This is a genomic window from Novosphingobium sp. 1529 (genome assembly GCF_040544855.1).
GTDB classification, from domain to species: Bacteria; Pseudomonadota; Alphaproteobacteria; order Sphingomonadales; family Sphingomonadaceae; genus Novosphingobium; species Novosphingobium capsulatum.
The window spans coordinates 1-57,070 of sequence record NZ_JBEPKW010000015.1; the positions used below are offsets into that span (position 1 = coordinate 1).

The following is a 57,070-nucleotide window of genomic DNA, read 5'->3' on the forward strand; positions in this document are numbered from 1 at the left end:
GAGCATGCCCCCAGACAGGTTGCCATCACCTCAACCAACCATCATGTAGGAGCCGGACTCTACCTCTGACTGGTAACAATCAGGGGAGCACGTCAACAAGTTTCCCAGTCGTGGCTGCATCAAGACGGTTTCCCATCTCGTCGACGCCGCCAATATCAAACCGCTTGATACACTCTGACCCGACCAAAAGATCTGCTTGGGTCTGTCGGTTTTCGATCTCAAAATGATATCGAAGGTCCTGCTGTCCACAAAGCTCGCAAACACCATCGTTCGTTTCGAGATCCAGAAAATTGCCCGTATAGAACCACTCGCGAATAGCGACCCCAAGTGTCGGCGCAATACTATGTGGAAGAAGAGCGGCAGACGCCCGCTCGGCCCAATTGCTCATTCTACCGCCCCCCCCGGTGAGTCGTTTTGGCTATGACATCTCATTCTATGCTATCGTGGCATCGGATCGCAAATCCAACTGAGTGTAGTGTAGCGTCCGGAATCGACGTCATCGTGCGCCAAAGTTGCCGCTCGGGTTATCCCCAGAGCGTGATAATCAGGGCCTGCGATAGAAGGGGTACGATCGGCAGCTTTTGGCAAGATCAATCGGGCCAAGGAACGTCAGAATCCTTGGCGGCAGCGATCGACAGGGCGAGCGCGTAATATGGCCGGTGTTAGCGTAGACCGACGTTCCAGCACCGGATCGGAACGAAGTGTTATGGTCGACAATGGCCGCCTCCAGCTGCCAATCTGCCAGCCCACGCTCTACGATCCGCTGTGCCCAAATTTAGGGCGCAGGATCTTGGCGCCATCGCGTAGTTGGTCGAGATGATCGGACCAGTGCTGCATCATGCGCACCCGTTCCTCCCAATATTGGCCCCGTGCATAGGCCCGGCGAATAGAGTTTCCATCAGCGTGAGCAAGCTGTCGCTCGATGGCGTCCGGATTCCAGCAGCCCATTTCGTTGAGCAGCGTGGCTGCCAACGCGCGGAAGCCATGACCGGTCATTTCCTCCTTGCCATAGCCCAGCCGCCGGAGCGCTGCATTGATTGTGTTATCGGACATGGGTCGATCAACGGCGCGCAAGGAGGGGAACAGAAAAGGGCTATAAGCGGAGTCGTGCTCAATCTCCGCCAGTATCGCCAGCACCTGCCTGGTGAGCGGCACAGCATGAGGGCGACGCATCTTCATCTTGTGCCCTGGGATGGTCCATACGCGCTTTTCGAGATCAAACTCGGACCACTCCGCCCAGCGTAATTCGCCGGGTCGAACGAAGACATGCGCAAGCATCCGCAACGCCGTTCGGGTCAGGGGGTGCCCGTCATAATCGTCGATGGTGCGCAGCAGCGCCCCTGCTTCAACAGGCGTCGTGATTGCGGCCCGATGGGTGGTCTTAGGCGTGATCAGCGCACCGCGTAGATCCGAGGCGATATCGCGCTCAGTCCGTGCGGTGGCGATGGCATATCTGAAAACCTGGCTGGATGCTGTCCGCGCCCGATTGGCGGTGTCGTAGCGCTTGGTGGCTTCGATCTTCTTGAGTGCTAGCAGCAATTCATGCGCAGAGATTTCGCCGATCGGGCGCCTTCCAATCGCCGGGTAAAGCTTCGCCAGGAGCCAACGCGCTTTCTTCACCGTCATCGGCGCGGCGCCTTCGGCGGCTATCTTGTCGAGCCATTCCTTGGCCACCGCCTCGAACGTGTGCGTCGCCGCCAGCGATCTGGCGATCTTTTCGAGCTTGGCGTGTTCGACGGGATCAATCCCCTTGGCAAGCAGCCGACGCGCATCAAGCAATCGCTCCCTGGCCTCTCCGAGCAGCAGTTCGGGCCACCGACCGAAAGTTATGGTTCTCTGTCTGCCATGAATGCGGTAGTTCATGCGCCAGACGCGGCCACCGCTGGGTTCAACCAGCAGATAGAGGCCGTCGCGATCGCTTAGCTTGTAAGGTTTATCCTTGGGCTTCGCACGCGACACCCATGCCGCCGTAAGCCCGGATTTCTGCCGTTTTTCGCTCGACATGATGGTATGTCCCCATCCTGAAATCGGGGCCTACCATCAACTCGTCCATCACACGGGTGAGATTTGATGAAACGGCCCTCAACCGACGGAGCCATAATAGCAGATAAAAGTGCCGAAAAACAGCCGCTTACAGGACGTCTTCAGACGCTCTGGGAGGCTGCGATGGAGGCCCGAGCCGGAATCGAACCGGCGTAAACGGATTTGCAGTCCGGTGCGTCACCACTCCGCCATCGGGCCTCTCGTCGCGCGGCGCCGGGTGGGGCCGCGGGTGGGAGACGGGCGGTTAGCCGAGAGTGGCGCGCATCGCAACGGGATTCTTTGCACGACCGGGGATTATCCCCGGCCATGCACGCGCATCAGGATCAGGCGTCCTGTTCGCCCGACGGATCATCCGCAGGGTTGCTCGTGGCGGCGCGGCCCTTGAAGCCTTGGGCGATCACGTACCATTCCGAGGAGTCCTTGCGGCTGGCCGGCGGCTTGGCGTGCTTCACCGTGGTGAAATTGCGCTTGAGGATGGTGAGCAGGTCGCCGTCGGTGCCCCCGGCAAAGACCTTGGCGACAAAGGCGCCGCCCGGGGCCAGGGTGTTGATGGCAAAATCCACCGCCGTTTCCACCAGGCCCATGGTGCGCAGGTGGTCGGTCTGCTTGTGGCCCACGGTATTGGCGGCCATGTCCGACAGCACGAGATCGGGCGGGCCATCGAGTGCGCCCTCCAGCGCGGCGGGGGCTTCATCGGCCATGAAGTCCATCTCAAAGATGGTCACGCCATCGATCGGCTCGGTCGGCAGCAGGTCGATCCCGACCACGCGCGCGGCCGGTGCCTTCTTGCGCACCACCTGGCTCCAGCCGCCCGGCGCGATGCCGAGGTCGACCACGCGCTGCCGCCCCTTGAGCAGGGCAAAGCGCTCGTCCAGCTCGATCAGCTTGAACGCGGCGCGGCTGCGCCAGCCTTCGGCGCGGGCCTGCTTGACGTAGGGATCGTTGATCTGGCGCGAGAGCCAGCGCGCCGAAGACGCCGTGCGCTTCTTGGCGGTTTTCAGGCGTTCGTGCGGATCCTTGCCGGAACGGCTCATGGGGTTGCTCCACTATTGAGTTGGCGCAGCGCCTCGCGGCTGCGCACGGCATCGCCGCCAGTGGCCATGAGGGAGCGCAGGATGCCTTCGCGGATGCCGCGATCGGCAATGCCCAGCCGATCGGCCGGCCAGATATCGAAAATGGTTTCCAGGATGGCGCAGCCCGCCACCACCAGATCAGACCGCTCGCGCCCGATGCACGGCACAGCGATCCGCTCGGCCGGCGAGAGATGCGCCAGGCGCTGGCTGATGCCGCGCATCGCCGTGGTCGGCACGATCAGCCCATCGACCGCACGCCGATCATATTGCGGCAGACCCAGGTGGAGGCTGGCCAGCGTGGTCACCGTGCCGCTGGTGCCGAGCAGGCGAATCGCCCCTTCGGCCAAAGCGTGTGCGCGGGTGGGCGCGATACGCTCGATGAACGGGGCAAAGCCATCGGCGACGCGTGCGCGCATGTCGGCATAGGCGGCGGCGCGCGCGGCCGGGCTATCGGCGATCGGCCCCACCCCTTCGGTGAGCGAGACCACGCCCCACGGCACGCTTTGCCAATCGAGGATACGCGGCACCGGATCGGCCGGATCGACCAGCACCATCTCGGTCGATCCGCCGCCGATGTCAAAGATCATGGCCGGCCCATCGCCATGTTCGAGCAGGATATGGCAGCCGAGCACGGCCAGCCGCGCCTCTTCCTGCGCGGTGATGATGTTGAGGCGGATACCGGTTTCGCGGTGCACCCGCTCGATGAATTCGGCGCCGTTGCTGGCGCGGCGGCAGGCTTCGGTGGCGACCGAGCGGGCCAGGTGGACATTGCGCTTGCGCAGCTTTTCCGCGCAGACATGCAACGCGGCCAGCGCGCGGTCCATTGCCGCGTCGGACAGGCGGCCAGACTGGGCCAGCCCTTCGCCCAGGCGCACAACGCGGCTGAAGGCATCGATCACCACGAAATGCCCACCGGCCGGCCGTGCGATCAGCAGGCGGCAATTGTTGGTGCCAAGATCGATCGCGGCATAGGCCTGGCGATGAAACGGCACCGGCTTGTGCCAGGCGCGCGCCCCGCCCTGGCCCACGGCCTCGTCAGCGGCAAACAGCGCTTCGGGCAGCACCTCTCGCCCGGCGGTGACAGCCGATGGCGCCGCCACAGGATCTGGCTGTGCCATGCCGGATTGCGGCACTGCTGCAGCGCCGGGAGCGGGGGATGCGGCAAGGGGCGTGGCAACGGCGGCCGGCGCCGGCCTGCCCCGGCGCGCCCCAGTGCGACCCCGGCCTCTCTCGCGGCCGTTGCCCTTGGCCTTGCCCTTTGTCGGTGCGGCGCCTTGCGCTGCGCTATGGCCGGCCGGCGTGGCGGCGGGCGGCTGTCCGGCGGCATCGGGCGCGGGTGCGGCCTTGCGCGGCCCTCGCTGCCTGTTCCTTCCGCCGGATCGCGGCCCTCGTCCCCTGGCCGGCGGAGTGGATTCCGCCATGATACAAATTCGCTTATGTTTTCCCGCCGGCATCGGTGCCGGTCGGGTACTTGCCTGTCACCGTAGCGTCATGGCGCCCGCGCGGCAAGGTTCGCCCCCGGCAAGCGCCCCGGCGAGGCCACGCCAGCCCTGGCGCCGGCGCGATCAACCGGCGCGATCGCACCCTGATGCAGAGGCGAAAAAACGGGTTGACGCTCTGAAACGGCCCGACTAGAGGGGCGCCTCCCGATGCCCCGTCGTCTAAAGGTAAGACTACGGACTCTGACTCCGTCAATCGAGGTTCGAATCCTCGCGGGGCATCCAATTTCCTGAAATCGCAGAATATTCTTTTCGGCTTGGCATGATTGCCGGCTGCCTTGGTGCGTCTGCGCGCCATTGGCCTGCGCCACGCCCGCTGCGGTGGTGGCAGGCGCCCACGTGCCGCGCGGGGATCACCGTCCGAGCGGTATGATTCTTTTCATGTTTTTGCAGGCATAATCCTGGTTTGCGAAGGAATTCGACCGACTGGGGGAGAATGCTGTTGCGCGCGTCGCGTCCATTTCGCTGGTTCGCCGAAATCGGGGATGATCCCGCGCTGGCCGTGTCGCAGGCGGTGAACCTGCAACGCCAGGTGCCGCTGCTCTATGGCCTGCTGCTGATCAATTCGCTGGCCGTGGCGATCACCCACCGCCACCAGGCACCGGCGGTCCTGACGATCAGCGTGCCCGCCGTGCTGTTTGCCATCACCTTCTTCCGCATGATCCACTGGCTGCGCCAGGCCCGCAAGGGCGTGCCCACTGCGGAACAGGCGCGGCGGCAGTTGCGCGCGATCACCGCCGTATCCGGCCCGGTGGCGCTTGCCTATGTCGGCTGGTCCCTGGCGCTGGCGCCCTATGGCGGCCCGTTCGAGCAGGCGCACGTGGGGCTCTATATCTCCACCACGGTGATCGGCTGCATCTTCTGCCTGATCGTGCTGCCCCAGGCCGCGCTGCTGGTGGCGCTCACCGTGCTGCCGGCGTTCATCATCATGTGCCTGGCGCGCCAGCAGCTGATCTTCGTGACGATCGGGATCAACGTGGCGCTGGTCCTGGCCGTGCTGCTGCGCGTGCTGTTCAACAGCTTTGCCCATTTCGAAGGCCAGGTCCGCGCCGGCACGCTGCTGACGGCACAGCACGCCGAACTGCAGCGGCTGAACGAGGAAAACCGCCGCCTCGCCCTTACCGACGCGCTCACCGGCCTGGCCAACCGCCGCCGCTTCCATGCCGATCTCGAAGCCTGGACCACCACCCACGCCGGCATGCCGTTTGCCGTGGGTGTGCTCGATCTCGATCGCTTCAAGCCGATCAACGATACCTATGGCCATCACGTGGGCGATCGCCTGCTGGCAGAAATCGGCGCGCGCCTGCGCCATGCCGCCGGCCCATCGGCCCAGGTCTATCGCCTGGGTGGTGACGAATTCGGGCTGATCGACCAGGACGTATCCGGCTTTACGCGCACCTGCGAGCGCTTGCTGCAGCAGATTCGCGCGCCATTGCAGGTGGGGGAAATCGTGCTCCATGTCGGCGCATCGCTCGGCGTGGCGCATTGCCCGCAGGCCGGCACCGGGGCAGACGACCTGTTCGATCGCGCCGACTATGCGCTGTATCATGCCAAGCATGTCGAAGGTGGTGGCGTCTGCGTGTTCAGCGCCGCGCTGGAAACCGCCGTGCGGGCCGATCGCGCGATCGAAGTGGCGCTGCAGGGCAGCACGCTGGAAGACGAACTGACGATCGTGTTCCAGCCGATCATCGAACTGGCAAGCGGCCGGCTGAGCGCGGTGGAAGTTCTGGTGCGCTGGACCAGCCCCGTGCTGGGCGAGGTTTCCGCCGCCGATTTCATTGCCGTGGCCGAACGCTCCACCGCGATCCACAGCATTACCCGCGCGGTGATCCGCAAGGGCCTCAAGGCCGCGCAGCACCTGCCCGACGATGTCGCGGTATCGTTCAATATCTCCGCCTGCGACCTGACCTCGGCGACCACGCTCGCCTTCATCCGCCGCGAGATCGAGCGGACCGGGATCGATCCGGGCCGCATCTGGCTGGAAGTGACCGAAACCGCGGTCATGGCCAATGCCGAAACCGCGGCCCAGGCCTTGCAGGCCTTTCGCGACATCGGCGTCCACGTGGCACTCGATGATTTCGGCACCGGCTATTCCAGCCTCGGCTATGTCCAGCGCCTGCCGCTCGACAAGGTCAAGATCGATCGCAGCTTCGTCGCCGGGCTCGACGGGACCGATGGCGATACCATCGCGCGCGCCGTGATCACCTTCTGCCACACCATTGGGCTGAGTTGCGTGGCCGAAGGCGTGGAAACGCCCAGCCAGTGGCGCATGCTGCAGGAGGCCGGCTGCAAGCACGCACAGGGCTATCTGTTCAGCAAGCCGCTGACGCTCGATGCGCTGCTTGCGCTTTGCACGGAATGGGAACGGCAGCGCCCCTGGGGCGCACGCCAACGCCAGCGCGGCGCAGCCTGAGCGGCAGCGCCGTCCCGGTGCTCAGCAATAATGCGGGGAAGTCTGCTTCAGAACGGCAGCGCGCGGCCGGCGCAGATCAGCGCGGCGGCGCAGGCCAGGACCGGCAGGCTGGCCAGCACGTGCCCGGCGCGGCCCGGCAACGTGGCGATTCCCCGGCCGTGCAGCATGCGGCTGGCCAGGGGCCCAACGTGGCGCATGGGGGCGGAAAGGGGCAGGATGCGGTCCATGCCCTGTCATGGCGCCAAAGGAATTAACGCGCCGTAAAGAGGGCGGGCTTGCCCGCCCTCCAACCGAAGGCACGAATCCGCGCTTAACCCTCTTGCGGTTGCAGCCATTCCCACAGCGAAGCCAGGCATTCGCGGGCCAGCAGCTTGCTGCGTTCCGCGCTCCAGCCATAGACCGGATCGGGCAGATCGGCATTGTCCTTGAACGGCATTTCCAGCGTCATCGCCACGCAGCCAAACCGCTGCGCCACCTGGTTGGTGGACATCGCCAGGTTGCCCTGCCCCGGCCGGGCTTCGGGATAGCCACGGCGCACCTGGAAATCGGGACTGCGCCGATCGAGAATCGCGCGATAGCGCCGATAGCCAGCCAGTTGCTCCGGCGTGAGGCCAGGGATGCCTTCGAAACCGGCCAGGAACACCGCCGGGATCGCCTCGTCACCATGCACGTCCATGGCAAAGTCCACCCCGGTGGCGTCCATCGCGTTGCGAATCGCCAGGACTTCCGGCGCGCGCTCGGCGGTCGGCTCGTGCCATTCGCGGTTGAGGTTGACGCCGACGGCATTGGTGCGCAGGTGGCCGCGCGCGCTGCCATCGGGGTTGCAATTGGGCACGATGTGGAACGTGCAGGCCTGGCGCAGCGCGCGGCCATGCGGGTCGGCCGGATCGGTGAGCATTTCCAGCGCCCCTTCCATCCACCATTCCGCCATGGTTTCGCCCGGATGCTGCCGGGCATAGAGCCACACCTGACGTGGGCCGGTGCCCAGCGTCAGGCAATCGATCGCCCGCCCGTCGAGCGACAGGCCCAGCACCTGGTGCGACACGCCCGGGCTGGCGGCAGCCTCGCTCACCAGATCGTTGTGGCGCTCGAGCGAATAGGGCGCGAAATAGGCGAACCACACCTGGTCGCACACCGGGCGATGGCGGATATGCAGGGTGCCGCCATCGCGGCCACGGTCGAAATCGGATGCCGCGCGCGTCCATTCCTGGCGGTCTTCGGAAACGCAGGCGGAATAGCCGGGCCAGCCATCGGGATAGGCCGAGGTGTTGAGCCCGGTAATCGCCAGGTCCAGCTCGCGCCCGGCCACGCCGCTGACGCGGAAATAAAACCACTGGGCAAATTCGGACTGGTTGTCGCGGCGGATGGCCAGTGTGGCGCGGGCGCCATCGACGGCCAGCACCTCGATATTGCCGGCATCGAACGCGGCGTTGACTAGAATCGGGGCGGAGGCTGAATTTTCTTGCGTCATTTGACCGAGATAGTGTCACCCGACTTGCCGGGAAAGCCCACAAACAGCGCATGGGCCATGCGCGGCGCCAAAACATCGGCCGATGCAGCGGCAGAGCCGGTCTTTTCGGCGTTTTCGGCGCGCCCTTCCCATAGCGGCTGGCCACTGACGCGATCGCGCAGCACCACGCGCAGGAACGTCGCATCGACGCGGCGCGGGCCGCCGCCGATGTTGAACCCCAGCCCCAGGCCAACCCCGCTGTGCCAGCCGCCGGTAGAGCCACCCAGCCCCAGGCTGACCGGGCCATTGCCGCCGCCACGCACCTGCGCCTCGCGCGAAACCTGCACTTCGGCCACGATATCGGCAGCGCCGGGCGTTGCCGCACCAAAGCCCAGGCCCGCCACTTCGCGTTGCACGGCCATCAGCCAGGGCTGGTCAGCGAGGCTTTGCGGATCGGCCGTCGGCCCACCGCCAACCGATACCACGGTCACGGCATCATGGCCTTGGCGGGCGGTAATCTCGGGCGTGGTAAAGCGGGTGACCTGCACAGGCGCTGCCAGGGCAGGCAGCGGTGCGGCCATCAGCATCACAAAAGCCAGCCTGCGCATACCCTTTGCATCCTTCCTCAGGCGCCCACTCGGTGCGGATCGTTCCGCTTGAGAGATAGGCATGGCACCGGGCCTGCTCAAGAGCGGCCAGGGCAGATCGTGGTGCAGATCAGGGGGTGCCCTCGGCCGGGGCAGCGCCAGCCGGCGCCAGACCCGCCGAGCCATTACCGGGCGCGGCGGCATCGGCCACCACCACCTGGCCTTCGGGGAAGCGGGCAAACAGCGCCTTGGCCAGGCGTGCGGCCATCTTGCCGTCGTCCAGCCCGCCCTCGCCTTCGCGCGCCATCCCTTCGGCATGGCCTTCCCACAGCACGCGGCCGCTGGCCTTGTCGCGGATGCGCACGTCCATGCGCGTAGCCACGATCGCCTTGGCCGGCTTGGTAAAGTCGAGAGCCACCCCCAGCGACACGGCGGAACCGTAGTTGCTCACCGTCGTGCTCATCGCGCCGCTGACCGGGGAATGCTTCTGCTCTTCGGGCACAACCACCTGGTGGCTGACCGCCACTTGCGCGATCTGCCCGGCATCACTCACCGTCTGGGTGTCATAGCCATGCCCCACAAGCGAATCGACCACTGCGGCCTCGTAAACCGGCAGCTTGTCGGGCGTCGGCTCGTCGGCGCCCTGTTCCAGCGCGTCGGCCGGAGCATCGACGCCAGCTACCACGATCCTGCCCTTGCCCAGCAGCGCCAGCGCATCAGCACTGCGATAGGATGTCACGTCGATGCGGCTCGACGGTTCGGCCGCCGTGGGTCCCCGGCGCGGGCCGTCAAAGCCGCCATACCCGCCCCAACCGGGGCCATAGCCACCACCCCAGCCGCCCCAGCCTTGCGCTTGCGCAGGGGCCGGCGCCACGGCGAGCAGGATCGGCGCCAGCGTGGCGGTGGCAGACAACGGCAAGAGCGCGCGCGAAAGGCGGAGCATGGCAGGAAATCCCATCGACAGGGCCGCAGCTGTGCCGAAAAACGGCTGTCGCGCGGCTGAACCATATGATTTAACGCATCGGCGCGCGAAACCCTCCATGCCCGGACCGGTTTATCCCCACAACCGCGATCTGCCATGCCACGGTTGACTTTCCACAGGGGGGCCACTAACGGCGCACCTTCAGTTTCGCGCCCGGGTCGGATTCGGGCAAAGGGAATAGCCATGAAGATTCGCAACAGCCTGAAGTCGCTCAAGGACCGTCACCGGGACAACCGCGTGATTCGCCGCCGTGGCCGGACCTACGTGATCAACAAGACCCAGCGTCGTTTCAAGGCGCGCCAGGGCTAATCGCCCGGCGTGCGTGAACGTTGTGCCGCTCGCCGGCACGACGGAACGCTGATGCCAGCCCGCTTCCCGGCCCGGTAACCGCCTTGCTTGCGGCCCCGGTCCGGGAAGCGGGCTGGTTTCGTTTGTGCCCGCCGCCCGCCTGTGCCCCTGTCTGTCTGCCCCCTCCCCACGGATAACCGCGCGATGCCGCATGCCCCGAATCAGTCTGTCATCAGCCGGCCGACCATCGTGGTATGGGACGTGGGCCGCGTGCTGGTGGAGTGGGATCTGGCCTTGCTCTATCGCGATGCCATTCCCGATCCGGCCGAACGCGCCCGATTCGTGGCCGAGGTGGTGAGCGAGGAATGGCACGGGCAGCACGATGCCGGCGTGCCCTGGTCCACCATGGTGGCGGCGCGCAGTGCCGAATTTCCCCAGCATGCCACGCTGATCGCCCGCTATGCCAGTCACTGGCTGGACAGCATCCCCGGCCCCGTGGCCGGCACGCACGATCTGGTGCGCCGCCTGGCCGCGCGCGGCGTGCCGCAATATGCGATCACCAATTTCGGTGTAGACGCCTGGGCACTATTCCGCCCGACCTTCCCCATCCTCGATCACTGCCGCGATATCGTGGTGTCGGGCGCGGAACGGCTGATCAAGCCCGATCCGGCGATTTTCGAACTGGCTGCACGCCGATTCGGCCAGCCCCCCGAAACCATGCTGTTCATCGACGATAACGCCGCCAACATTGCCACGGCCCGCGCGCTGGGCTGGCACACGCACCACTTTGCGCAAGGTGCCGATGCCCTGGAAGCCGATCTCCTGGCCCACGGCCTGCTCTAGGCCGTACCTGCAAATCCTTGACGTGTGGACCTTCGTCACCCCGGACATGATCCGGGGTCCCGCTTTCTTTGCGCCAAGCACATACGGTTAAGGTAAAAAGCGGGACCCCGGCTCGAAGGCCGGGGTGACGCTGGAAAGGCGAAACAACCCAAACCTGCCACGCGGCGGTTCGGCCAGCCAATGCCTTGCCCTTACCCGTCGAGTTCCACCGGCGGGGTGGCCGCCTTGGCGCGCTGGATCAGCAGCTTGTCGATCTTGCGGCCATCCATGTCGACCACTTCGAAGCGCCAGCCTTGCTCGGCAAAATGCTCGCCCTCGGTGGGCAGCTTGCGTAGCACCGACAGGGCAAATCCTGCTGCCGTGGCATAGTCGCGGTCTTCGGGCAGATCGATGCCCAGCCGATCGGCCATGGCATCGGCCGGCAAGGCGCCGGCGATCAGCAGCGAGCCATCCTCGCGCTCCACGATCATCGGCGCATCGCCTTCATCGCCATGGGCTACGAAATTGCCGGCAATCGCGGCAAGCAGATCGGCCGGGGTGACGATGCCTTCGAGATGGCCATATTCATCATGGACCAGGGCCATGGCCACTTCGGCCTGCTGGATCACCCGCAGCGCGTCCATGGTATCGAGCCGATCGGGCACGATCGCTGGCTTTTTCATCAGGCTGGCCAGCGCCGGCTCCACCCCGCGCAGCCGCGCCGCCAGGATGTCGCGCACCTTGACCACGCCGACAATGCGATCGACCGAACCATCGGCGACCAGCAGCAGCGAATGCGGGCTGTCTTCGATGGCCTCGTCCAGGTTGGCCGGCTGCGCGTCCTGCTCGATCCAGTGCAGTTCGATGCGCGGCGTCATCACCTCGCGCACCGGGCGGTCGGCCAGGCGCATCACGCTGGCCATCAGCGCGCGCTCCTCCTCCTCGATCACGCCAGAACGGGTAGCTTCGGCGAAGATCATCTGGAGTTCCTCGGCCGTCACTTCCTGTTCGCCGCCCTTGGCCAGGCCCAACAGGCGCAGGATCAGGCCCGATGAGCGGTTGAGCGTCCAGACGAACGGCGCCGTCACGCGCGACATCACCACCATCGGCCGGGCCGCGACTACGGCGATCGGCTCTGCCGCGTTCAGTGCCAGCTGCTTGGGCACCAGTTCGCCCACCACCAGGCTGAGGTAGGTGGTCACCGCAATGACCAGGGCAAAGCCGGCCTCGGCGGCATAGGCCGCCGGCACGCCCAGCGCGGCCAGCCGCTCTCCCACCGGGCCGCCCAGGCTCGATCCGGAATAAGCACCGGCGACAATGCCCACCAGGGTGATCCCGATCTGCACGGTCGACAAAAATTTTCCGGGATCGGCAGCCAATTCCAACGCCACTTTCGCGCCGCCACTGCCGCCTTCGGCCAGAACCTTGAGGCGGGCTGGCCGTGCCGAGACAATGGCCAGTTCCGACATGGAAAACAGGCCGTTGAGCACGACAAGGCCCAGGATCACGAGGGCGTCTGGCCACGGAAAAGAGGTCACGAGACGGCCCCTAGCAGATTTGCGCCGCGCCGCGAAGTCCCTCCGGTGTGGCTGCGGTTGCCGCCAGCATTCGGGAACCATTCAGGCGGCGCTGGTGTATTGGGCTTGTCCGAATTACCGATCATGTCGGGAGGCCTGGCGGGCACAATTGCCGGGCCGAGGATGAAAGAAGGGGTATTTGTCATGAAATTCAGTCGGGTGCTTGTCTCCAGCATGTGCGCCGTGTCGCTGGTCAGCCTGTCGGCCTGCGTCACCGATCCCAACACCGGCCAGCAGAAGGTGTCGCGCACCGCGATCGGTGCTGGCGCCGGCGCCCTGGGTGGCCTGCTGCTCGGCGGCCTGATCGGTGGTGGCACCGGCCGCATCGTTGGCGCGGGCATCGGCGGCATCGCCGGCGCGGCCGTGGGTTACACCATGGACAAGCAGATCAAGCAGCTGCGCGAACAGACCGCCGGCTCGGGCGTCGACGTGACGCCGACCGACAATGGCCAGGCGATCCTCGTCAACCTCCCCAACGGCGTGACGTTCGACACCGACAGCACGATGATCAAGCCCGCGTTCCGCGACACGCTCGACCGCGTCGCCCAGTCGCTGGTGCAGTATCCCAACTCGCTGATCGACGTCTATGGCCACACCGATTCGACCGGGTCGGATGCCTACAACATGACCCTGTCGCAGAACCGTGCGCAGGCCGTGGCTGATTACCTGTCGTCGCGTGGCGTGGCCCCGGCCCGTATCCGCGCACAGGGCTTTGGCAAGACCCGCCCGGTCGCCTCCAACGCCACCGAGGAAGGCCGCGCCGCCAACCGCCGCGTGGAAATCAAGATTGTGCCGGTGACGCAGGACGACGTGGCCCGCGCCCGCGGCCAGTAAGCCGCAACGGCCTTGGCCCTTGTAAAGGGGGCGCCATCCAGACCGGATGGCGCCCCTTTTCGTTTGCCCCTCATGCCGGTTGACGCAGCGCACCATCGGCTGGCATTCCCCGCGCCAACAAGGAGATACCGCAATGTCCACCGCTTCGCACCGCTTCCGCACGCTGGCCGGCAAAGCCATGAACCCGATCGGGCTGGGCTGCATGTCGCTGAGCTGGGCCTATGGCGAGCGGCCGACCGACGCCGACGGTATTGCCTTGCTGCACCGCGCGATCGACGTGGGCTATGATCACTTCGATACCGCGCGCCTCTATGGGCAGGGGCACAACGAAACGCTGGTGGGCCAAGCGCTCAAGGGCAAGCGCGACAAGGTGTTCCTTGCCAGCAAGATGGGCATCTTCGCCAGCGGCGAAAAGCGCGGGGTCGATTGCCACCCAAACACGATCCGCGCCGAGCTGGAAAAGTCGCTGACCCTGCTGCAGACCGATCACATCGATCTCTATTACATGCACCGCCGCGATTTCACCGTGCCGATCGAGGATTCGGTGGGCGCGATGGCCGACCTGATCAAGGAAGGGAAGATCGGCGCGATCGGCCTTTCGGAAATGTCGGCCGATACGCTGCGCCGCGCGGCCGCCGTCCATCCCATTGCCGCGATGCAGACCGAATATTCGCCGTGGACGCGTCAGGCCGAAATTGCCGTGCTCGACGCCTGCCGCGAGGTGGGCACCACGTTCGTGGCGTTTTCCCCGGTTGCGCGCGGCGTGCTGGCCAATGGCGTGCGCGATCCGCAGGCCCTGGAAGACGGCGACATCCGCAAGGCCATGCCGCGCTTTGTCGGCGAGAACTGGGTGCATAACCTGGCGCTGGTCGATGCCTTCAACGCCATCGCCGCGCGTGAGGGCGTCACCCCGGCGCAGCTCTCGCTGGCCTGGGTGCTGGGCAAGGGCGATCACATCGTGGCGATTCCCGGCACCGGCAAGATCGCCCACCTCGAGGAAAACATCGCGCGCTGGGACTGGCAGATCCCCGCCGCCGTCACGGCAGAGATCGACGCGCTGATCAACCAGCAGACCGTCGCCGGCCACCGCTATGCCCAAACGATCCGCGCCACGATCGACACCGAGGATTTTGCCGAGGCCTGATCCCGGCCTAGCCGCGCAGGGCCTTGGACGTGGCGGGAGAAACCAGCGCGCGGGCGGCTTCGTGGATCGCCGGTGCGCTGACCAGCACGCCGAACGCGCGCGGATCGGGCTTGTTGAACAAGAGGTCCGCGCCATGCGCGTCGGTCACCAGGGCGCCGGCTTCCTGCGCGATCAGCGCGGCAGCGGCAATGTCCCACTCATAGCCCCAGCGCCAGGTTGCCAGCAGATCCGCCTCGGCCGCCGCGACCATGGCCATGCGCAGCGCGATCGAGTTCGGCTTGTCGACCATGACCAGGTCCACCTCGGTCGGCGGCCGCAGGTCCATCGGCATGCGCGCGCCGCTCAGCGCCATGCGCTGGCTGGCAACCAGCGGCACGCCATTGCGCGTGGCGCCCTGCCCGGCCATCGCCAGCCACACCTCGTCACGCGCCGGCGCGGCGAGGATGGCCGCGATCGGACGCCCCGCCGCAACCAGCGCGACAGAGACTGCCCAGCCCGGCCGGCCGCGCACGAAATCGCGGGTGCCATCCACCGGATCGACCACCCAGCATAGCCCCCGCTCCAGCCGGGCAGGATCATCGGCAGATTCTTCCGACAGCCATCCAGCCTCGGGCAGCAGGGCGCCAAGCTGGTCGTGCAGAAAGGAATCGACCGCCAGATCGGCCTCGCACACCGGATCATTGTGCCCCTTGTCCCATATCCTGGGGGCATGGCCGTGGCCCGGCCACAGGGCCAGCGCCTTGGCGGCGGCTTCCTCGACGATGGTTGCAAGGGTGACGGGATCGATCATGCCTGGCCCAGCCTTGGGCGTACGATTCCCGATTGGCAAGAGGGGGCAAGAGCGCTGCCCGGCGCCACTGCCAGCTAGCGATTCCGACAGTGCGCAGATTAATCGCGCAATGAAGGTCTTTGCAACTGCGAAAACCTGTGCTTATGGCAGCGCGGAAAACACGGCGCTACGCCCTCCCTTCACTCATACGTAAGCGGGGATCCTGCATGAACGTCCACGAATATCAGGCCAAGGAACTGCTCGCCAAGTTCGGCGTCGGCATTCCTGCCGGCATCGCCGCCCTCACGGTCGAAGAAGCGGTGGCTGCGGCCAAGCAGCTGCCCGGGCCGCTCTATGTCGTCAAGGCGCAGATCCACGCCGGCGGCCGCGGCAAGGGCAAGTTCAAGGAACTGCCGGCCGACGCCAAGGGCGGCGTGCGCCTCGCTAAGAGCATCGAGGAAGTCGAAAGCTTCGCTCAGGAAATGCTCGGCAACACCCTCGTCACCGTGCAGACCGGTGAAGCGGGCAAGCAGGTCAACCGCCTCTACGTGACCGATGGCGTTGATATCGCTAAGGAATACTACCTTTCGCTGGTGGTTGACCGTGCCACTGGCCGCGTTGCCCTGATCGTCTCGACCGAAGGCGGGATGGACATCGAGGAAGTCGCCCACGCGACTCCGGAAAAGATCACCACGATCACCATCGATCCGGCCCAGGGCTTCATGCCCCACCACGGCCGCGCCGTTGGCTTCGCGCTGAACCTGTCGGGTGACCTCAACAAGCAGGCCGCCAAGATCGCGCAGCAGCTCTACACCGCGTTCGTCGCGCTCGATTGCGACATGCTCGAAATCAATCCCTTGGTGGAAACCAAGGACGGCAAGCTGCTCGTCCTCGACACCAAGATGAGCTTCGACTCGAACGCGCTCTATCGTCACCCCGACGTTGTTGCGCTGCGGGACGAAACCGAGGAAGACCCCGCCGAAATCGAAGCCAGCAAGTATGACCTGGCCTACATCAAGCTCGATGGCGACATCGGCTGCATGGTCAACGGCGCGGGCCTGGCCATGGCGACGATGGACATCATCAAGCTCAACGGCATGTTCCCGGCCAACTTCCTCGACGTGGGCGGTGGCGCCAACAAGGAAAAGGTGACGGCCGCGTTCAAGCTGATCCTGTCGGACCCGGCGGTGAAGGGCATTCTCGTCAACATCTTCGGCGGCATCATGAAGTGCGACATCATCGCCGAAGGCATCGTTGCCGCGGCCAAGGAAGTGAACCTGCAGGTTCCGCTCGTCGTGCGCCTCGAAGGCACCAACGTGCAAGCGGGCAAGGACATCCTCGCCAACTCCGGTCTCCCCATCGTTCCGGCCAACGACCTTGGTGATGCTGCCAAGAAGATCGTCGCCGAAGTGCAGAAGGTCGCCTGATCCATGAGCATTCTGGTCAACAAGAACACCAAGGTCATCACCCAGGGCATGACCGGTGCCACCGGCACGTTCCACACGGAACAGGCCCTGGCCTATGGCACGCAGATGGTCGGCGGCGTGACGCCGGGCAAGGGCGGCACCTCCCACATCGGGCTGCCCAACTTCAACACCGTGGCCGAAGCCAAGCACGCCACCGGCGCGACCGCATCGTGCATCTACGTGCCGCCGCCATTTGCTGCCGATTCGATCCTGGAAGCGATCGACGCGGAAATGGAACTGATCGTGGCGATCACCGAAGGCATCCCGGTGCTCGACATGGTTCGCGTCAAGCGCGCGCTCGCCGGCAGCAAGTCGCGCCTGATCGGCCCGAACTGCCCCGGCGTGCTCACGCCCAACGAATGCAAGATCGGCATCATGCCCGGTTCGATCTTCAAGAAGGGCTCGGTCGGCGTGGTCTCGCGCTCGGGCACGCTCACCTATGAAGCCGTGTTCCAGACCTCGAACATCGGCCTGGGCCAGACCACGGCCGTCGGCATCGGCGGCGACCCGGTCAACGGCACCAACTTCATCGACGTGCTGGAACTGTTCCTGGCCGACGAAGAAACCAAGTCGATCATCATGATCGGTGAAATCGGTGGCGACGCGGAAGAACAGGCCGCGCAGTTCCTGATCGACGAAGCCAAGCGTGGCCGCAAGAAGCCGATGGCCGGCTTCATCGCCGGTCGCTCGGCTCCTCCGGGCCGCCGCATGGGCCACGCCGGGGCGATCGTCTCGGGCGGCAAGGGCGATGCGGAAAGCAAGATCGCCGCGATGGAAGCCGCGGGCATCCGCGTCTCCCCCTCGCCGAGCCTGCTGGGCGAAACCCTGGCCGAAGTGCTCAAGGGCTGATCAGCCAAACCGCTGACAAAAAAGGGCCGGAAGGGAAACCTTCCGGCCTTTTTTGTTGGGTGACCCCCTCCACCACCCGCTGCGCGGGCGGTCCCCCTCCCCATCACGATGGGGAGGATCAGATCCTCCCTGTCGCGCAGCGACGGGGAGGGGGACCGCCGGCGTAGCCGGTGGTGGAGGGGTAAAAAACGCTAATCGGCCCGCATCGCCAGCCCGCCGAGGCTTTCCGCCTCCATCACCAGTTCGTCGTCGGCCTCGCCCTGGGCCACGCTTTCGCGCCCAATCATCACCAGCACCGGTACGGCCAGCGGCGTTACCCGGTCCAGTTCCACATGCACCAGTTCTGCCGCTGAACGGTCGAGCAGGTCAGCGAGGCGACCCACGTCAGTCATGCGCGCGCGGGCATCGGCCCAGGCGGCCTCGATCAGCACGTGGTCGGGTTCGTATTTGCGCAGCACGTCATAGATCAGGTCGGTAGAGAAGGTTACCTGCTTGCCGCTCTTGCGCTTGCCGGGATGCTGCCGCTCCACCAGGCCGGAAATCACCGCCACTTCGCGGAACGCGCGGCGCAAGAGGTGCGAGTTCTGCACCCAGTCGACGAATTCGTCAGTCAGGATGTCGGGCGACAGCAGCGGCGCGGGATCGGTGATCGGGCGCAGGCTCCACACCGCCAGGGCATAGTCGTTGGCCACAAAGCCCAGCGGCGCCAGGCCCAGTTCCTCCATGCGCCGGGTGATCAGCATGCCCAGCGACTGGTTGGCGTTCCACCCCTCGAACGTATAGAACACGCTGTAGGCGCGCCCGCGATAGGGAAAGCTTTCCACCAGCAGTTCGCCCGGCGCCGGCAGGCGGCTGCGCCAGTCCTGCATTTCCAGCCATTCGCGCACATCGTCGGGAAACCGCGCCCAGGTGCCGCGGTTGGCCAGCATCGCCTGCACGCGGGTGGACAGGTGCGTGGTCAACGGCATGCGCGCGCCGCCATAGCTGGGGATCTGCCCGGCCTTTTTCGCTGCCCGCACCACCAGTTCCAGATCGCGCACGCCTTCCACTTCCAGGTCGAGCCCGGCAAAGCGGAAGGTGTCGCCCGGGCTCAGCTGCGCGCCGAAATGTTCTTCCACTTTGCCCAGCGAGCGCCCGTTGCGAAAGCGCACCTCGAGCATTTCGGAATCGACGATGATCCCGGCGTTGAGGCGGTGCCGCGCGGCCTGTTCCGGGTGCGTCAGCCGCCAGGTGCCGGCCTTGTCGCGCACGATCCGGGCAAAGCGATCATAGGCGCGCAGCGAATAGCCACCGGTCGCCACGAAATCGAGCACCCGGGCAAACACAGCCTCGTCCACCCAGGCATAAGGCAGGCAGGCGCGCACTTCCTGCAACAGCGCCGCTTCCTCGAACGGGCCGGCACAGGCGCAGCCCATCACATGCTGGGCCAAAACATCAAGCCCGCCGGGGCGGAAATCCTCGCCGTCGCGCTGCCCCTCGTGCACCGCGTCGCGCGCCGCCATCGCCTCCAGGTATTCAAAACGGTTGCCCGGCACCAGCACCGCGCGGCTCGGTTGATCGAGCCGGTGGTTGGCGCGGCCGATGCGCTGCAACAGGCGCGATGAGCCTTTGGGCGCGCCCATCTGCACGACCAGGTCGATATCGCCCCAGTCCACCCCCAGATCGAGGCTGGCGGTGCAGACCAGCGCGCGCAGCTCGCCGCGCGCCATTGCCCCTTCCACTTTGCGGCGCGCCTCGGCCGACAGGGAGCCGTGGTGGATGCCGATCGGCAGGTTGCCCTCGTTGGCATCCCACAGCAGCTGAAAGATATATTCGGCGAGAAAGCGCGTATTGGTGAACACCAGTGTGACGCGGTTGGCGCGGATCATCTCGATCAGCTGCGGCACCGCCCAGGCGGCGGCATGGCCGCCCCACGGCACGCGCTCTTCCTGCGGCAGCAGGATTTCCACCTCGGGCGGCGCGCCGGTTTGGCCCTCGACCAGGGCAACGGTATCGATCTCCCCCCACGGAGCCAGCCAGCCGCGAAAGCCTTCGGGCTCGGCCACGGTGGCCGACAGCGCCGCGCGTTGCAGATCGGGGCTGATCGCCTGCAACCGCCCCAAGGCCAGGGCCAGCAGATCGCCGCGCTTGCCCGTGGCAAAGGCATGGATCTCGTCGATCACCACCCGTTTCAGCCCGCCGAAGATTTCAGAGGCCTCGGGATAGCTGAGCAGCAGCGACAGCGATTCGGGCGTGGTCAGCAGAACATGCGGTGGCTTGGCCCGCTGCCGCGCCTTGCGATCGGACGGGGTATCGCCACTGCGCGTTTCCACCCGCAGGTTGAGGCCCATTTCGGCGATCGGCGTCAACAGGTTGCGCTGCACATCGTGCGCCAGCGCTTTCAGCGGCGAGATATAGAGCGTGTGCAGGCCGTCAGGGGGTGGCGCATCGCCCAGGCGCGAGGGGCAGAACGCCGCCAGCGTCGGCATGAACCCAGCCAGCGTCTTGCCCGCGCCGGTATCAGCGACCAGCAACGCATGCTGCCCCGCGTCAGCCGCGGCGAGCATGTCGGCCTGGTGCCGCCGCACCCGCCAGCCACGCCCGGCAAACCAGTTTTCGATTTCGGGCGGGATCATGGCCATCGTCATAAGATAGGTAGGCTGCCCCGCCGCTGCGAGAGGCAGAGCGCCTTCACAGCAAGCGCAAAATCGGCTGGCGCTCGGTGCCTTTCCAGTTCAGCGCGGCCTTGAGCAACGCGATCTGCACCGTACAGACCGTAGCGGGCAATCCCTCCCCGTTGAATGCGCGCCGCACCGCGCCTTCGGGAAGACCGGTCGTCTGGATGATCTGGGCGATGATCGGCCCCGGAATGTTATAGCTACGGGTGTAGCCATCGGGCTGGGGCGCATCGATTTCGCCCGATGCCAGCAGTGTCCGCGCCAACTTCTGCTGCCGTTCCAGCGTGGCTCCGGTCAAGGCCGAACCCTTGGGCAGATCCTCCCAGTGGTAGACCTTGAGGCAGGTCTCTGCTCCATCGGCTTTCGCCGCCATCAGCATGTCGAGGCGCCAGCGCGCCAAGGCATCGAGCCGTGCCGGCCCGGCGTGGGCGCGCGCATAGAGCAACCGCTGGGTCAGCACCACCTGGCCCTGGTGTGCGAGTTCGCCGGGGTCGGCGGTGAGATGCCGATTGGCATTGATCGTGCCGGCGAAGTTGGGATTGGCCTTGCGCAGATCGGCATAAGACATGTCTGGCCCGAACAGTTGGTGGACCACATCGGCCAGCAGCGTGTCGGCCGCCGGATCAAAGGAGGCATTGGGCGCCTGTCCCGGCGCGGCAGGAGCACTGGCTTCGTAGGCAGCCGGAGGCGCTGACGCCGGGTGGTCCTGCCCGTAATCGGCAATAGCAATGACCATGCGCACCAGCCCGATCAGCACGATCGCGATCCAGCCAAAGTTCCTGCCGATACCGCCGCTGCCACTGGCCTGCGGCTCCCACGCGGCGACGAGGACAGGATTGAAGTGCTGTTCCAGCTCGGGAAAATTGCTGCGCACGCCATCGATCAGCTGGCGCACCTGGCGCCGCGACACGAACAGGCCCTTGCGCGTGCCCGTCCGGGTCAGTTCGGCCCAGGCCCTGTGCAGCGGGTGGGCCTTGTCCTGCACCTTGCGGGCAAAGCGCAGGCCGCGCAGCCGCGCGTTGAGGAAGGCGATCACCGGCCGCTCGTTCAGCGTGCCGCGTTCCCGTTCCCAGCCAAGAGCCTGCGCCGCCGGTTCCAGCAGCGGGGCAGAACGCGGCCAAGATTGCGCGAGCAGATCAGCCAGCCAGGTTTCGATCTCTTCCGATCGTTCCACCTGGGCCATGTGCGCCTCGCCCAGCAGGGTTTGCAGATGCGCAAGCGCCGCCGCTTCCTCCACCCCGTCAAGCGGCGCCTCGCTGCCACCCTCGGGCATCAGCGCGACAAACAACGCGTCTTGCGGCGGGTGGGCCGTGCGCACCAGCGGCTGGCTGCCCAGGCGCGAGATCAGGAACGCCACAGCCGGCGAATCGCCCGTGGTCGCCGGCCGATCGGCCCAGCCGAACGCCTGCGCGGCGCGGTCGAGCAGCGGCGCCGCGCGCGGCCAGCTGCGCGCCAGGGTTTCGGCGAGCCATTCCTCGGTGCGGGACCACAGGTCCACCCCGCCGGCATCGGCCTGGGCGATCAGCCGATCGAGCAGGGCCAGGGCGGCCGCGCGCTCGTCTGCGGTCAGGCCAAACTCGGTGCCCGGCCCGGCGAGCAGCAGGTCATGCAGCGCATGATCGGCGCGCGTTTGGGGTTGTTGGCGCCCAAGGCTTACCCCCGGCGCATCGGCTGCCCCGGCCAGAACGATCGCTGCCAAGGTGGGTCGCTGCACCACGAACTGATCATCGGCCGGACCGCGCGCCGGCGCAAACGGCAAGGCCGGTACCAGCGCATCGTGGCCATGGTCGTGCCCGGCACGTACGGTGCTTGTGTCTGCATGCCCGTCCAGCCGGGGTGCGGCGTGGGGCCAGGTGCCCGGCGGGGTATCGTCAGCCGCCTCTGCCGCTGTTGCGCGCTCGTCTTCCCCCGCCACGGGCAGCGCGGTGGGATCGCCGGGCGCATCGGGCGCACTGACCTGCGCCGCCTGGCTGCGCGCCCAGGCCAAAGCCGTATCGCGCGCCTGGCGTAGCGCGGCAAAGCCGGCGACATCGGCGTCCACGTCCATCGCCCGCAGCGCATCGGCATAGGCGCGGCGGATCGCGCCCTGATCGGGGGTTGGCGCGATGCCCAGGCGGCCCCAGGCGCCGTCACTCACAGTGGCATCTCCGCGTCCAGGCTGTCGAGCCGGGCGGCAAGGTCGGCATGGGCCTGGGCAATGGCGCGATGGTCCTGGCTTTCCAGCGCAGACTGGAATGCGATGATCCACTGGCCGATCACCGTGCGCACATCGCCCAGGTGATCTTCCCACATACGCTCTGCCCGGGCGAGCAGGGCCTGGTTGCCGGCGTCCTCGCGCGGGTGAACTTTCAGCGCGGCCAGGGCACGGCGGCGACGGTCGAGTTCCGCATCGTCCTTGCGATCCTCCTCGTCCACGAACACCACGTTGCGGCTTTCCCCGGTCAGCGGGATCGACACGTCCACCTCCAGCAGGCCGGAACTGTCATAGCTGAAGCGCACGTCCACCTGCACGTCGCCCGCCGGACGCGGCGGCACGGCAATATCCACCGCGCCCAGCCGCACATTGCCTGAAACCTCGCGCGCCTCGCCCTGATAGATGCCGAATTCCACCCGTCGCTGGTTGTCGCCCATGGTCTGGAAATAGTGCACGCGGCTGACCGGCACGGGGGTATTGCGCTCGATGATCGGGGTGAACAGACCGCTGACAATGCCGCCACGGCCATCGCGCTCGCTGCGGTCCACGCCCAGGGTGAACGGGCAGACATCGGTGATGCGCACTTCGTCCAGCCCGCCATCGCGGGCGATCAACCCGCCCTGGATCGCCGCGCCCAGCGCCACGGCGTGATCGGGATGCACGGTGGAATTGGGAAAGCGGCCGAACAGCCGCGTGATCGCCTTGCGCACCACCGGCATGCGCGTGGCCCCGCCGACCAGCACCACCTCTGACAGGCTGGCCGTATCGATCTGGCTGTCGCGCAGGGCACGCACCACCGGATCGCGCAGGCGGCGCAGCAAGGGTTCGGCCGCCGTTTCCAGATCGGCCGCGCTGACGCGGGTCGCAAGCCGCTGCTCGGCCACGGTCAGCGCCAGTTCCGCCTCGCCCGTGTCAGACAGCGCGCGGCGCGTGCGTTCGGCTGCCTGGAGCAGCAGGGCGCGGGCGTGTTCGGGATTGAGCCGGTCGAGCAGGCCATCGGGATCGAGCCGCGCCCGCACCGCACCGGCCAGCGCCGCGTTGAAATCGTCGCCACCCAGGCGGTTGTCCCCGGCAGAGGCGCGCACCTCGACAATGCCGGCAAACATCTCCACGATCGAGACGTCGAACGTGCCCCCGCCCAGGTCGAACACCAGAAACGGCTCATGCTCGCCCCGGCTGGCAAGGCCAAACGCCAGCGCCGCCGCCGTCGGCTCGTTGATCAGGCGGCGCACCGATAGGCCGGCCAGCTCACCGGCGCGGCGCGTCGCCTTGCGCTGCTTGTCGTTGAAATAGGCCGGCACGGTGATTACCGCCTCGGTCGGCACGGTGCCGGTCTGCGCGGCCACGTCATCGCGCAGGCTGGCGAGGACCAAGGCGGAAAGCTCTTCGGCGCTGAACGTGTTCCGTCCCAGCTTGAGCTTGTGGTCGGTGCCCATGTAGCGCTTGAAGCTGACCTGGGTGACGCCATCCTTGGCGGCCATCCGCTCCAGCGCGGCCTGGCCGACAAGCGTGGTGCCATCGGGCAGGACGGACACCGCCGATGGCGTCAGCATCTGCCCCAGCGCATTGGGCACCAGTTGCGCCGCCTCTCCATCCCACAGCGCCACGGCCGAATTGGTGGTGCCAAGGTCAATCCCGATGATCATGCGCGCGTACCCATTGCCATCGGACGATCATGGCCGGGCGAGGGCGACGATGGCAAGACGATACCCGCTCCAATCACGTGCAGATCAATCTGGCTTGCACCTGCGATGCTTCAATAAACGGAACGGGTCCGTTTCAATGCGGCACTTGCGCGGTGCGGGCCAGGCCCGACAGCGCCAGTTGCGTGTCGATCTGCTGCATCAGGCGAGCCAGCCCCGCCTCGCTTTCGCTTTCTGCCCGCGCCACCAGCACGGCCTGGGTGTGCGAGGCGCGCAGCAGCCACCAGCCATCGGGCGTGGTCACGCGCACGCCATCGATCGCCACCATGTCGGCGCCTTGCGCCTCAAGCCGTGCTTTCACCTCGTCCACCGCGGTAAACTTGCGCGCTTCATCCACGGCAAAGCGCAATTCGGGCGTGGCGATGGTATCGGGCATCGCGCCGCGCAGGTCGTTGATCGACTGGCCCAACCGCGCCGCAGCCGCGATCAGGCGGATCGCGGCATAGATGCCATCGTCAAAGCCATACCAGTCATCGGCCAAGAACACATGGCCGCTCATTTCGCCTGCCAGCAAGGCACCGCTTTCGCGCAGGCGGGTCTTCATGTGCGAGTGGCCCGATTTCCACATCTGCGACTGCCCGCCCAGCGCCCGTACCCGGTCGAACAGGGCCCGCCCGGTCTTGATATCACCCAGCACCAGCGCGCCGGGACGGCGGGCGAGCAGGTCTTGCGCCAGGATCATCACGATCTGGTCGGCCCAGATCACCCGGCCCAGCCCATCGACCGCGCCGATGCGATCGGCGTCGCCATCGAACGCCACGCCGAAATCGCAGCCGTCCCGCACAACTGCCTGGCGCAGATCGGCGAGGTTTTCCTCCACCGTGGGATCGGGATGATGGTTGGGAAAGGTGCCATCCACCTCCGTAAACAGCAGCCGGTGCTGCCCCGGCAGGCGGGCGACCAGGCGTTCCAGCACTGGCCCAGCGGCGCCATTGCCCGCGTCCCACGCCATGCTCAGCCCGGCCAGACTGGCGCGGTCGATCCCATCCAGCCCCTTGAGCAGGCGATCGACATAGGCATCGAGCACGGTGACGCTGCGCACCGTGCCGGTGCCGCTGTCCCAATCACCGACCTGCGCCTGGCGACCCAGATCCTGGATCGCCTCCCCGAAAAAGGGCTGGCCATCGCGCACCAGCTTGAAACCGTTGTGATGGGCGGGGTTGTGACTGCCGGTGATCTGGATGCCCGCAGCCACACCGGGCAGCGTCAGCGCCGCGAAATAGAGCATCGGCGTGGGGCCAAGGCCGATCCGCACCACATCGGCGCCGCTCGCGCTCAGGCCTTCGACCAGGGCGTGTTCCAGGATCGGAGAGCTGACGCGGCCATCCATGCCCACCACCACTGCGCCGCCGCCCGCGCGCACCACCTGCGTGCCAAAGCAGCGCCCGATGGCACGGGCATCGTCGGCGCCCAGGCTTTCGCCGAACACGCCGCGCACATCGTATTCACGCAGGATCGTGGGATCAAAGCAATGGTTCATGGCCTGTTCCCCGGCGGTATGGCCGCGCTTGTGCGCGCCGGTTCAGCGCCGGTCGACGAGCCGGGCGAGCAGCAGGTCGCGCGCAGCGTTGGCTTCGTGCACCGCTTCGTTGCTGCCGCCGCGATCGGGGTGGACCATGGCCAGGAGGCGGCGATGCGCCTCGATGATCTGTTCGCGCCTCGCATCGGTCCCCACGCCCAGGAGATTGCGTGCCCGGGTTTCAGCAATCGAACGCGTGTCGCGCTGGCCCAGTTCCCACGGCCAGCGCTGGGTCAGCGCCTTGACCGCCACGCAGACCAGCGCCGCCAGCAGCAGCAGCTTGGTCACGCGACGTCCACCATCGGGGTCGCCTGGCCAGAAGCGGTGCGGTGATTGGCCGGTGGCAGGTTGAGCCCGGCCACCAGCGTGCGCAGTTCCTGGCGCGCAACCAGGTGGCTGGTGCCCAGTTCGCCCAGATGCCCCTTGTCGAGCAGCGTGAGGCCGCTGGGAAACAGCTCGCGATAGATCACGCGTTCGGACAGGCCATTGGAAATGCGGAAGCCCACGCGCTTGGACAGCTCGTTGAGTGCCTGGTCGATGCGCTTCTGGTTGCGCGCTTCCACATGCTGGGTGCGGTTGCGCACCACCACCCAGTCCATCTCGCGCCGGGCATCGCGGATCGTGGCCATGGCGCGCTTCTTGCGCGCTTCCCAGATCAGCTCGGCATAGAACGACAGGCGCCGCACGCGAAAGGTTTCGGCGTCGACCTGGCCGATGAGGTCAAAGTCGACGAAGCTGTCGTTGAGCGGGGTGACCAGGGTATCGGCGCTGGTGGCCACGTGGCGGGCCAGCGGATCATCGCGGCCCGGCGTGTCGAAGATCAGGAAATCATGGTCCTGCGAAAGATCGGCCACCACCGCGTCCAGCGCCTCGGGCGTGGTATCATTGAACACCACGTGGGTGGCGTTAGGCAGCGGGATCTGGCGGCGGCGCGCGGTCTCGTCGCGGTTCTGGAGATAGCGGTGGAGCGTTGCCTGGCGATTGTCGAGGTCGATCGCGGCAACCCGCGCGCCCTGATAGGCCAAGGCAACAGCGACATGGACGGCGGTGGTCGATTTGCCGGTGCCGCCCTTTTCGTTGGCGAAAACGATGCGATGGGGACCTGTCGACACGCGGGCTCTCTCTCGATCTGGGGCGGTTAACCGAACGCTTGAACACCCGGTCCACCACGGCTAGGGGAAACCCCGCCGCGCGGCCGGTTGTTGCCCCGGCTTAAAGGAGAGGCACCCGGCGTGCAAACCATCTATCGCCTGGACGACCTGCGCGCGGCCGTCGCTGCATCCAAAACAGGGGAAAAAACCCTGGCCCTGGTGCCAACCATGGGCGCGCTGCACGAAGGGCATCTCACGCTGGTGCGCCGGGCGCGCGATCTCGCCGATGCCGTGGCGGTGTCAATCTTCGTCAATCCGCGCCAATTCGCCCCCGGCGAAGATTTCGACGCCTATCCCCGCCGCCTGGAAACCGATGCGGCGCTGCTCGCCCGTGAAGGCGTGGATATCCTGTGGGCCCCGGCGCCCGACGAAGTCTATCCCAAGGGCTTTGCCACGACCGTTTCGGTGGCCGGCCTTGACGAGCCGCTTTGTGGCGCGGCCCGGCCCGGCCATTTCGATGGCGTGGCCACGGTAGTGTGCAAGCTGTTCAACCAGGTGCAGCCCGATTTCGCGCTGTTCGGGGAAAAGGACTGGCAGCAGCTGGCGATCATCCGCCGCATGGCGCGCGATCTTGACTTGGCCTTGCCGCGTGCCGACGCGATCATCGGCGTACCCACCGTGCGCGAGGCCGATGGCCTGGCACTGAGCAGCCGCAACCAGTACCTCACGCCCGCCGAACGCAGCCAGGCCGCCGCCCTGCCCCGCGCGATCGAGACTGCGATCGCCAGCCTCCGTGCCGGGGGCGATGCCGATGCCGCCCTGGAAACCCTGCGCACCACGCTGCTGCGCGGCGGGTTTGCCCGTGTCGACTATGCCGAACTGCGCGACGCTGAAACGCTCGACCTGCTCGATGCGCTGGGTAGCCGCCCGGCCCGCGTGCTGGTGGCCGCGCACCTGGGCAAGGCCCGGCTGATCGACAACTGGCCGGCCAACTGATGCGCGGCTGGCGCCCTGCCCTGGCCGTGGTGCTGCTGGGCTTGGCGCCGGTGGCCCATGGCCAGGCCGGCGACGGCCTGGAGCCTATCCTCGCCAGCCTGCCTACAGGGGCGCGCATCGGCCTGATCGCGATCGATGAAACCGGGGCGGTGGTTGCCGCGCGCAACGCCGACGCGCGCATGGTGCCGGCCTCTACCACCAAGCTGTTCACCACCGCGGCGGCCCTGGCGCTGCTGCCCGCCACCGATCAGCCCGATACCACCGGCGGCGCGCGTGTTTCCCTGGAAGGCCGCGCCGACCGGCCTGACGTGGTCTTGCGCGGGCATGGCGACGCGCGGCTGTCTTCTGCGCCCGATTGCGCGGTCGATTGCCTGGCTACCCTGGCCGATGCCGTGGCCGCGCACACCCATCAGGTCGGCGCGGTGATCGGTGATGATCGCGCCATGGCGGACGAGCGCTGGCCATCGGGCATGAGTTGGGACAACATGGCGACGCCTTCGGGCACGGCGATTTCCGCGCTCACGCTGGATGACAATATCGCGGTGGCCGCGATCGACGCGACAGCCGCTGGCACAGCCGACAGCCCCGCCCGGATCACCCCGCCGGCCGGCCTCACCATCAGCGGCACCGTGCGCATCGGCACCGGCGATCAGCCTGCCCTCACCCGCCACACCCTGCCGGGGTCTGATGCCTGGCGCATCGATGGCGTGGTTCCCGCCGGCAAGACCTGGCACATACCCCTGGCCCTGGCCGATCCGGCAGCGCGGGCAGCATGGGTGCTGCGCGGGATGCTGGTGGCACGCGGCGTGACGGTGCGCGGCAGCACCCTGGCCCGCCATCGCGATGGCCCCGCGCCGACCGAGCCGCCGGTGCTGGCGCGGCTGATGCCCCCGCCCTTGCGCGAGGATGTGGCGCTGACCTTGCGGCAAAGCCAGAACCTCCATGCCGAACTGCTGCTGCGGCGCCTTGCCGCCTCTGGCACGGTGGCCGATGGCATCACCGCGCGCATGGCGGCGTTGCAAGCGGCCGGCCTGCCGCCGGGCAGTGTCAGCCTCTATGATGGCTCGGGCATGTCGACCTACAACCGCGTTACCCCGCGCGCACTGGCGCTGCTGCTGCGCTGGGGGCAGGCACAGCCGTGGGGTTCAGACTGGATCACGGGCTTTCCCGTCGCGGGGCAGACCGGCACGCTCAAGGCACGGCTGAAAGGCACGCCGCTGGAAGGCCGGCTGCGTGCCAAGACCGGCACCTTGCTGGGCACGCAGGCCCTTGCCGGCTTCCTGCCGACCGCCGCTGGCCATACCCTGGCCTTTGCCGTGCTGGTCAACGATCTGCCCGATGGGACCAGCGCGACACCGGTGGTCGATGCCTTGCTGCTGGCCCTTGCCGCGCAGCATTGAGCCTGGCCGCGCCGGCACTATAACCGGGCGCCATGGCCAGCCTTACCATCAATGCCCAGCCGCTCGACATTCGCCTGCCGGATGACACGCCGCTGTTGTGGGCCTTGCGCGATGCCGCCAATCTGACCGGCACGAAATACGGCTGTGGCACGGGGGAATGTGGCGCCTGCACGGTGATGGTCGATGGCCAGGCGATGCCCAGTTGCACATTGTCGCTGGGCGAGGCCGAGGGCCGCAGCGTGACTACGATCGAAGGGCTTTCGCCCGATCGCAACCATCCGGTGCAACAGGCCTTTGCCGCCGAACAGGCGATCCAGTGCGGCTTTTGCACACCCGGGCTGGTCATGGCCGCCGCGGCTCTGCTGGCGCACAATGCCGATCCTGCCGAGGCCGACATTGCCGCCGCCCTACCCCATGTCTGCCGCTGCGGCGTGCAGCCCCGGCTGGTGCGCGCGGTGCAGCGCGCCGGGCGCATCCTGCGCGGCCAGGAACCCCCGATCCGCCTGCCAGCGCCACGTACGGCGGCCACCGGCGGCTACTGACCCTTTCCGTTTCAAGGAGAACGATCATGCATGCCACGATCTGGCACAATCCCGCCTGCGGCACGTCGCGCAATACGCTGGCCCTGCTTCACGAGGCTGGCGCGCAGGTGACGGTGATCGAATATCTCAAGACCCCGCCGAGCGCGGACAAGCTGGCGCAGCTCTATCGCGATGCCGGCATTACCCCGCAACAGGGCCTGCGCCTCAACGGAACGGACGCGGCCGAGCGCGGCCTGCCCCAGGCCGACGACGCCACTGTGCTGGCTGCCATGGTGGCGGAGCCCAAGCTGATCGAACGCCCGCTGGTGGAAACCGACAAGGGTGTGCGCCTGTGCCGGCCCAAGGAGAAAGTGTTCGAAATCCTCTGACCGGCGTAACGCCGTCGGGGGGCCGCCTGGGGCGCGGGCAAAGAAAAAGGGGCGGATCACTCCGCCCCTTGATCGGGTTTCCGGCGTGGCAGCCGGAGGAAACGGGCCGGTTAGGGCTTACTGCGCCGCCTTGCCGAAGGTGGCGAAGTTTTCGTTCCCGACGAAGCCGAACTTGGTCACCTTGGATTCGGTGATGTACTTCAGCAGCCGGTTGGCCGTTTCATAGCTGGCATAGGCTTCCGGCTGGAACTGCAGTTCCGGTTCCGGATTCATCGCCTTGGTCGCCTGCAGCAGCGAGATCAGGTTGCCTTCGGAAATGGTCGAGCCATTCCAGAGGATCTGACCGGTCTGCGTCAGGATCAGCTTGTTCTTCACCGGGTCAACGTGAGGCATGTTCGTAGGCGGGGTCGCCTGCGGCAGGTTCACGTTGACCGAGTGCGTGGCCACGGGGATGGTAATGATGAACATGATGAGGAGCACGAGCATGACGTCGATCAACGGCGTCGTGTTCATTTCCATCATCGGCGCGCCATCGTCCTTGCCGCCGCTCATTGCCATGGGGTGTTACTCCTGTTCGCCGTGCGTGCCCCGAAGGACACGCCCCGGACGGTGTCCGTCGGGCTTAGCCGTTGGGATCGACCGGGGTGGAGATGAAGCCGACCTTGGGATAGCCCGCAGCCTGCACGTTGTAGATCGCACCGGCGACACACTTCCACGGAACATTGACGTCGCCACGGATGTGCACTTCGGGGATCTTTTCCGGGTCCATGTTGGCCGCGCCGCCTTCACGCTTCACGATCGCGTCGAGACGATCGAAAGCCTGCTTGTACAGCTCGGTGTTGTCCACCGGAGTCACGTTGTTGAAATAGACGCGGCATTCGCCGTTGCGAGAAGAGCCCTGATAGCCCGGTTCGCGCGGGCTACGGCCATTCGCGTCGGTCGCCACAACAGCGAGAAGCAGGTTTTCCACCTTGTCTTGGGTTTCTTCCGAGGCAAGGACGGGAACCTTGAGCTTTTCGATGGTCTGGATCGCGACCGGCACCGCGATGAGGAAGATGATCAGCAGCACCAGCATCACGTCCACGAGCGGCGTGGTGTTGATGTCCGACATCGGGCGTTCTTCTCCGCCAGCGCCGCCTACAGACATTGCCATTGGTTACATCCTATCCGATTGAAGCCGCGGGAGGGGCCAGGGTGTGGGCTTGAAAGGGCCGCCCTGGCCATGACCCGCGTTCTGCGGACAAGGCCGGCGACAGGATTGCTGCCGGCCTTGGGGTGACAGCTTACTTCTTGACCGGAGCAGCAACCGGGGCAGCCGGCTTGGCGGCCGGAGCCGGACCAACGGCGGGCTTCACGGCGCCCTTCGAGGTGATGTTGGCAAGAACGTCGGTCGAGAAGCCCTGGAGCAGCTCGGCGATCTTCTTGTTGCGCGACTGCAGCCAGTTGTAGGCAAGCACGGCCGGCACGGCGACGAGCAGACCCAGCGCGGTCATGATCAGAGCTTCACCGACCGGACCCGCGACCTTGTCGATCGAGGCCGAACCGGCGAGGCCGATGGCGATCAGAGCGCGGTAGATGCCGACCACGGTACCGAACAGACCGATGAACGGCGCGGTGGCGCCCACGGTGGCGAGGAAGGGCAGGCCGCCAGCGAGGCGAGCGTTGATCGAAGCTTCCGAGCGAGCGAGCGAACCGTGCAGCCAGTCATGGGCTTCCAGGGAGTCGGTCATCTTGGCGTGCTGGTCTTCAGCGGCGATGCCGTCGTCGACGAGCTGGCGCCATGCGCTGTTCTTGTCCAGCTTGGCAGCGCCTTCGCGCAGGGTGGGAGCGCGCCAGAAGTTGGCGAGCGCCTTGTACTGGCCAAGGATCTTCGCCTGTTCGAAGTACTTGGTGAACAGGATGAAGAACGAGCCGAACGACATGATGCCCAGGATGGTCACCGTGGCGTACGAAATGAAACCGCCAGCCTGCAGGGCTTCAACGAAGCCGAACTTGTTCTGCGGCGCGGCATTGGCCGCAGCAGCGGCAAGCGTCTGGATAAACATTCGGGTCTTCCTCTCAAGAATTCGATAGCAAGTGCAAAAGGCTGCGCATGGACGATGGCATATCCGAAGGGGTGATGGAGATCATCAATCCTTCGGGATCTGCCAACGCACCGAACTGCTGTACGTGCTGCCGACCGGCTGGCCGTTCTGGGTGCCGGGCTTGAAGCGCGCACGGCGCATCAGGTTCTGGCACGTTGCAGCGTCCAACTCTTGGTTGCCCGAAGAGCGCGTAACCGAGCAGTTGGTTGGCCGGCCGCTGGCGTCATATTCCAGACGGAAGCCGGTCGTCCCTTCGGCGCCTTCACGCAGTGCGCGCGAGGGGTAGTCGTTCGACGTCACCCAGTCACCCGGGTTGCCACGCGGCGTGCCGGGAACCGGCGGCGGCGGCGGCGGCGGGGCCGGGGGAGCCGGCGGAGCCGGAGGCAGCACGACCGGAGTCGGCGGCGGTGCGACCGGCGGCGGCGTCGTCACAGCCTGAATCGGCGGAGGAGCCAGATTCAGGTTGATCGGCGGCGGCGGCGCAACGATCGGTGGCGGCGGTTGATCAGGCTGCTTCGGGGGCGGCGGTGGCGGCTCCTTCGGCTTTTCCTCTTCGATCTTGACCGCGGTGGTCACGTCCTTGATCTTCTTGAACGCCGAGTAGGCAAGGCCGGTGACCAGCGCATACCCCACGACGACATGAAGAACAGCAACGATGATGAGCGCGGTGATCTTGTTACCGCTCATCTGTTGGTCAGCGTATGCCATTCAGCTCCATTACTCCTGAACGTCCTAGCCAAGCCCGACACATCGCCCACAGGACAACGCCAATCGCGCCCGAAAAGGACCGACGCCCGGAATCACCGTTCCGGCCGACGAGACAATCCAGCGATTTCATTCCACCCTGCCGAACAACCCGGACCGCCGACATCGGACGCAGAGGGCCCGGCGGCGGCATGGTTCGGACTTGTTTTTTGTTTGCCCGAACGATCGGGAGCTTTAACGCCGAACCTATAAGGGCGCAAATGCTTTATCGGTTAAGCCATGATTCAGCGATGCGTCCCGCAATCGCAAGGAAATCTTAGCAATTTTGCGGCGCTGCGCCGCACGGAAGGAGGAATATGCCCAAATCCGCGCATCCGATGCGAAATTTTGTCGCTGGCATGCTGGTGTTTGCAAGCATTTCGGCGCCCCTGCACGCACAATCGGCGCCGCCCATGATTCGCACTCTTGACGCTCCGGCGCTGACCTACGCCGATCTTGTCGACCTTGCCCTGCCCGCGCACATCGTGGCCAAGGCAGAAATCACCGCGGTTTCCAAGATCAATCCAGCGCTGTCTGCCGATGTCGCGCCGGGCAAGGTGCGCCTCTATATAGAGGCACGCACCACCGCCCTGCTGGTCGGCCCCGACATTGCCGATACGCTCAGCTTCCTGGCCGACGTGCCGCTCGATGCGCGGGGCAAGGTGCCCAAGCTGCGCAAGATGCCGGTGCTGCTGCTGGCCGATCCGGTCAACGGCCGTCCCGGCGAGCTCAAGCTGGTGTCGCCCGATGCGATGCTGCCCTGGACGCCCGAGCTGGAAGCGCGGCTGCGCCCGATCCTGACCGAACTGGTCAACCACGGCCAGCCGCCGGTGATCACCGGGGTGCGCGAGACCATGCACGTGCCGGGCAACCTTACCGGCGAGGGCGAAACACAGGTGTTCCTCTCCACCCCCGATGGCAAGCCTGCCTCGCTCTCGATCCTGCGCCGCCCCGGCGAACGGACCACCTGGGGCGTGAGCTTTTCCGAGATCGTCGACCAATCGGCCAAGCCGCCCCAGCCCGAAACCCTGGCGTGGTATCGCCTGGCCTGCGCCCTGCCGCCCGAGTTGCCGCCGCGCAGCGTGATCAGCGGCACGGCCGACGATCGCCAGATCGCCAGCGAAGACTATGCCCAGGTGATCCGCGAGTTGGGCCCCTGCACGCGCAATCGCCCGCCGCACTGAGAACTGCGCAGTGATGCTGGCCTTTTGGCCGGTGCTGAACTAGGGCACCGGCCAGAGAACAAGACGCCAGAGAACAAGACGAGAAGTGGGAAGACCATGAGCGAACCCTTGCGCATCGCGCTCGCCGGCCTGGGCACCGTTGGCGGTGGCGTGATCCGGCTGATCGAAACCAATGCCGATCTGATCGCCCGCCGGGCCGAGCGGCGGATCGAGATCGTGGCCGTAGCGGCCCGCGATCGCAGCAAGGACCGCGGCGTGGACCTCTCGCGCTATGCCTGGGAAGACGACATGACCGCGATGGCCGCCCGGCCCGACGTGGACGTGGTGGTCGAACTGGTCGGCGGGTCTGATGGCCCGGCGCTGACCCTGGCGCGCAACACCCTGGCCGCCGGCAAAGATCTGGTCACCGCCAACAAGGCGATGATCGCCCACCATGGCCTGGAACTGGCCGCGCTGGCCGAAAAGGCCGATGCCGCGCTCAAGTTCGAGGCGGCCGTGGCCGGCGGCATCCCGGTGATCAAGAGCCTCAAGGAAGGCATGGCCGCCAACGAGATCAAGCGCGTCTATGGCATCCTCAACGGCACCTGCAACTATATCCTCTCGACCATGGAGGATACCGGCCGCGACTTTGCTGACGTGCTCGCTGAAGCCCAGGCCAAGGGCTATGCCGAAGCCGATCCCACGTTCGACATCGACGGTATCGATGCCGCGCACAAGCTGGCGATCCTGTCGAGCGTGGCGTTCGGCACGCGGATGGATTTCAAGAGCGTGACGACGCGCGGCATCCGCCGCCTGCTTGCCGCCGATATCGCCCAGGCCGATGTGCTGGGCTATTACATCCGCCTGATCGGCATGGCCGATACCGAAGTGGACGCCAGCGGCCAGCGCCGTCTGGTGCAGCGCGTGCAGCCGCATCTGGTGCACCGTGACCACCCGCTGGCCCATGTCGATGGCGCCACCAACGCCGTGGTGGCCGAAGGCAACTTTGTCGGCCGCCTGCTGTTCCAGGGTGCCGGGGCCGGCGACGGCCCGACCGCCAGCGCCGTGGTGGCCGACTTGATCGACATTGCGCGTGGCGATATCGGCACGCCGTTCTCCATCCCCGTGGGCGAACTGGGCGAGGCCCCGCCGGCCGAGACCGGCGATCGCATCGGCAGCGCCTATATCCGCTTCAACGTGGCAGACCGTCCCGGCGCACTGGCCGAGATCACCGCCGCGATGCGTGACGCCGGGGTTTCGATCGAAAGCCTGATCCAGAAGGGCACCCCGGGCCTGGCTGCCGGCGATGCCGATACCGTGCTGGTGCACATGGTGACGCATGATGGCCCGGAAAGCGCGATCGGCCGGGCCATGGCCCTGCTGTGCGATTCTCCCTGCCTGACCGAACCGCCGGTAGTCCTGCCGATCCTGGACGAATAAGCCGGCAAGCTATCCGCACCGCAAACAACAAGGGACTGGAAAGCGTTACTTTCCAGTCCCTTGTTGTTTATACGAAGCAGCCTTGCTCAGGGTGCGCGAATCTCGCCCTTGGCGATGCGATCGGCATCCGATCCGGGCGGCGGCGGCGGCAGGGCAGTGATATCGAAGTAATACATCGGCGGCGGCACGCTGCCGAAGCCGACGCAGGCGCCATTGCCCTTGCACGGCGCCATGCCAAATACATTGGGTGCACGCGGCAGGCCGTCATTGGTCGATTGCGCGGTATCGGTCTGGTCGCGCAGCGGCAGGCGCTCCTTCTCCCGCGCTTCGGCGCCGCCGCAGACCACGATCGCGCCATCGGCGCTGCGGCCGGGCCGGCAACGGGTGGCCTGACTGCCGGTGATCAGCCGCTGGGCAAGATTGCCGTCGGCATTGCTCAAGGTTGGTAGCCCCGGCCCGGCAACCTGCGGCACGGCCACCGTGGGAGCGGCCGACGGCGTGGCCTGACTGGTCTGGGCCTGGCTATCCTGAGCCTGGGGCTCTGCCTGGGCCAGGGCCTCCGGGGCCGGCGCCAGGACCAGACCGCAGGCCACAGCCAAAGCCATGATCGGGGCGGGAATGGGAAAACGGACCGGAAAGGGCACTCTCGACAACACGGCTTTCTCCCGTCCAGGGGCGGCCCCGAAACATGTGCCGGACATAGCCAGCACGCGAATGCTGGTGTCTGCCGTGTCCTCGTGCGCGCGATGACGCGTGTCACCGCTGCTGCGGCGATCGGTGCGTTACGCCTGACCGGCCGTAGCGACAAAAACATTGCCGGCGCCATAGCTGTAGAGGCCATGTGCCCGGCCTTCAACGAACTTTATACAGAGCACTCCCAAGGCATCGGCGGATGCAGGCTACCCCGCGGCCAGTGCCAGGCGCGGACCCGGCTGGGCATCCTCGCGCATCGAGGCGCGGCGCAGGTCTTGGGGCCTGGCCACATGAGCCGGGCGATTGGCCACGTCGCGGGTGCGGAAGGTGGATACCAGCCGGGCCAGCGCTTCGGCCTCTTCGGCCAGGCTGCGGGTGGCGGCCGATGACTGTTCGACCATGGCCGCGTTCTGCTGGGTCATGCGGTCCATGTCACTGACCGCGCGGTTTACGTCGCGCAGCTTGTCGGCCTGGTCGATCGCGGCTTGCGCAATGCCCGAAACCAGGCCGCCGATCTCTTCCACCCGCGTGACGATGCCGCCCAGCCGCGCGCCGGTCTCGCCCACCAGCGTCACGCCGTGGCTCACCTGCTCGGTGCTTTCACCGATCAGGGCCTTGATATCGCAGGCTGCATCGGCAGAGCGCTGCGCCAGCGCGCGCACTTCGGAGGCAACCACGGCAAAGCCCTTGCCAGCGTCTCCGGCGCGGGCTGCCTCCACCCCCGCGTTGAGCGCGAGCAGGTTGGTCTGAAAGGCGATGCCGTCGATCACGCTGATGATCTGGCCGATCCGCGCCGACGATGCCTCGATCGCCGCCATCGCCGCCACCGCGCGGGTGACTACGTCGCCACCGGCAGCCGCTTCTTCCTGGGCAGCGCCGATCGCGCTCTGCACGCTGGCGGCGCGCTGCGCGGTTTCGCCAACGCTGCGGGTCACGCTGTCGAGCGAGCCCGCCGTCGTGGCCAGGCTGGCCGCCTGTTCCTCGTTGCGCTGGGCCAGGTCTTCGGATGCGGCGCGGATTTCGGCGATGGCGCGGGCCACGCGGTTGGCCCCCACGCGCACGCCGCGCAGCGCCTCGGCCATGGCGGCGATTGCAGTGTTGTAGTTGGTGCGCAGTGCCTCGAAGCCGGGCGGGAACGTTACATCGATCCGCTGCTCCAGATCCTTGCCGGCGATCACGTCCAGCCCATGGGCCAGGGCATCGACCACCCGGCCCTGCGCCGCCCGATCGGCCTCGCGCGTTTGTGCCGCGGCGCGGAACACGTCCATCGCCCGCACGATCTGCCCGATCTCGTCCACCCGCTCGGCGCCTGCCAGCGGGCGATCCAGCGCGCCCTGCGCCATATCGACAATGCCATCGGCGGTATCGACCAGCGGAGCGATCACCCGCTGGCGCAGCAGGTGCCCCACATATACGACCAATACCAGCACCAGCGCGGCAAGCAGGCCGGTGCCGACCAGCGAGACCGTGACCTGGCGATAGCCGCTTTCGAGCAGGCGGGCGCGGTTGGTATTGGACAGCGTGACCAGCGCATCGACGCGCTGGTGCTGCAAGGCATAGGCCTGGCGCAGCGGCCCGGCGTGGATTGCCCGCATCGCCGCCAGATCGCCCCGCCGTGCCGCGGGCAGGAACTGCTCGTCCACGGTCTTCCAGAACGCCACTTCGGCATCGAGCACGGCCTGCACCGGCGCGCGCATTGCATCGGGCACGGGCGCCGCCTGCCAATAGGCCTGGCGCTCCTTGAACTGGGCTTCCTCTTCGGCCAGGGCCTTCATCTCGGCATTGGCGCGGGCGGGATCGTCGAGCATCAGCGTGGTATGCAGATAGGGTTCCACCACAAAGCACGGTGGCGGCAGGATATCGGCCAGGAGTTCGTCCTGCAGCAGGCTTTCGTGATGCATCGGGCCGCCAAAGCGGATCTGCGCGACCACGAACGCCGCCAGGGTGATGGCGATGACGATCAGGCCGATGACCAGCCGCGTTGCTTGCCGCGTGCGCACGCTCAGCATCGAAGAACACTCCATGGGCGGATTTCGCGCTTTTCCTAGCGTGGCGATGCTTAAGCCCGCACGGCAGGCGGATTCCGGGGAATTGCGGAGCAGGGCAAACCCGTAACAGGCGTGATACAATGGCAAACTTGCAAATGACTCGCATTAGGTTAGGACAATGCCAACCCAGCCCATCAGCGACGGACCCGCCTTGACCACGCTTGACCAGATCGACCGCCCGCGCCCGCCTGCTGCCCCGCCCCACGCGGCGCCGCGCCCTGATGCGGCCCTGGCGCCAGACCGCAACCAGGCGAAGAAAGCGCGCAAGGCCAGGCAGTTCTGGCTCAAGCAGCTGCACACCTGGCACTGGATCAGCGCGGCGGTGGCGCTGGTTGGCATGATGCTGTTCGCCATCACCGGCATCACGCTCAACCATGCCGCGCAGATCAATGCCGAGCCGGTGGTGGTCGATCGCAACGCCGCCCTGCCCGCCCCGCTGCTGGCACAGATCGCAGCCGCGCCAGCGGCCAGCGATGCGCCGCTGCCCGCACCCGTGGCCCAGGCGGTGGCGCGCGCCGTGGGCATCGATCCCCAGGGGCACGCGGGCGAATGGTCTGACGGTGAAGTCTATGTTGCCATGCCCGGCCCCGGCACCGACCGCTGGGTCAGCGTCAACCGCCACAGCGGCGCGATCACCTCGGAAAAGACCGATCGCGGCTGGATTTCCTGGGCCAACGATCTGCACAAGGGCCGCAACACCGGCACGGTGTGGTTCTGGTTCATCGATGTGTTCGCGCTGGCCTGCGTGGTCTTCACGCTGACCGGGCTGATCCTGTTGCAGCTGCACGCCCGCCATCGCCCCGCCACCTGGCCGCTGGTGGCGCTGGGGCTGGTGATCCCCGCAGGCATCGCCCTGTTCTTCATCCACTGACCGCAAGGGAAACCCCTGTCGATGCGCAAGTCCCTTCCGCTTGTTGCTGGCGTGCTCGCCGCGCCGCACTTGGCTCTGGCCGCCCCCGCCGCGCCCGCCGGCGTGATCACTGTCACCGTCCCGCGCCTGGCGGTGGCCGAATACCACCGGCCCTATGTGGCCGGATGGATCGAGCCGGCCGGCGGCGGCCAGGCCCGCACGCTGTGGGTGTGGTACGATATCAAGAAGGTGGGTCGCGAACCGGGCACTAAGTGGCTGGGTGACCTGCGCAGCTGGTGGCGCAAGGGCGGCCGTTCGCTCGGCCTGCCAGCCGATGGCCTTTCCGGCCAGACCCGCGCGCCGGGCGCCTATCGCATCCCGCTGCCTGCCGGGCTCCGGCCCGGGGCCTATACCCTGTTCGTGGAAGCGGCGCGCGAAACCGGCGGCCGTGAACTGGTGCAGGTGCCTTTCTCGGTGCCGGCCAAGCCCGCTCCGGCTGGCGCCAGCGGCCGGGCCGAACTGGGCCAAGTGACCGTTTCCCTGCGTTGAGAGGACCGACCCGATGAACCGCAAGACTCTGGCGCTCGCCGCGCCGCTCATGGCGCTGGCGCTTGGCGCGCCCGCCCAGGCGCATCGCATGTGGCTGCTGCCCTCGATCACCGTGCTGGCCGATACCAACCAATCGGTCACCGTCGATGCGGCCATTTCCAACGACCTGTTCTATCCCGATCACTTCCCGCTGGGGGTTGACCAGGTCAAGGTCTGGGCGCCCGACGGCACGCCGGGCAAGATCGAAAACGCCGCGCGGCTGCGCACGCGATCGGTGTTCGACGTGACCATCGACAAGCCCGGCACCTGGAAGATCGGCACGGAAATGGCCAATCTTTCCGGCACGTTCAAGGTGAATGGCGAGCTGTGGGGGCTGGGCATGCGCCGCCCCGGCGGGCCGGGTGGACCGGGCGGCGCGGGCGGCCAAGCGGGAATGGGCGCGGCGCCGCGCGGCATGATGCCGGGGGGCCCGGCTGGTCCCGGCGGACCCGGTGGTGGCGAAGGCGGCCCGCGCCCGCAGATCGCACCCGATCACATGGTGGCCAGCCTGGCGGATATTCCCGCCGATGCCACCGAGGTAAACCTGACCGAAACGCTCAACCGCAACTTCGTGTTCGTCACCGCCGGCACCCCCACGACGCAGGCCTTTGCCCCCACTGGGAAGGGGTTGGAAATGGTGCCCGTCACTCATCCCGATGAACTGGTCAGCGACGAGCCGGGCAAGTTCCGCTTCCTGATCGATGGACAGCCAGCGGCCAAGCTCAAGGTGACGGTGATCCCCGGCGCCAAGCGCTATCGCGATATCGAGGGCGCGCAGGAACTGACCACTGCCGCCGATGGTACGGTCACGGTGAAATGGCCGGTGCCCGGGTTCTATTGGCTGAACGCCAGCCTGACGGACGATCACCCGGCCAACCCGCGCGCCGCCCATCGCCGCACCAGCTATACCGCCACGCTGGAAGTCGTGGCGCCCTGACCCTGCCCGACCAGGCAAACCGGATGTTACGCCTTGTCGTGCCCACCGCGATCGACCCGGACAGCCTTGCCGGGTTCGATCCGGCGGCGCCGATCATCACCCTGTCGGGCCTGACCATGGGCACGCGCTGGCAGGTGCGCCTGGCCCATCCGGCTGGCAGCGCGGACCGCGCCGCGTTGCACGCCCTCATCCAGGCGCGGCTCGACCGGATGGAGCGGGCGCTCAGCCACTGGCAGCCCGGCAGCCTGCTGATGCGCTTCAACCGCGCGGCACCGGGAACCTGGCTGCATGTGGATGAAGACCTCGCCGGCGTGCTGCACCATGCTTTGGCCGTGGCGCGGGCGAGCCATGGCGCGTTCGATCCGGCCATCGGCCGCCTGACCGACGCCTGGAGCCTCGGCCCCCGCCGCCACTCCGCCCCGCCCGACGGCGCCACACTGGCCGCCGCCACCACGGCTTCAGGCTGGCAGCGCCTGATCCTGGAACACGCCTGGTTGCGCCAGCCCGGCGGCGTGTGGCTCGATCTGTCGGGCGTGGCCAAGGGATATGCTGCAGACACCCTGGCCGACCTGCTGGCCGCGCAGGGCCTGTGCCACGCCCTGGTCGAGGTGGGCGGCGAATGCACCGGGCGCGGACTGCGTCCCGATGGTGATCCGTGGTGGGTAGACGTGGAAAGCCCGCCCGGCGCCAGCCTGGCGCCGCTGCGCGTGGCGCTGCACCAGTTGAGCATGGCGAGCTCGGGCAGCTATCTGGGCCTGCACACCATCGACCCCGCCACGCGCCAGCCTGGCCACGGCCATGGGGCGGCAACCGTGCTGCACCGCCATGGCGCAATGGCCGATGCCTGGGCCAGCGCACTGATCGTGATGGCGCCAGCCCAGGCACACGCTGTGGCCGTGCGCAAAAATCTCGCCACGCGGTTGGTCGATCCGTCGGGTGGCGAGTGGCTTAGCCCGGCATTGGCAGCGATGATGGAATAATCATGCTAACACTGATAGCATGATGGCCACAAGAAAGGCCGCCGGATTGTCTCCGGCGGCCTTTTGCTTGGCAATGCAATAGCCGTTAGAGCTTCACATTGGCCGTGAGGATCGCCGTGCGGCCCGCAGCCTGGCTGGCAAAGTGCGAGCTATAGGCCTTGTCGTAATAGCGCTTGTCGAACAGGTTGTTGATATTGGCCTGAAGCGAGAAGCGCGGCGTAACCTGGAAGCTGGCATTGGCGTCGAACCGCCAGTAACCGGGCACATAGCGCGCCAGGGTCTTGGTCACCACGCCGCCGCTCACCGCCGCGCCATAACCGCCATAGACCTTGCTCATGCAGAGCGCATTTGCGCCCAGCGAGAGGCGGTCGGTCGCCCGGTAGGTGGTGTTGGCGGTAAAGCTGTGGTCGGGCGTGTTGGGAAAGCGCTGCCCGGTGCTGGGCGAGGGTACGTAATAGGTCACGCCCCCAGCCGTCACAGCAGTGGTGCCGCCGTTGATGATGGTGGAATCCATATAAGTATAGCCACCAAAGACATTCCAGCGGTCGGTGATGTTGCCGCTGGCCGAAACCTCGATGCCCTTGACCCGCTTGTTGCCGATGAAAGTCACGGTGCCGTTGGCGTCGGTGGCGCGGGCATTGGTGGTTTCTGTCTGGAACGCGGCGAGTGTCAGCGACAGCCCTTCGCCGAAGACGTTCCACTTGGTGCCCACTTCATAACTGCGGGTGCGTTCCACCTTGAGGGCATCGGTGATCGCCTGGCTGGTGGTGTTGAGCGCGTTGCTGTCGCTGCCATTGGCCAGATAGGAACCCGGCGGCGTGGCGGCGGTGGAGGCCGAGGCATAGATGCTGCCGTTGGGCGCAGGCTTCCACGTCAGACCGGCCTGCCAGGTCCACAGGTTGTCGATCCGGCTGTACCAGGCACGGCCGCTTTCATCCGGGGCCGTCGCCAGCAGGCCAGGGCTGACGCGCGTGACATAGTGATCATAGCGCAGCCCCAGGTTGAGCAGCAGCGCATCGGAAAAGTTCACCGTATCGAACAACGACACCGCCTGGGTATTGGTGCGCGACCTGGTCCAGGTCCTTTCGGCCGAAAGCGTGATCGGCGCGGTTACGCCCGATCCATCGGCAGTATAGCTGACCCAGCGGTCGTAAGGATTGGGATTGGCCAGGCTGGTGCAGTTGAAGGCGGCAATCGACGCGGCGCCGCAGCGGCCACCCGCGGCGCTGATGCCGGTGGCGATCGCCGTTCCCGTGGCCGCATTCGACACATAGTTGCCGACATCGGCGGTTTCGCGGCTGACCTCGCCGGTCAGGGCAAAGCTGTTCTTGATCCCGCCCAGCGTGAACGTGCCGTAGAAATCCGTCTGGTTGATAAAGCCGGTGGTGCGGCTGTAGCGGCTGTTGGCCCGGCGCCAGACATTGCCGTTGATCACGTTGCCCTGGCTATCGTCGGGCTGGGTCAGGACATAGCCCTGGCTCGACACGCCATAGCGCGTGGTGTTGCGCAAGGTCAGCCCATTGGCGAAATGGTGTTCGAGGCGGGCCGTGCCGGTGTTGACCAGGGTGTGGCGGAAATCGCGATCCACCAGGCCATAGAACGCCGTGCGTGGCGTCGCGGCCACGGTGGTTTCGCTATAGCCGGCCGGCGCATTGGCGGTGGTGCGCAGATAGGGAATGCCCGAATCCGGCAGCTCGTGGCTTTCCAGGTGATAGTAATCCAGCGTCAGGCTGGTGGGGCCAGACAGGCCGAACTTCACCGAGGGCGCGACGCCCCAGCGATCCTGCCACACCGCATCGCGCCCGGCCACGTGCTGGTCGTGATACATCGCGGCCAGGCGCAGGCCGACATTGCCGATCGGCTGATTCACATCGGCGGTCACCCGGCGATATTCCGCCGTGCCGGTAGCGGCCGAGACATTGGCAAAACGCTCGCCGGTCGGCTGCTTGGACACGAGGTTGATCGCCCCGCCCACGCTGCCGCGCCCGTTCATCGTGCTGTCCGAACCCTTGACCACCTCGATCTGGTCGACGGCAAAAACATCGCGCGACTGCGCGCCGATATCACGCACGCCATCCAGGAACAGGCTGTTCTGCGCATCCGCACCGCGAATGAACGGCCGATCGCCCTGCGGATTGCCGCCTTCGCCGGCACCCAGGGTAATGCCCGGCACAAAGCGCAGGGCATCGGCCAGGCTGGCCGTGGCATTGTCCTGCAGCACCTGCGCGGGGATCACCGTGATCGTGCGCGGCGTATCGAGCAGCGGGGCGGTGTACTTGGGCGATGCGGCCCGCTCGGTCTTGTAGCTGCCCTCGGTAATGGCGGTATCGGTGACGGTCACGCCGCCCAGCACGCGCGGCTCGGGGTTTTGCGCGGCCGTTGCATCCTGGGCCAGGGCGGGTGCGGCACCCGCGATCAGACTGATGCAACCCAGCGCGAGAAAACCGGCAGCCCCCGCCGCACCGGCACGATCAAAACTGTCCCTCACTCATTCATCCTTTGCGCGAAACATATCATTCGTTGCGGCAGGCTGCGGCGCGCTTGCGCCGATCCCTGGTGCCGGCGGGTATGCGCATCCGGCCCCGCCGATGCTGCAGAGCGCTTTAATGCGAATTGCTATCAGTCGCAACGCTATTGATAATGATTCTCCGATTTGATCTGCCTCAAGGCTCCTACGCACCGAACGACCTAGAAATCGGCCGTCGCCACGGGCGGTGAGACGTCCGCAATGTGGCCCCATGCCCGCGGTCAGGCCCATCTGGCCGAACGCTCGGAGCGCTATTGCGATCTATTCTCTCGACTCGCGCCGGAGAAGCAGCTATGCGAATGACTCTCAATAACCTGCCAAACCGCCAACGGGGGCCAGAATAGTGAGCAGCCAGGCCAGTTTGATCGCAACGCCAACCCTTGCGCCGCGCCCGGCATCGTCCGGCCTGCGCGGAGAGGTCGTGCCGCTGCGGCCTGCCACCTGGCAGCCTGCGCGCTATGAACCGAGCCGACCGCGCGGGCTGGCCATGATCGGGGCGGGCGCTGCCGTTGGCGCACTGCTCGTGGCTTTCCTGTCGCTGGGCATCGTGGCGGCCAAGCCGCGCCATCACACGCTCACAGCGGTGCGCCTTTCGGCTGATCTCACGCCACCACCACCGCCGCCTCCCCAGGCCGCGCAGCAGCCACCGCGCACGCCGGTGCAGCCTGCCTCGCCCATCGTGGCGCCGCCGCCGCCGATTACACTGGCCTTGCCCGCACCAACGATCGCCACCGCCCCCGTCGCCGCGCCGGTTGTCGTGCCCGCCCCCGCCCCGGCCGCTGCGCCAGCCCCGGTGGCGGCGCCAGCCCCGGCCGCACCGGCAGCGCCAGCGATTGCCAAGGGCCGCGATCTGTCGGCCAACCTGGTAGATGCCAGCCCGCCGCGCTATCCGATCGATTCGCGCCGCGCGCGCGAGCAGGGCACTGTCGTGCTCAATGTCACGGTGGGGCTCGATGGCCGTGTCGCCGATATCGGCCTGTCCCGCTCCAGCGGGTTTGACCGGCTTGATCGTGCCGCGCTGGCCGCCGTGCGCCATTGGCGCTGGACACCGACGCGCCAGAACGGGCAAACCGTGATGGTCCAGGGCCTGGTGTCCATTCCCTTCGTGCTGCAAGGCTGAAAGCCACTGCCATGATGCTGCATATTCCCGGCGTCCTTTCGCCGGACGACGTGGCGCAGGCCCGCGCCGCACTGGCCCAGGCCGAATGGGAAGACGGCCGCGCCACCGCCGGCCATCTCGCCGCGCGGGCCAAGGCCAACCTGCAATTGCCGCTCGACAGCGCGGTGGGCTCCGCGCTGGGCCAGCGCATTCTCGAACGGCTCGGCCAAACGCCGCTGTTCATCGCCGCCGCGCTGCCGCTGCGCGTGCTGCCGCCGCGTTTCAACCGCTATGAAGGCGGCGGCACTTACGGCAGCCACATCGACAACGCCCTGTTCCGCCTGCCCGGCACCGACACCTATGTGCGCACCGACATTTCCAGCACGCTGTTCCTGTCCGATCCGCACGAATACGATGGCGGCGAACTGGTGGTGGAAGACAGCTATGGCGCGCACCGGGTAAAGCTCGCCGCGGGTGACATGGTGCTCTATCCCGGCACCAGCCACCACCACGTCACCCCGGTGACGCGCGGCGCACGCCTGGCCGCGTTCTTCTGGACGCAAAGCCTGGTCCCGGCCGAGGCCGACCGCCGCAGCCTGTTCGAGATGGACCAGGCGATCCAGGCCCTTGCCGCCGACCAGCCCGATCATCCCTCGGTCGCGGCGCTCACCGGCGTCTATCACAATCTGCTGCGCCGCTGGTCGCAGCCATGACCGGCTTGCCCCTGCCGGCCGACATCGTCACGCTCGATGATTACGAGCGGCACGCCGCCGCACTCATCGATCCGGCTACCTGGGCACATATCCAGCAGGGCCACACAGATGCCAACCGTGCCGCCCTGGCGCGCTGGGGCCTGGTGCCGCGCATGCTGCGCCCGCTCGACGGCGGCAGCACCGGCACCATGATGTTCGGCCAGGCCCACGCCGCGCCGATCCTGCTCGCCCCGGTGGCCTATCAGCGGCTGGCCCATGCCCAGGGAGAAATCACCACGGCCCAGGCCGCCGCCGCGCTCGACACCGCGCTGGTGACCAGCACCTTGTCGAGCGTGGCGCTGGAAACGATCGTCCAGGCCCTGCTCGATGCGGCCAGGGAATTGCAGCGCCCCGCGCCGCCGCCCGCCTGGTTCCAGCTCTATGTCCAGCCCGATCCGGCAGACACGCTCGCCCTGGTGCGCCGGGCCGAGGCAGCCGGCTATGGCGCCTTGGTGGTAACGGTGGATGCCGCCATCAAGCGTGCCGAATTTACGTTGCCGCCCGGCGTGGAGGCAGCCAATCTTGCCGGGCAGGCGCCGCCGCGTCATCACACCCATGCCCACAGCGGCCAGCTGGTATTCGGCAGCGCGCTCGCCGCGCAGGCTCCAACCTGGGACACCCTGGCCTGGCTGCGCCGCGAAACCACGCTGCCTTTGGTGGTCAAGGGCCTGCTCCACCCCGATGACGCGCTGCGCGCCCGCGATGCCGGGGCCGATGGGGTGATCGTCTCCAACCATGCCGGGCGCGTGCTCGATGGCGTGGCGCCCGCGCTCATGCTGCTGCCGGCGATGCATGCGGCGCTGGGCGCAGACTATCCGCTGCTGTTCGATGGAGGTATCCGCAGCGGCGCCGATGTGCTCAAGGCCATGGCGCTGGGCGCGCGGGCAGTGCTGGTAGGCGCGCCGCAATACCATGCCCTGGCGGTGGGCGGCATGGCCGGCGTGGCGCATATGCTGCATATCCTGCGCACCGGCTTCGAACTGGCCATGGCGCAATGCGGCTGCACCAGCGTAGACCAGATCACCCGCGATCTGGTGATTGCCTTGTAGGCCATAGCCGTTAAGTGGCAGCGCATGATCTGCGATCTGCCCAGCTATCTCGCCCGCATTGGCCTTGCCTCCGCGCCTGCCGCCACGCCCCAAGGCCTGGAACAGGTGCAGCGCGCCCATCGCCAGGCGATCGGGTTTGAAAATCTCGACGTGATGCTGGGCCGGGGCATCGGCCTGGAACCGGCCGATATCCGGGGCAAGCTGGTCGATCGCCCGCGCGGTGGCTATTGCTTTGAACACAATCGCCTGTTCGGGGCGATGCTGGCCACCATGGGCATGCCCACGCGGCCGCTGCTGGCGCGGGTGTGGTTGCGCGTCTTGCCCGGCGTGGTGCCACCGCGCACACACACGTTCAGCCTGGTGACGCTGGCCGGCGAGCAGTGGCTGGCCGATGCCGGTTTCGGTTCGTCCTATGTGCCGCCCATGCCCCTGGCCGACGGCGCCAGCGCGCTCGCCGCCGATGGCTATCGCCACCGCTTGCGCCGCGCCCGCGCGCCCGGCTCGCTGCGCGGCGAATGGGAAGTGGAACGCAGCCAGGACGGCACCACGTGGGAGGCGCAATACAGCTTCGACACCACCGAAGTGGCTGCGCTGGACCTGGCCATGGCCAACCACTGGGTCGCCACCCGGCCGGAATCGCGCTTTACCCAGGCCTGCATCGTCTCGATCGTGCAGCCGCAGGGCTTTGCCTCGCTGCTCGATCGCCAGATGACGGCGCAGACCGCGCATGGGCGCGACGTCAGCGAACTTCCCGATGCAGCCGCCTGGCAGCGCACCCTTGCCGATGTGTTCCACATCGAACTGACCGATGCGGAGGTTGCCCAGCTGGCGCCGCGCCTGTTCGGATAAGTCCCCGGCTGGCCTTAGCCGCCAATCGCGCTATAGCGCGGGCCATGACTGTGGTTACCCGCTTTGCGCCCTCGCCCACCGGCCGCCTGCATGTCGGCAACATCCGCACCGCGCTGCACAACTGGTTGCTGGCGCAAAAGCATGGTGGGCGCTTCCTGCTGCGCATCGACGATACCGATGCGGCGCGCAGCCGCGAGGAGCATGTCGCGGCGATCCGCGCCGATCTTGCCTGGCTTGGCCTCCATCCCGAGCGCGAAGAGCGCCAGTCTGCGCGCTTTGCCATTTACGAGGCCGCGTTCGAGCGACTGATCGCGCAAGGCCGGCTCTATCGCTGCTATGAGACCGCGCAGGAACTTGATCTGAAACGCAAGATCCTGCTCGGGCGCGGACTGCCGCCGATCTATGACCGCGCCGCCCTTTCCCTGACCGAGGCCGATCACGCCGCCCGCGCCGCTGCCGGTGACAAGCCGCACTGGCGCTTCATGCTGGATCACGACACCCCGATCACCTGGGACGATGGCATTCGCGGGCCCCAGCATTTCGATCCGCGCCAGATGTCCGATCCGGTGGTGCGCCGCGCCGATGGCTCGTGGCTCTATATGCTGCCCAGCGCGATCGACGATATTGAAATGGGCGTAACCGATGTGCTGCGCGGCGAAGACCACGTGTCGAACACTGCCACGCAAGTGCAGATGTTCCTGGCGCTTGGCGTCCAGCCCCCGCGCTTTGCCCACGAAGCGCTGCTGACCGGCAGCGAGGGCAAGCTGTCCAAGCGCCTGGGCTCGCTCGGCGTGGCCGACTTGCGGGAAGCGGGGATCGAGCCCGAAGCCCTGGTCACCCTGCTCGCCCGCCTCGGCACGTCCGATCCGGTCGATCCGGCGCTCGACGCGGCAGACCTCGCCGCCAGTTTCAACCTCGCCCATTTCGGCCGCGCGCCGGCCCGGTTTGACGAGGCAGAACTGCAACGCGTCAACGCCGCCGTGGTCCATCGCCTGCCCTATGACCGCGTCGCTGCCCTGCTGCCCGCCGGCATGGGCGCCGCGGCGTGGGAAGCGATCCGCCCCAACCTGGCCCACATCGGCGAAGCGGCCGATTGGTGGCAGGTGATCCAGGGGCCGATTGCCTCGCCGGCGTTCGATGAAGAGACCCGCGCCTTCCTGTCTCAAGCCGCGCAGGTTGCCGCCGCGCTCGATTGGGCCAATCCCTGGCCCGCGCTTACTGCCGCGCTGAAAGACAGCACCGGCCGCAAGGGCAAGGCCCTGTTCCTGCCGCTGCGCCAGGCGCTGACCGGCATGGACCACGGGCCGGACATGAACGCCCTGCTGCCCCTGATCGCCCAGGACGAGGCGGTTCGCCGCCTGTCCTGAGCGCCGGGGATCACAGCCGGAAGCGCAGCCCCGCCGTGGCGCTGCCGCCATTGCTCGGCGCGCCCAGCTCGCCCGAACCGGTGAGGAACAGCGTGGCGCCCGGCGCCATCTGATACTCAACGCCGGCCGCCAGGCTGGCGCTCAAGCGGTTGCGCCGCACGCCCACAGCCTCCAGTTCGTCGGTCGAGCCCGCCAGGCTGGCAAACGCCCGCGCCTGGCGCCCCTGCACGCGATAGCGCATGCCCAGCGTGACAAAGCGACGCCACGGCGAGGCAGCATCCGGCGCGGTCTCGAAGCCAAGCCCGGCGTCGACAAAGCCTTGGGTCAGGCGCGCCCGCGCCACATCGAGGGCAAAGGGATGGGCGCTCGCTTCCTGGATCGCCTCGTGGCTGGTCCGCACCCAGGTCGTGCCCACTTGCGGACGCAACAACCAACCCGATCCCAGCGGGACCGTGCGGCTGAGCGAGGCATCGAAAGACCAGCTGGGCAGCGAATAGCTGGCCGTGATCACCCCGGCATCGGGCACGGTGCGGCGGGTAAAGGCATCGGCATCGTCATAGCTGGCAGACAGCGTAACGCGGGTTTTCCCGCCAAACCGCGCGGTCACGCCGCCGATCGCGCCGCTGGCCTTGGTCGATGCGCCCAGGCTGGCAATCGTCTGGTGCCGGTCCATCCACCCGACATAGGCAGCGACGGCATAGCCTTCGCCACCGACACCCAGGCCAACCAGGCCGCCATAGCCATTGAGCGTTGCCGCGCTCACTCCTTGCGCCCCATTCGCACTGAACTGGCGCGTGCCGCCCACCATCTGGCCAAACCCGAAGACGTGGCTGTCGCCACGCGCCTCGGCCTCGCCCATCGTCCGGCTGGTGCTGGCCAGGGCCAGCGCCGTTTCCGTGCCGATCTGCAGCGCATCGGCATAGGGTTCTGGCGTCAGGCGTGCGAACGCTGCAACGATCGGTGCGCCGTTGCTGTCCTGCAAGCTGTCGAGCGCGGGGAACAGCGCCGCCGGGGCATCGGCCGCCGCCATGGCAGTGTTGATATAGCCGATCGCGCGGCGCACCTGCGGCGCATAGCCCGGCGCATTGGCAAACTGCACCAGCAGGCCCAGGTCACCGTTGGCCAAGGTGCGCAGCGAACCGGCCAGGCCCGTTACCGTGTCAAACTGGCCGGTCACCCCGCCCGATGCGGTAATCAGGTCCAGCGTGGAACCCACCTTGACCGGCGTGGTCGCCACGATCTGCAACGTGCTCCCGGAATTGATCGTCAGCGTCCCGTTGATGTTCAGCTTGTCACGGGCACTGGGCGCGATTTCGAACACCGTGGTCGATCCGGTGGCCAGCAGGACGTTGCCATTGACCGTCATCGTCCCGGGCGAAGCCCCGGGGCTGAGCGTGCCGTTGACGGTAAGATTGCCGTTGACCGTGCCCGCCGAACCGAACACCGCGCCACGCCCCACGGTAATGCTGTCGGCGTACATCACCGAACCGGCCAGGCCGACGAGCCGCCCACCGGTCAGCACCACACTGCCAAAACTGCCCTGGTTTGCCAGTGTGGCAAATCCGCCGCTTTGGGTCAGGCTCGAAACCCCGATTACCGTGTCCAGCGCCACTGGTGCGGCCTGGCTGCCACCGTTGATTTCCAGCACATTGGTGCCGCCGCCGGCATAGATCGATCCGGCAAACGCACCGTTCATGACTAGGCGGTCGTCACCGTTCCAGGTCACGATGTCACCGGTGATCGATCCGCTGTTGATCAGCGTGGCATTGCCGCTCAACAGATAGACGTTCCCAACGATACGGCCACTGTTGTCAAACGAGACCATGTTGCTGGCGTCAGCCGCGACAGAAACGGCATAGCCCACGGGTTGCCCATAGCCGTACCAATCGGGATCGGTCTGCGGCGTGAAGCCCGTGATCGTGCCACTGTTGGCGATAGTGAGGGTGCCGGCTTCCGTTGGCTGTGGGTAAAGGTAACCGCCATCCACGATGCTGAGGCCGCCAGTGATCACGCCGCTGTTGCTTACGCTGCTACCGGCGAAGGTATTGGCCGCCAGGTCGACAGCCGGGCTCACGCCATTGTTTCCGATGCGGCCGCTGTTGTTGAAAATCAGGCTGGACCTGCTCCACGCCGCAACGGCAGACCCCGTCAAGGTCGGCGAACCAATGCTGGCGCTGTTGTCGAACAACGCCGTGGCCACCCAAGCCCGGCCGATATCCGCGCGATTGACGAAGCCCGCCAGATCGCCCTGCAGGCCAGGCACGAGTTGGACGGTATAGCCCGAGAGCGTGCTTACGCCGCCTGTGGTGGCCAACTGGTTGATGATCGTGCCGGTACCAGCGACCAAGATGTTGCCGGTATAACCTGATGGGCCGGCGAGAGTGACCTGCGCGTCGGCACCGTCGGCGATCGTGAGTTCCTGCGTGAAACCTGCGGGCAATGCCTTGCCCAGCGTTACGGTTGCCGTCCCGCTGCGCAGGTGCCCCACCGAGTTGGTGCCTGCTCCACCATCGATCATGCCGGTCACGCCGAAACCGGCTCCCGTCTCGATCAGCTGATCATTGCCGTCGCCGAACAGCAGGTTCCCGTTGATCGTCCCGCCATCGGCAATATAGACGCCGCTGTTGTAAGCGCGGTCATAGACTTGGGAATAACCCAGATCGACGGTTCCGTTGATGACGCCAGCGTTGCGCACCAAGCCGCCGCCCATCTCCACCGCGTCGCCAACACCGGTAATCGTGCCGCTAGATTGGTCACCTGGTTTGTCCCGCTGTAATAGCCATAGCTCGACATGGCGATCGCAGCGCCACCCGTGCTGACGAGTTCGCCGCTGTTGTTCACCGTGGTGCCGATCATTTGCACCGCGCTTTGGCTCGCGGTGATACTGCCCGTGTTCGTCAACGTACTGGCAGTCACGCCCACACTGCCATCGGCCACGATCGTGCCGGCATTCACCACGGTCTGCGCGGTGACGGCGCCATAATAGTTAATAGTATTGCCGCCCGAAGAGCTGTCGGTCAGGCGGACAGTCCCGTTGTTGATGAACGTCGTGCCCGTCTCATAGGAATAGTATGCCGTGGGCAGCACGACCGTGCCCACCGGATTGGTCGTACCGCTGCGCGTGGCTGACAGCGTGCCATTGTTGGTGATCGTGGCAGGTATGCTCGCGACGCTGCCATTGTATCCAGTGGCCTGGGTCGGAATCACCGACGTCGTGCCCAAGGCCACCATGTCGGTCGTGGCGACCGTACCGCTCAGCACGACATTGCCGGTGCCGGCGATGCTCACCGTGGAACCCCAGGTTCCATCGGCATGCAATGCCAGGGTGGTGCCGCTCGCAACCTGATAGCCGACGCGGGCAAAGCCACTGGGCAGCGCCAGGGTGGCGCTCGCGTCGCCCGTCACGTCATATCGCAATTCCGAATGATCCGCCTGAACCACGCCGTTGATCCCGGCAAAGCCGCTGGTTCCCGGCCCACTCAGCGTGGTCATCAGCACGTCATCCCGCCCCAGGGTCAGATTGCCGTTAAGCATCCCACCACTGGTCGCAACGTACATCGTCCCGCCATAGGAGGAGTTGCCAGTGCGAGTGGCGATCTTGACGTCCCCATTGATCGTGCCGGCGTTATAGACACGGATGTAAAATGCCCAGGACTCGCTTGGCGCGATGGCGGCATTGCCGCCGGTGATGATGCCCCCGGCGCGATTGTCGATCTGGGCATAAGCTCCCAGCACCACGGCCGTCCCAGACGCGCTGATCTGTCCGGTATTGGTCAGGATCCCGTCACCCAGCAGAACTCCGGTCGTCGCTCCAGCAATCGTGCCGCTGTTGGTGCCGGATGTGCAGATACAGGTATAGGTCAGTTCCAGGGCAGTTCCGCCGGTCGAACGGATCGTGCCGCTGTTGCTGAAGCCCGAGCCAGTATAGACCGAGGCAGCCGTGCCGCCCGCGGTGATCGTGCCGCTATTGGTGAAATTGTCGCCGTTTGTCCTGAGGCCATTGCCGCTTGCGGAAATGGATGCCTTGTTATCGATGACGGTATTGGCAAGGTCGACGGCATAAGCATCACCGCCGGTCTGGCTGGTAATAGGGCCCTCGTTCACGAACGTTCCGCCCGCTGGATAGAACGAAGTATTGCTCACCACCGTTCCGGTCCCGCTGATCCTGGCCTGGTTCAAGAGCGTTCCAGCACCATCGAAGTAGAGCGACGATACAGTGGGATAGTCGCTTGCCACGGTCAGCGTCGTGCCGAAGATGGGCGCCAGGCTGAGCTGGGTGAAATGCGTCGGCAGCACCGGCGCTGCCGACAGTGTCGCATCGCTGCTGGTCACCAGCTTCAAGGTATTGACCCCGGCGCCGCCATCGATTGCGCCGGAAATGCCGGTTACCAGGTTCCCGCCGTTGAGCGTCCCCACCAGCACGTCATCGCCCGATCCGAACACGACATTGCCGGCGATCGACCCTTGGGATGAATCGATCGTGCTGTTGCCAGCCCCGGTGAGGACATTGCCGACGATTGTGCCTTGGTTCACCAGGTTGAGGCTGCCTTGCGTGCTCAACACGGTATTGCCGGGCTTGACTGAGATCATGCCGCCGGCAGCGTTGGTGACATTGAGCGTGCCGCTGCCAGCGGCAATGATCGTGCCATCGCCGGTGTTGCTGATCACGCCGCTGTTGGTAATGTCCGCCTGGACCGGCGTTCCGTCGATCACGCTGGCGCCACTGGCGCTGATCGTGCCGCCCGCAAGGTTGGTCAGCGTCAGGTATGACGCACCGCCGATCGCAGCCCCGCTGCCGGTGTTGCTGATCGTCCCGCTGTTGGTCACCGTGCCATAGCTCAGCACGATGGTAGGGCTGGCACTGCCAGACGTGATCGTGCCGTCGTTCCATACCGTGCGATAATATGCGCTATTGCCCAGCGATGGCGCGATCGCGCTCAGCGCTCCGCCGTCGATCGTGCCGCTGTTGCGAATTGCGGCATTGGCCTGGATCGCGCCGATAAACCCGCTGGCGGTGTTGTAGATCGTATTGAAGCTGAAATTGGGGTTGGTATCGTAGATCGCCACGCCGCTCGTGCCGGTGATGGTGCCGGCATTGGCGATCGACAGCCAGGTGCTGCCATAGGGATTGCCAGGGCTTCTCGCCAAGGTGATGCCGTACGCGCCCGCGACCGTGCCGTTCTCGCCAACGCTAAGATTGACGCTGGAGCCGGCAAAATCGGTGCCGCTGGAATCGGCTGGCCCAGATAGCACGGCAATGCCCGCAGTCCCCGTATTCGACACAGCACCATTGACCGTGATCGTGGCATAGCGCGACTGAAACGACGCTGTGGCCGGCATCGCCACCGTGATTGCCGCCGGGCCGTTGGTGTTCAGGCTGGCGCCCTCGTCAACCGTCAGGGCCGTACCCGAACGCGTGATGACATAACCATCGCTGGCCGTGCCGGTACAGGTCACCGCAGTGTCCGTCGTTTCCACGCATTGCGCCCAGGCATGGGCTGGCAAGACGACCGCCATGGCAGCCAGGCTGGCTTGCGCGCGCAGAAAGTTCGCCCGCGACGGGCGACGAACAGGTTGATGATGGTCCAACGATTGCCCCTAAATCACGGTATCTAAACGGATAGACACCGGCCTTGTGTATGAAGCAATTTGAAAAGGACGTAAGCGACGTTCTCAGGCCACGGCGATCCAGGGCATGAGTTCGTCGACGGCGTTGGCTGGATGACCGCTGGCGAGCTTGGCGAGTGTCTGGGCCAACCAAGTGTGTGGATTCACGCCCGAGATTTTGCAGTTCTCGATAAGCGTAGCAATCACCGCCCAGTTGTCGCCGCCCTCATCCGAACCGGCGAAGAGTGCGTTTTTGCGATTGAGGGCCAAAGGCCGGATTGATCGCTCGACGGTGTTGGAATCCAGCTCGACGCGGCCATCGTCGAGGAACAGCGACAGCCCGGTCCAGCGGGTCAAGGCGTAGCGGATAGCGTCGGCGAGCTTGCTCTTGGCGCTGACCTGGCGAAGCCTTGCCTCGAGATAGAGGTGCAGGTCATCGACGACAACGCGGGCCTGTTCAGCGCGCATGGCGCGGCGCTGTTCTGCCGAGGTGCCACGGACCTGCTCTTCGATGGCATAGAGCATGGCGATGCGGCGCAGCACCTCTGCCGCGACCGGGGAGTTCTTGGCCAGTTCGTAGAATCTGCGCCGAACGTGCGACCAGCAGAACGCCAGGCTGAGCTGCTGGCCACGCTTGGCCAGCGCGGGATAACCGCTGTAGCCATCGACCTGTAGGATGCCGGAATAGCTCCCCAGGTGTGCCTGGGCGCGCTCACTCTTGCGATCGGGCGCGTAGACGTAGGCCACCAGTGGTGGATCACCGCCGCCCCACGGCTGGTCGTCGCGGGCATAGGCCCAGAGCTGCCCTGTCTTCGTCCGCCCGCGTCCGGGATCGAGCACGGGGGCGGTGGTCTCGTCAGCAAATAGACGCTGGGATCGTCGCAGCTCTTCGAGAATGCGATCTCGCAAGGGTCGCAGATACCATGCCGCCCGGCCAACCCAGTCAGCCAAGGTCGAGCGGTCGAGCTGGACGCCTTGCCGCGCGTAGATCTGGGCCTGGCGGTAAAGCGGGACATGATCGGCATACTTGGTGACCAGCACATGCGCGATCAGCGCTTCGGTGGGAATGCCGCCCTCCACGATCCGCGCTGGTGCCGGTGCTTGCACGACCGCGCCTTCGCAGGAGCGGCAACCATAACGCGGGCGGCGCGTGACCAGCACGCGGAAGCTGGTCGGCACGACGTCGAGACGCTCGGCCACGTCCTCACCGATCTGGTGGAGTGTACCACCACAGCAAGGACAGGCCTTCGCTTCAACATCGACGACCTGTTCGATCCGCTCGAGATGTACGGGTAACGCACCGCGGTTGGCCTTGCGCGGCCGCGCGCCTCCAGCCTTGACGATAGCCGCCTCGCGCGCGGCGCGCGCCTGGCCGAGCGCGGTCTCGACATCTTCGAGGCCGAACTCGAGTTGGTCGGGATCGAGTTGCTCGGACTTGCGCCCGAACCGGTGGCGCATGAACGCGTCGATGATCGACTGGAGCCGCTCGATCTCCGCATCGGCCTCGCCCTTGGCGACCGTTACGTCGGCCAGCTTGCGAGACTGCTCGAGCGCAAACGCGCGAAGCGCTTCGATGTCTTCGGGCAGGTCCGCTTCCACCAGCATGAAGGCAGTGAATCAGCGGAAGAACCCTGCGTCAACCGGCAATCTGCGGGGCGATGGGCTTGCGTCCACCGTGCACCCGGCGCCAATCCAGACCTTCCAGCAAAGCCGCCAATTGTGCGGAAGTCAGCCGCATCACGCCGTCCTGGATCGCCGGCCACTTGAAGCCGCCGGACTCTAGCTTCTTGGCCATCAGGCACAGCCCGGTGCCGTCCCACCAGACCAGTTTGACCCGGTCTGACCGCTTGGCCCGGAACACGTAGATCACACCAGAAAAAGGATCGCCGCCATATTCGGCGCCTACCAACGCGGCCAGGGCGTCGGGTCCCTTGCGGAAGTCTACCGGACGCGTTGCCACCATTACGCGCGCGCCAGCGCCTGGTCCGATCATCGTGTTGCCTTGAGCGCTTCGATCACCGCGGCAA

49 protein-coding genes and 2 tRNA genes are annotated in these 57,070 nt (G+C 66.6%); 23 read left to right on the forward strand and 28 right to left on the reverse strand.

The genetic code is table 11. The annotated features are described in order from the left end of the window. Positions 1-79 precede the first annotated feature (79 nt). From ABIC78_RS19510 to ABIC78_RS19530, 5 genes are all read right to left on the reverse strand, one after another. A complete protein-coding gene (locus tag ABIC78_RS19510) occupies positions 80-388 on the reverse strand; it encodes a hypothetical protein (protein WP_354491479.1) in 309 nt (102 codons plus the stop codon). 365 nt (positions 389-753) lie between these two features. After that, complete coding sequence (locus ABIC78_RS19515; protein ID WP_354491481.1) at positions 754-2,004, reverse strand: tyrosine-type recombinase/integrase; 1,251 nt, start codon at positions 2,002-2,004, stop codon at positions 754-756. Positions 2,005-2,167: 163 nt separating this feature from the next. Next, positions 2,168-2,241: transfer RNA gene (locus ABIC78_RS19520), tRNA-Cys, on the reverse strand. 125 nt (positions 2,242-2,366) lie between these two features. Next, on the reverse strand, positions 2,367-3,077 hold the full coding sequence (locus ABIC78_RS19525; protein WP_054132614.1) for an RlmE family RNA methyltransferase: 711 nt from the start codon (positions 3,075-3,077) through the stop codon (positions 2,367-2,369). After that, complete coding sequence (locus ABIC78_RS19530; RefSeq protein WP_082350255.1) at positions 3,074-4,234, reverse strand: Ppx/GppA phosphatase family protein; 1,161 nt, start codon at positions 4,232-4,234, stop codon at positions 3,074-3,076. The genes ABIC78_RS19525 and ABIC78_RS19530 overlap by 4 nt, the downstream gene beginning before the upstream one ends. 532 nt (positions 4,235-4,766) lie before the next feature. Here ABIC78_RS19530 and ABIC78_RS19535 point away from each other — a divergent pair. Then, positions 4,767-4,840: transfer RNA gene (locus ABIC78_RS19535), tRNA-Gln, on the forward strand. 217 nt (positions 4,841-5,057) lie between these two features. Then, entirely contained in the window at positions 5,058-7,028 is a 1,971-nt protein-coding gene (locus ABIC78_RS19540) for a putative bifunctional diguanylate cyclase/phosphodiesterase (RefSeq protein WP_354491484.1), read from the forward strand. Positions 7,029-7,075: 47 nt separating this feature from the next. Here the strand turns inward: ABIC78_RS19540 and ABIC78_RS19545 are convergent, their stop codons facing one another. From ABIC78_RS19545 to ABIC78_RS19560, 4 genes are all read right to left on the reverse strand, one after another. Then, the gene (locus ABIC78_RS19545; RefSeq protein WP_354491486.1) at positions 7,076-7,255 is read right to left on the reverse strand and encodes a hypothetical protein; all 180 of its coding nucleotides are present in this window, start codon (positions 7,253-7,255) and stop codon (positions 7,076-7,078) included. An 83-nt stretch (positions 7,256-7,338) separates the two neighbouring features. Then, positions 7,339-8,499 (reverse strand): M14 family metallopeptidase, encoded by a 1,161-nt coding sequence (locus tag ABIC78_RS19550; RefSeq protein ID WP_354491488.1) that lies wholly within the window; start codon positions 8,497-8,499, stop codon positions 7,339-7,341. Further along, positions 8,496-9,086: a DUF4136 domain-containing protein gene (locus tag ABIC78_RS19555; RefSeq protein WP_054132611.1), complete on the reverse strand. Its 591-nt coding sequence runs from the start codon at positions 9,084-9,086 to the stop codon at positions 8,496-8,498. The genes ABIC78_RS19550 and ABIC78_RS19555 overlap by 4 nt, the downstream gene beginning before the upstream one ends. A 109-nt stretch (positions 9,087-9,195) precedes the next feature. Then, a complete protein-coding gene (locus tag ABIC78_RS19560; RefSeq protein ID WP_354491490.1) occupies positions 9,196-10,008 on the reverse strand; it encodes a DUF4136 domain-containing protein in 813 nt (270 codons plus the stop codon). Between the two features lie 222 nt (positions 10,009-10,230). Here ABIC78_RS19560 and ykgO point away from each other — a divergent pair, with 222 nt between their 5' ends. Next, on the forward strand, positions 10,231-10,356 hold the full coding sequence (gene ykgO, locus ABIC78_RS19565) for a type B 50S ribosomal protein L36 (protein ID WP_008069451.1): 126 nt from the start codon (positions 10,231-10,233) through the stop codon (positions 10,354-10,356). Between the two features lie 183 nt (positions 10,357-10,539). Further along, positions 10,540-11,178 carry an HAD family hydrolase gene (locus ABIC78_RS19570; RefSeq protein ID WP_354491493.1) on the forward strand — a complete coding sequence of 213 codons (639 nt, stop codon included), beginning with the start codon at positions 10,540-10,542 and terminating at the stop codon, positions 11,176-11,178. A 191-nt stretch (positions 11,179-11,369) separates the two neighbouring features. Here ABIC78_RS19570 and ABIC78_RS19575 read toward each other — a convergent pair whose 3' ends face one another. After that, a complete protein-coding gene (locus ABIC78_RS19575; protein ID WP_022675721.1) occupies positions 11,370-12,695 on the reverse strand; it encodes a hemolysin family protein in 1,326 nt (441 codons plus the stop codon). A 183-nt stretch (positions 12,696-12,878) separates the two neighbouring features. Between ABIC78_RS19575 and ABIC78_RS19580 the strand changes: the two genes are divergently transcribed. Together ABIC78_RS19580 and ABIC78_RS19585 are read left to right on the forward strand one after the other, a co-directional pair. After that, positions 12,879-13,568 (forward strand): YiaD family glycine zipper/OmpA-like lipoprotein, encoded by a 690-nt coding sequence (locus ABIC78_RS19580; protein WP_022675720.1) that lies wholly within the window; start codon positions 12,879-12,881, stop codon positions 13,566-13,568. Between the two features lie 133 nt (positions 13,569-13,701). After that, entirely contained in the window at positions 13,702-14,712 is a 1,011-nt protein-coding gene (locus ABIC78_RS19585; RefSeq protein WP_107718718.1) for an aldo/keto reductase, read from the forward strand. A gap of 7 nt (positions 14,713-14,719) precedes the next feature. On the opposite strand, the gene ABIC78_RS19590 is transcribed toward ABIC78_RS19585, so the two are convergent. Then, entirely contained in the window at positions 14,720-15,502 is a 783-nt protein-coding gene (locus ABIC78_RS19590; protein WP_054132606.1) for an inositol monophosphatase family protein, read from the reverse strand. Between the two features lie 206 nt (positions 15,503-15,708). Between ABIC78_RS19590 and sucC the strand changes: the two genes are divergently transcribed. Both sucC and sucD read left to right on the forward strand, forming a co-directional pair. Continuing rightward, positions 15,709-16,908, forward strand: a complete 1,200-nt coding sequence (sucC, locus tag ABIC78_RS19595; RefSeq protein ID WP_022675717.1) for an ADP-forming succinate--CoA ligase subunit beta — start codon at positions 15,709-15,711, stop codon at positions 16,906-16,908. A gap of 3 nt (positions 16,909-16,911) precedes the next feature. Then, entirely contained in the window at positions 16,912-17,796 is an 885-nt protein-coding gene (gene sucD / locus ABIC78_RS19600; protein ID WP_169050054.1) for a succinate--CoA ligase subunit alpha, read from the forward strand. 191 nt (positions 17,797-17,987) lie between these two features. On the opposite strand, the gene ABIC78_RS19605 is transcribed toward sucD, so the two are convergent. From ABIC78_RS19605 to ABIC78_RS19630, 6 genes are all read right to left on the reverse strand, one after another. After that, positions 17,988-20,423: a ligase-associated DNA damage response DEXH box helicase gene (locus ABIC78_RS19605; protein ID WP_354491497.1), complete on the reverse strand. Its 2,436-nt coding sequence runs from the start codon at positions 20,421-20,423 to the stop codon at positions 17,988-17,990. 43 nt (positions 20,424-20,466) lie between these two features. After that, positions 20,467-22,590: a hypothetical protein gene (locus tag ABIC78_RS19610; protein WP_354491499.1), complete on the reverse strand. Its 2,124-nt coding sequence runs from the start codon at positions 22,588-22,590 to the stop codon at positions 20,467-20,469. Next, a complete protein-coding gene (locus ABIC78_RS19615; protein WP_354491501.1) occupies positions 22,587-24,293 on the reverse strand; it encodes an Hsp70 family protein in 1,707 nt (568 codons plus the stop codon). The genes ABIC78_RS19610 and ABIC78_RS19615 overlap by 4 nt, the downstream gene beginning before the upstream one ends. A 133-nt stretch (positions 24,294-24,426) precedes the next feature. Beyond that, positions 24,427-25,830 (reverse strand): phosphoglucomutase/phosphomannomutase PgmG, encoded by a 1,404-nt coding sequence (gene pgmG / locus ABIC78_RS19620; RefSeq protein WP_354491503.1) that lies wholly within the window; start codon positions 25,828-25,830, stop codon positions 24,427-24,429. A 42-nt stretch (positions 25,831-25,872) separates the two neighbouring features. Continuing rightward, a complete protein-coding gene (locus ABIC78_RS19625) occupies positions 25,873-26,157 on the reverse strand; it encodes a J domain-containing protein (protein WP_062788185.1) in 285 nt (94 codons plus the stop codon). Beyond that, positions 26,154-26,981 carry a division plane positioning ATPase MipZ gene (locus ABIC78_RS19630; protein WP_062788184.1) on the reverse strand — a complete coding sequence of 276 codons (828 nt, stop codon included), beginning with the start codon at positions 26,979-26,981 and terminating at the stop codon, positions 26,154-26,156. The genes ABIC78_RS19625 and ABIC78_RS19630 overlap by 4 nt, the downstream gene beginning before the upstream one ends. 120 nt (positions 26,982-27,101) lie before the next feature. Here ABIC78_RS19630 and panC point away from each other — a divergent pair, with 120 nt between their 5' ends. From panC to arsC, 4 genes are read left to right on the forward strand one after another with little or no spacing between them, the layout of a single operon-like run. After that, positions 27,102-27,956 carry a pantoate--beta-alanine ligase gene (panC, locus tag ABIC78_RS19635; protein ID WP_354491506.1) on the forward strand — a complete coding sequence of 285 codons (855 nt, stop codon included), beginning with the start codon at positions 27,102-27,104 and terminating at the stop codon, positions 27,954-27,956. Next, on the forward strand, positions 27,956-29,356 hold the full coding sequence (gene dacB, locus ABIC78_RS19640) for a D-alanyl-D-alanine carboxypeptidase/D-alanyl-D-alanine endopeptidase (protein WP_354491508.1): 1,401 nt from the start codon (positions 27,956-27,958) through the stop codon (positions 29,354-29,356). Before panC ends, dacB begins: the two co-directional genes overlap by 1 nt. Positions 29,357-29,388: 32 nt before the next feature. Then, a complete protein-coding gene (locus tag ABIC78_RS19645) occupies positions 29,389-29,898 on the forward strand; it encodes a (2Fe-2S)-binding protein (RefSeq protein WP_354491510.1) in 510 nt (169 codons plus the stop codon). Positions 29,899-29,924: 26 nt separating this feature from the next. Further along, positions 29,925-30,266, forward strand: a complete 342-nt coding sequence (arsC, locus tag ABIC78_RS19650; RefSeq protein ID WP_309806472.1) for an arsenate reductase (glutaredoxin) — start codon at positions 29,925-29,927, stop codon at positions 30,264-30,266. 117 nt (positions 30,267-30,383) lie between these two features. On the opposite strand, the gene ABIC78_RS19655 is transcribed toward arsC, so the two are convergent. The 4 genes from ABIC78_RS19655 to ABIC78_RS19670 form a co-directional block, all read right to left on the reverse strand. Then, complete coding sequence (locus tag ABIC78_RS19655) at positions 30,384-30,824, reverse strand: ExbD/TolR family protein (RefSeq protein WP_354491512.1); 441 nt, start codon at positions 30,822-30,824, stop codon at positions 30,384-30,386. A 64-nt stretch (positions 30,825-30,888) separates the two neighbouring features. Continuing rightward, positions 30,889-31,419, reverse strand: a complete 531-nt coding sequence (locus ABIC78_RS19660; RefSeq protein ID WP_082209053.1) for an ExbD/TolR family protein — start codon at positions 31,417-31,419, stop codon at positions 30,889-30,891. Between the two features lie 130 nt (positions 31,420-31,549). Next, the gene (locus tag ABIC78_RS19665; protein ID WP_022675739.1) at positions 31,550-32,311 is read right to left on the reverse strand and encodes a MotA/TolQ/ExbB proton channel family protein; all 762 of its coding nucleotides are present in this window, start codon (positions 32,309-32,311) and stop codon (positions 31,550-31,552) included. 84 nt (positions 32,312-32,395) lie between these two features. Beyond that, positions 32,396-33,058: an energy transducer TonB gene (locus tag ABIC78_RS19670; RefSeq protein ID WP_022675740.1), complete on the reverse strand. Its 663-nt coding sequence runs from the start codon at positions 33,056-33,058 to the stop codon at positions 32,396-32,398. Between the two features lie 449 nt (positions 33,059-33,507). Here ABIC78_RS19670 and ABIC78_RS19675 point away from each other — a divergent pair, with 449 nt between their 5' ends. Next, a complete protein-coding gene (locus tag ABIC78_RS19675) occupies positions 33,508-34,278 on the forward strand; it encodes a hypothetical protein (protein ID WP_107718762.1) in 771 nt (256 codons plus the stop codon). Between the two features lie 96 nt (positions 34,279-34,374). Then, a complete protein-coding gene (locus ABIC78_RS19680) occupies positions 34,375-35,697 on the forward strand; it encodes a homoserine dehydrogenase (RefSeq protein WP_354491515.1) in 1,323 nt (440 codons plus the stop codon). An 86-nt stretch (positions 35,698-35,783) separates the two neighbouring features. On the opposite strand, the gene ABIC78_RS19685 is transcribed toward ABIC78_RS19680, so the two are convergent. Then, a complete protein-coding gene (locus ABIC78_RS19685) occupies positions 35,784-36,353 on the reverse strand; it encodes a hypothetical protein (RefSeq protein ID WP_354491517.1) in 570 nt (189 codons plus the stop codon). A 243-nt stretch (positions 36,354-36,596) separates the two neighbouring features. Then, positions 36,597-38,399, reverse strand: a complete 1,803-nt coding sequence (locus tag ABIC78_RS19690; RefSeq protein WP_354491519.1) for a methyl-accepting chemotaxis protein — start codon at positions 38,397-38,399, stop codon at positions 36,597-36,599. A gap of 268 nt (positions 38,400-38,667) precedes the next feature. Here ABIC78_RS19690 and ABIC78_RS19695 point away from each other — a divergent pair, with 268 nt between their 5' ends. Genes ABIC78_RS19695 through ABIC78_RS19710 form a run of 4 tightly spaced genes read left to right on the forward strand, consistent with a single transcriptional unit; the run spans position 38,668 to position 41,793 of the window. After that, positions 38,668-39,309, forward strand: coding sequence for a PepSY-associated TM helix domain-containing protein (locus ABIC78_RS19695; RefSeq protein ID WP_354491540.1), 642 nt, complete (start codon positions 38,668-38,670; stop codon positions 39,307-39,309). 21 nt (positions 39,310-39,330) lie between these two features. Beyond that, positions 39,331-39,837 (forward strand): DUF2271 domain-containing protein, encoded by a 507-nt coding sequence (locus tag ABIC78_RS19700; RefSeq protein ID WP_169050067.1) that lies wholly within the window; start codon positions 39,331-39,333, stop codon positions 39,835-39,837. 13 nt (positions 39,838-39,850) lie between these two features. After that, a complete protein-coding gene (locus tag ABIC78_RS19705) occupies positions 39,851-40,813 on the forward strand; it encodes a DUF4198 domain-containing protein (protein ID WP_354491522.1) in 963 nt (320 codons plus the stop codon). Between the two features lie 23 nt (positions 40,814-40,836). Continuing rightward, a complete protein-coding gene (locus ABIC78_RS19710) occupies positions 40,837-41,793 on the forward strand; it encodes an FAD:protein FMN transferase (RefSeq protein WP_354491524.1) in 957 nt (318 codons plus the stop codon). An 85-nt stretch (positions 41,794-41,878) separates the two neighbouring features. Here the strand turns inward: ABIC78_RS19710 and ABIC78_RS19715 are convergent, their stop codons facing one another. After that, on the reverse strand, positions 41,879-44,281 hold the full coding sequence (locus ABIC78_RS19715; protein WP_354491526.1) for a TonB-dependent receptor: 2,403 nt from the start codon (positions 44,279-44,281) through the stop codon (positions 41,879-41,881). Between the two features lie 382 nt (positions 44,282-44,663). Here ABIC78_RS19715 and ABIC78_RS19720 point away from each other — a divergent pair, with 382 nt between their 5' ends. From ABIC78_RS19720 to gltX, 5 genes are read left to right on the forward strand one after another with little or no spacing between them, the layout of a single operon-like run. Further along, the gene (locus ABIC78_RS19720; RefSeq protein ID WP_171794036.1) at positions 44,664-45,440 is read left to right on the forward strand and encodes an energy transducer TonB; all 777 of its coding nucleotides are present in this window, start codon (positions 44,664-44,666) and stop codon (positions 45,438-45,440) included. Between the two features lie 11 nt (positions 45,441-45,451). Next, on the forward strand, positions 45,452-46,132 hold the full coding sequence (locus ABIC78_RS19725; protein WP_168353104.1) for a Fe2+-dependent dioxygenase: 681 nt from the start codon (positions 45,452-45,454) through the stop codon (positions 46,130-46,132). Further along, positions 46,129-47,220, forward strand: coding sequence for an alpha-hydroxy acid oxidase (locus ABIC78_RS19730; protein WP_354491529.1), 1,092 nt, complete (start codon positions 46,129-46,131; stop codon positions 47,218-47,220). Before ABIC78_RS19725 ends, ABIC78_RS19730 begins: the two co-directional genes overlap by 4 nt. A gap of 24 nt (positions 47,221-47,244) precedes the next feature. After that, the gene (locus tag ABIC78_RS19735) at positions 47,245-48,069 is read left to right on the forward strand and encodes an arylamine N-acetyltransferase family protein (RefSeq protein ID WP_354491531.1); all 825 of its coding nucleotides are present in this window, start codon (positions 47,245-47,247) and stop codon (positions 48,067-48,069) included. 44 nt (positions 48,070-48,113) lie between these two features. Then, entirely contained in the window at positions 48,114-49,436 is a 1,323-nt protein-coding gene (gltX, locus tag ABIC78_RS19740) for a glutamate--tRNA ligase (RefSeq protein ID WP_354491533.1), read from the forward strand. A 10-nt stretch (positions 49,437-49,446) separates the two neighbouring features. Here the strand turns inward: gltX and ABIC78_RS19745 are convergent, their stop codons facing one another. The 4 genes from ABIC78_RS19745 to tnpB all read right to left on the reverse strand — a co-directional run bounded on the left by ABIC78_RS19745 (position 49,447) and on the right by tnpB (position 57,036). Next, a complete protein-coding gene (locus ABIC78_RS19745; RefSeq protein WP_354491542.1) occupies positions 49,447-51,954 on the reverse strand; it encodes an autotransporter domain-containing protein in 2,508 nt (835 codons plus the stop codon). A gap of 32 nt (positions 51,955-51,986) precedes the next feature. Further along, positions 51,987-54,953 carry a beta strand repeat-containing protein gene (locus tag ABIC78_RS19750; protein ID WP_354491535.1) on the reverse strand — a complete coding sequence of 989 codons (2,967 nt, stop codon included), beginning with the start codon at positions 54,951-54,953 and terminating at the stop codon, positions 51,987-51,989. Between the two features lie 156 nt (positions 54,954-55,109). Then, positions 55,110-56,648, reverse strand: coding sequence for an IS66 family transposase (gene tnpC, locus ABIC78_RS19755; protein ID WP_171799750.1), 1,539 nt, complete (start codon positions 56,646-56,648; stop codon positions 55,110-55,112). A 31-nt stretch (positions 56,649-56,679) separates the two neighbouring features. Beyond that, positions 56,680-57,036, reverse strand: coding sequence for an IS66 family insertion sequence element accessory protein TnpB (gene tnpB, locus ABIC78_RS19760; protein WP_171799751.1), 357 nt, complete (start codon positions 57,034-57,036; stop codon positions 56,680-56,682). Positions 57,037-57,070 lie beyond the last annotated feature (34 nt).

Excerpts from the sequence above, each read along its gene's own strand:
- ABIC78_RS19510 (WP_354491479.1), bottom strand. The coding sequence starts at position 388 with ATGAGCAATTGGGCCGAGCGGGCGTCTGCCGCTCTTCTTCCACATAGT.
- ABIC78_RS19515 (WP_354491481.1), bottom strand. The coding sequence starts at position 2,004 with ATGTCGAGCGAAAAACGGCAGAAATCCGGGCTTACGGCGGCATGGGTG.
- ABIC78_RS19525 (WP_054132614.1), bottom strand. The coding sequence starts at position 3,077 with ATGAGCCGTTCCGGCAAGGATCCGCACGAACGCCTGAAAACCGCCAAG.
- ABIC78_RS19530 (WP_082350255.1), bottom strand. The coding sequence starts at position 4,234 with ATGGCACAGCCAGATCCTGTGGCGGCGCCATCGGCTGTCACCGCCGGG.
- ABIC78_RS19545 (WP_354491486.1), bottom strand. The coding sequence starts at position 7,255 with ATGGACCGCATCCTGCCCCTTTCCGCCCCCATGCGCCACGTTGGGCCC.
- ABIC78_RS19550 (WP_354491488.1), bottom strand. The coding sequence starts at position 8,499 with ATGACGCAAGAAAATTCAGCCTCCGCCCCGATTCTAGTCAACGCCGCG.
- ABIC78_RS19555 (WP_054132611.1), bottom strand. The coding sequence starts at position 9,086 with ATGCGCAGGCTGGCTTTTGTGATGCTGATGGCCGCACCGCTGCCTGCC.
- ABIC78_RS19560 (WP_354491490.1), bottom strand. The coding sequence starts at position 10,008 with ATGCTCCGCCTTTCGCGCGCGCTCTTGCCGTTGTCTGCCACCGCCACG.
- ykgO (WP_008069451.1), top strand. The coding sequence starts at position 10,231 with ATGAAGATTCGCAACAGCCTGAAGTCGCTCAAGGACCGTCACCGGGAC.
- ABIC78_RS19570 (WP_354491493.1), top strand. The coding sequence starts at position 10,540 with ATGCCGCATGCCCCGAATCAGTCTGTCATCAGCCGGCCGACCATCGTG.
- ABIC78_RS19580 (WP_022675720.1), top strand. The coding sequence starts at position 12,879 with ATGAAATTCAGTCGGGTGCTTGTCTCCAGCATGTGCGCCGTGTCGCTG.
- ABIC78_RS19585 (WP_107718718.1), top strand. The coding sequence starts at position 13,702 with ATGTCCACCGCTTCGCACCGCTTCCGCACGCTGGCCGGCAAAGCCATG.
- ABIC78_RS19590 (WP_054132606.1), bottom strand. The coding sequence starts at position 15,502 with ATGATCGATCCCGTCACCCTTGCAACCATCGTCGAGGAAGCCGCCGCC.
- sucC (WP_022675717.1), top strand. The coding sequence starts at position 15,709 with ATGAACGTCCACGAATATCAGGCCAAGGAACTGCTCGCCAAGTTCGGC.
- sucD (WP_169050054.1), top strand. The coding sequence starts at position 16,912 with ATGAGCATTCTGGTCAACAAGAACACCAAGGTCATCACCCAGGGCATG.
- ABIC78_RS19605 (WP_354491497.1), bottom strand. The coding sequence starts at position 20,423 with ATGACGATGGCCATGATCCCGCCCGAAATCGAAAACTGGTTTGCCGGG.
- ABIC78_RS19615 (WP_354491501.1), bottom strand. The coding sequence starts at position 24,293 with ATGATCATCGGGATTGACCTTGGCACCACCAATTCGGCCGTGGCGCTG.
- pgmG (WP_354491503.1), bottom strand. The coding sequence starts at position 25,830 with ATGAACCATTGCTTTGATCCCACGATCCTGCGTGAATACGATGTGCGC.
- dacB (WP_354491508.1), top strand. The coding sequence starts at position 27,956 with ATGCGCGGCTGGCGCCCTGCCCTGGCCGTGGTGCTGCTGGGCTTGGCG.
- ABIC78_RS19645 (WP_354491510.1), top strand. The coding sequence starts at position 29,389 with ATGGCCAGCCTTACCATCAATGCCCAGCCGCTCGACATTCGCCTGCCG.
- arsC (WP_309806472.1), top strand. The coding sequence starts at position 29,925 with ATGCATGCCACGATCTGGCACAATCCCGCCTGCGGCACGTCGCGCAAT.
- ABIC78_RS19655 (WP_354491512.1), bottom strand. The coding sequence starts at position 30,824 with ATGGCAATGAGCGGCGGCAAGGACGATGGCGCGCCGATGATGGAAATG.
- ABIC78_RS19660 (WP_082209053.1), bottom strand. The coding sequence starts at position 31,419 with ATGGCAATGTCTGTAGGCGGCGCTGGCGGAGAAGAACGCCCGATGTCG.
- ABIC78_RS19665 (WP_022675739.1), bottom strand. The coding sequence starts at position 32,311 with ATGTTTATCCAGACGCTTGCCGCTGCTGCGGCCAATGCCGCGCCGCAG.
- ABIC78_RS19670 (WP_022675740.1), bottom strand. The coding sequence starts at position 33,058 with ATGGCATACGCTGACCAACAGATGAGCGGTAACAAGATCACCGCGCTC.
- ABIC78_RS19675 (WP_107718762.1), top strand. The coding sequence starts at position 33,508 with ATGATTCGCACTCTTGACGCTCCGGCGCTGACCTACGCCGATCTTGTC.
- ABIC78_RS19680 (WP_354491515.1), top strand. The coding sequence starts at position 34,375 with ATGAGCGAACCCTTGCGCATCGCGCTCGCCGGCCTGGGCACCGTTGGC.
- ABIC78_RS19690 (WP_354491519.1), bottom strand. The coding sequence starts at position 38,399 with ATGCTGAGCGTGCGCACGCGGCAAGCAACGCGGCTGGTCATCGGCCTG.
- ABIC78_RS19700 (WP_169050067.1), top strand. The coding sequence starts at position 39,331 with ATGCGCAAGTCCCTTCCGCTTGTTGCTGGCGTGCTCGCCGCGCCGCAC.
- ABIC78_RS19705 (WP_354491522.1), top strand. The coding sequence starts at position 39,851 with ATGAACCGCAAGACTCTGGCGCTCGCCGCGCCGCTCATGGCGCTGGCG.
- ABIC78_RS19710 (WP_354491524.1), top strand. The coding sequence starts at position 40,837 with ATGTTACGCCTTGTCGTGCCCACCGCGATCGACCCGGACAGCCTTGCC.
- ABIC78_RS19725 (WP_168353104.1), top strand. The coding sequence starts at position 45,452 with ATGATGCTGCATATTCCCGGCGTCCTTTCGCCGGACGACGTGGCGCAG.
- ABIC78_RS19730 (WP_354491529.1), top strand. The coding sequence starts at position 46,129 with ATGACCGGCTTGCCCCTGCCGGCCGACATCGTCACGCTCGATGATTAC.
- ABIC78_RS19735 (WP_354491531.1), top strand. The coding sequence starts at position 47,245 with ATGATCTGCGATCTGCCCAGCTATCTCGCCCGCATTGGCCTTGCCTCC.
- gltX (WP_354491533.1), top strand. The coding sequence starts at position 48,114 with ATGACTGTGGTTACCCGCTTTGCGCCCTCGCCCACCGGCCGCCTGCAT.
- ABIC78_RS19745 (WP_354491542.1), bottom strand. The coding sequence starts at position 51,954 with ATGATCGATGGTGGAGCAGGCACCAACTCGGTGGGGCACCTGCGCAGC.
- ABIC78_RS19750 (WP_354491535.1), bottom strand. The coding sequence starts at position 54,953 with ATGGCGGTCGTCTTGCCAGCCCATGCCTGGGCGCAATGCGTGGAAACG.
- tnpC (WP_171799750.1), bottom strand. The coding sequence starts at position 56,648 with ATGCTGGTGGAAGCGGACCTGCCCGAAGACATCGAAGCGCTTCGCGCG.
- tnpB (WP_171799751.1), bottom strand. The coding sequence starts at position 57,036 with ATGATCGGACCAGGCGCTGGCGCGCGCGTAATGGTGGCAACGCGTCCG.